The organism is Streptomyces sp. NPDC021562 (assembly GCF_040640875.1).
GTDB lineage: Bacteria > Actinomycetota > Actinomycetes > Streptomycetales > Streptomycetaceae > Streptomyces.
The window spans coordinates 54462-109837 of the sequence record NZ_JBFACN010000009.1; the positions used below are offsets into that span (position 1 = coordinate 54462).

Genomic DNA, 55376 nt, shown 5'->3' on the forward strand with positions numbered 1-55376 from the left:
GAGGACAGCCAACCGGGCGTGGTATCGGTCATGTCAGACATTGCTTGATCATACTTTCCGGGCGGGGCACGCGGTCAGTCGCGGCCGGTGTCGGATGCGGGAAGCCCGTAGACGCGGCGGGCGTTCTCGCGTCCCGTCCAGGCGGCGATCCGCACCGCGTCGGCCGGGCTCAGTTCGTCGGCGTCCACCCGGTCCTGGAGCAGTCCGGCCAGCCCCTGCCGGAAGGACAGCGCCCCGAGATGGTGGAACTCGGCCACACCATAGGCGTCCGAGCTGTACAGCAGTTTGCGGAACGGCGTGATCTCCATCGCCTCCGCGAGCACCGCCTGGGCCCGCGCCGCCCCCACGTAGTGCAGCGCAAGCCCCACGTCGAGGTGCACATGTTCGAACACGGTGGCCAGATAGGCGGCCTGGCGGTGGTACGGCCAGCAGTGCAGCAGCAGGACCGGGACGGTGCCGGTGGTCAGCCGCAGCCAGTCGGTGAGCAGCGCCGGATCCGCGTGGTGCAGCCGGAGGTCCGAGTCCCCGAAACCGGCGTGGAGTTGGAGCGGCAGTCCGAGGGCGACGGCGGTCCACAGCAGATGGCGCGTCAGCACCGGGTCGGTGAGCCGTCCGCCGCCGTCCGCCAGCCACAGCGCGGCGGCCCGGGTCACCTCGGCGTACGTGGGCCGCACCGGGTTCAGGTCGAACCCGGTGCGGTAGGCGGCCACCGACTTCACCGCGACCACCCCGGGCCGCCGTACCGCCGCCTCGGCCGCCGCCCGGAAGGCGCCCGCGTACTCGCCCGCCTCGACGCCCCGCGCGGCCACCTCCTCGGCGACGCCCTCCAGCCGCACCACCTCGTAGGCGGTGCCCCCGGCCGCCCCGGCGAGCTCGGCGGGGGAGGTGACCGGGTGCGGGGCGAACCCGGTGTCCACGCAGAACGCCTCGGCGTGCGCGGCCCGCAGAAACCGGTGGTTGACCTCCCGCCAGCCCAGTTCCGCCCGGCGCGCCAGGTAGTCGGCGGCCGGGGCGTGCCGGTCCAGGCCGAGCAGCGGCGCGCAGTGCCGTCGTACGGCGATGCCCACCGGGCTGTCGAACGGTGACACGCCCGGCCAGGCCTCGCCCTCGGTGAGCAGGGCCGCGAACTGCGGTGCGGTGAGGTCGGCGGTGACCGCGCCGTGGCAGTGGTGGTCGACGAGGGGGAGCGCGTCGAGAACTTCCCTGACCGGCCCTGTCATCAGTACTTCCAGCGGTAGGCCGCCGCCACCCCGGCGTCGTCGAGCCCGGCGACGGATCCCGTCTCGCCCTCGCGCACGGCGATCACCGCGTCCGCGAGGACCGGCCCGAGCGCGGCCCGCAGCACCTCGTCCTGGCGGAACTCCTCGACGGCCTGCGGCAGCGAGGTCGGCAGCCGCCGCACCCCCCGGGCCACCGCCTCGTCGGGGATCAGCGCGGCCGGGTCGCCGGTCACCTCGGCGGGCAGCGGCGCCGCCGAGGTGAGCCCGTCGAGTCCCGCGGCGATCACGCAGCCGAGCGCGAGATACGGGTTGGCGGCCAGGTCGACCGGCTTGATCTCCAGGTTGGCGTCCTCGCCCTGGTGGCCGGTCGTGCCGGTGACGACGCGGATCGCGGTCTCCCGGGTCTCCCGGCCCCAGGCCGTGAACACCCCCGCCCACTGGGAGGGCTTGAGCCGCAGATAGCTGGCCGGGCTCGGCGCGGTCACCGCCGTCAGCGCCGGCAGGTGCGTCAGCAGCCCGGCCACGAAGGACTCCGCCGCGGCCGTCATGCCGTACCGCGCGTCGCCCCCCGCGTGCAGGTTGACGCCGTGGCGCCACACGGAGAGATGGAGATGGCCGCCGTTGCCGACACCCCGCTCCACGACGGCCGGCGCGAACGAGGCCCGCAGGCCGTGCCTCTGCGAGACGGCGCGGACGGTCTGCCGGACCAGGACGCTCTGGTCGGCCGCCGCCACCGGGTCCAGGGCGCCGGTGGACAGCTCGAACTGGCCCGGCGCGTACTCCGGGTGCAGCTGGGCGACCAGCACCTCCTGCGCCTCCAGGGTCGCGAGCAGGTCGGCGGTGTAGTCGCTCAGCTCGATCTGCCGGGTCGCGCCGTACGCCGGACCCGAGGTCGCGGGCGCGAACTCGTCGGCCGACGCGCCTGCCCGGCCGAGCGACCACTCGATCTCGATGCCCGCCCGGAAGGAGACGCCGTGCCGGTCCTCGGCGTCGGCGACGACCCGGCGCAGGAAGGTGCGGCTGCAGCCCGGGTGCCGGTCGCCCTCCTGGGTCAGCCGGTCGACGGGCGCCCACGCCCAGCCGGGCTGCCCGGCCAGCACCACGAGCCGGTCCAGGTCCGGGTAGAGGCGCAGATCGCCGTCGGGGGAGCCGAGGACGTCGGTGCGTACGATCGCGTCGTTCGCCAGGAAGGTGTCGAACACCGGGGACATGCCGACGCCCCGGGCCACCGCCGCGTGCAGCCCCTGGCAGGGGACCGTCTTCACCCGGCAGATCCCGGCGGTGTCCACGTAGGCCAGCACGATCCCCCGCACCCCCTGCGCGGACAGCTCGTGGGCCAGGGCGTGCGCACGGGCGAGATCGCCGGGGTGCCCGCCGGGCACGGGGTCGACCAGGGGTGGCATTCGACGTCCTCCTCGACGGGCTCGGATGCGCGCGTACCCGTCAGGGTTTCACGCTTCCCGCGCCGAACCGCGGAACGCGGACCGGCGCCGGGGAGTCGGATGGCCGCGCCCGGGCGCACACGTCGAACCGGTCCGACGTGTGCACGTCGGACCGGTTCGGGGGAGGAGACTCCCGGTGCTCAGCTGTTCTCGGCCGCGAACATCCAGCGCTGCTTCTCCAGGTCGGCGGTGATGGTGATCAGCAGGTCCTGGGTGACCGGGTCGGGCTCGTCGGTCGCGGCGATCCGCTCCCGCAGCCGTCCGATCGCCGCCTCCAGCGTCCGCACCATCAGCTCCACGACCTCGTCGTCCCGCAGCCAGCCGTCCTTGGCGCCGGGCAGCGCGAAGGCGGCCGCGATGGTCTCCGGGCGGCCGTCCGGCGGCACGCCCAGCGCGGCGGCGCGTTCCGCGACCGTGTCCGAGTAGGCGCGTGCGGTCGCGACCACCTCGTCCAGCTGGAGGTGGATCGATCGGAAGCGCGGACCCACGATGTTCCAGTGGGCCTGCTTCCCGATCAGTGACAGGCCCAGCAGATCCACCAGCGTCTCCTGCAGAGCGGTCCCGGTGACCTGAAGTGCCCCGTCGGGCAGCGTGCTCTTCACGACGGTCATGGCGCGCGTCTTCCTTCCGTTCTGAGCGGTTCGCTACGAGGCTCGTTCCGAGCGGTCGTGGAAGCTCGGGTGCCCTCCCTGACCAGGAGCAAACGCGTGTCGGGACCGATCGGCGAGACGGTACTTACCGCGACGGCTTGTCCGGACATAGCATCGGTCTCCGCATGAACACGATGACGCTCTCTCACCTGTCCGGCTGGGGGTTCGCCGCCCTGGCACTCGCCGCACTGCTCGTCGGCTTCTCCAAGACCGCCGTCAGCGGCGCCAACACCGTCAGCCTCGCCGTCTTCGCCGCGGTCCTCCCGGCCCGCGCCTCCACCGGCGTCCTGCTCCCGCTGCTCATCGCGGGCGACGTACTGGCCGTCGCCACCTACCGCAGGCACGCCCACTGGCCGACGCTGTGGCGGCTGTTCCCGGCGGTCGCGGCGGGAGTGGTGATCGGCACCCTGTTCCTGGTGTGGGCCGGCGACGGGGTCGTACGGACGTCGATCGGCGCGATCCTGCTGCTGATGGCCGGGGTCACGCTGTGGCGGCGGCGCACCGCCGACGGGCCGGACGACCCGGACGCGGTCACCACCCGGGCGGGGCGGGCGAAGGCAGGTTCGTACGGGGTGCTCGGCGGCTTCACCACGATGGTGGCCAACGCGGGCGGCCCGGTGATGTCGATGTATCTGCTGTCGGCCGGTTTCCGCAAACTCGGCTTCCTCGGCACGTCGGCCTTCTTCTTCCTGATCGTGAACGTCTCCAAGGTCCCCTTCAGCGCCGGGCTCGGCCTGATCGACGGCGACTCGCTGCTGCTCGACGCGGCACTCGTGGCGTTCGTCGTCCCCGGGGCGTTCCTCGGGAGGTGGGCCGTGAACCGGATCAACCAGCGGCTGTTCGAGCAGCTCGTCATCGCGGCGACGATCGTGGGCGGCCTGCAGCTGCTCCTGCGCTAGCCGGTTCCGGGACCCGGGAATGCGACGGCGGGGGGCGTTGTTGGACCCGTCGTGATTGACATGCTCGGATCATGAAAGCCGGGTGTGGAGAAAGGGAGGACCTCATGGCACGCAGCACCGAGCGTCCCGTCGTCAGGCTGAAGTCGACGGCCGGGACCGGCGTCACCTACGTGACCCGCAAGAACCGCCGGAACGACCCCGACCGGCTGGTCCTGCGCAAGTACGACCCGGTGGCCGGCGCCCACGTGGATTTCCGCGAAGAGCGCTGACACGCAACACCCCACCGCCCCTGGAAGGAACCCCATGAAGTCCCGCATCCATCCCGACTCCCGGTTCGTGGTCTTCCGCGACCGTGCCGCGGACACCGCGTTCCTGACCCGCTCCACCGCCGACTCGTCCCGGACGATCGAGTGGGAGGACGGCAACACCTACCCGCTGATCGACGTCGAGGTCTCGTCGGCGTCGCACCCCTTCTACACCGGCCGGACACGGGTCCTGGACAGCGCCGGCCGGGTGGAGCGCTTCGAGCGCCGCTACGGCCGCACCGCCCCCGCCCGCGGCTGACCCGAGGAGGACAGAGACATGAAGGTGCGCGCGTCCCTGCGCTCGCTGAAGGCCAGGCCCGGCGCCCAGGTGGTCCGCCGCCGCGGCGTGGTCTACGTGATCAACAAGAAGGACCCCCGCTTCAAGGCCCGCCAGGGCTGACGACGGACAGCTCCCACGACGGCCGCCCGGCCCCCCAGCCGGGCGGCCGTCCGGCGTCCCGGGGTGTGAGCACCCGGCGGCCCGGTGCCCGAGTGTCCGGTTTCCCGGCTCCCTCGGCTTCCTCCGCGCGGGGGGTCCGTGGGCCGGCGGGTGACTCCGCTGTCCGTGTCCCGGCGTGAATGCCCGGACGGCACCGCCCTGCGCCTGTCCACCGACCGCCGGGCCAGGGCGACGGGTACGACCGCCGTGCCACCGGGGCCGGCCGCGTCCGGGCGGTTCTCTCGTGTCCCCGGTGCGTCGGCCTGGCCCGTACGCTCGGGTCATGTTCTCGCACGTCCTGATCCTCGGCGGTACCGCCGAGGCGCGTGAGCTGGCGGCCGTGCTCGCCGCGCGCCCCGGTGTCCGTGTCACCACCTCCCTCGCCGGGCGCGTCGGCCGGCCGGGCGCACTGGCGGGGGAGGTCCGGGTCGGAGGCTTCGGCGGGCCGGCCGGGCTCGCCGACTGGCTGCGCGAGCAGCGCGTGTCCGTCCTCGTCGACGCCACGCACCCGTTCGCCGAGACGATCACCGCGAACGCGGCGCGGGCCGCGGCGGCCACCGGCGTCCCGGCCCTGGTGCTGCGCCGCCCCGGCTGGCGGCCCGGCCCCGGGGACCGCTGGCACCCCGCCGCATCCCTGCCCGCCGCGGCGGAGCTGCTGGCCGGCTTCGGCCCCCGGGTCCTGCTGACCACGGGACGCCTGGGCCTGTCCGCCTTCGCCCACCTGACGGACCACCACTTCGTCGTACGGTCGGTGGAACCCCCCGAACCCCCGATGCCCCCGGGCACCGAGGTGCTGCTGGCCCGCGGCCCGTTCACCGTGGCCGACGAGACCGCGCTGCTGCGCGAGAACCTGATCGACGTGCTGGTGACGAAGGACAGCGGGGGAGCGGCGACGGCGGCGAAGCTCACGGCCGCACGCGAGCTGGGCCTGCCGGTGATCGTCGTACGACGGCCTCCGCTGCCGGCCGGGGTGACGGCGGTGCCCGATGTGGCGGGTGTGCTGGAACGGCTGGAACGGCTGGAACGGCTTGGACGGCTGGAAACCGGCCGCGGATGACCGCCGCGGCCCGCGACCGGCCCGGCACGCGGTGGTCCCGGACCACGGTCAGGTGCCCCGCGGCCCCTCGGGGTGGCGGCGCAGCAGGTACGTGTCCATGATCCAGCCCTTGCGCTCCCGGGCCTCGGCCCGCAGCCGCTCGATCCGCGGGGCGGCCTCGGCGATCGGCCCGGCGACCAGGATCTCGTCGGGGGTGCCGAGGTAGGCGCCCCAGTAGATGTCGATGTCCTGGTCCGCGTACCGCCGGAAGGCCTGGTGCGCGTCGAGCATCACCACCACGTCGTCCACCCCGTCGGGGAGCCCCTCGGCGAGCCGCCGCCCGGTGGTGATCTGCACCGGCCGGCCCACCCGGTTCAGCCCGGTGCGGTGCCTGGCCACCAGCGACGACACACTGCTGATCCCGGGCACCACGTCGTACTCGAACGCCACCGAGCCCCGCTCCAGCACCTCCGCCAGGATCGCCAGGGTGCTGTCGTACAACGAGGGGTCGCCCCACACCAGGAAGGCGCCGGTGCCCGCCTCGCCCAGCTCCTCGCGGATCAACCGCTCGTAGATGTCCGCGCGGGCGCTGCGCCAGTCCCCGACCGCCGGTGGGTACGCGCCGCCGCTCGCCGCCCGGTCCCGCTCCGGATCCCGCGCCTCGACCAGCCGGTAGCCGCCCTCCGGTATGTGCGTGTCGAGCATGTCCCGGCGCAACCCGGTGAGGTCGCTCTTGACCTCGCCCTTGTCGAGGATGAAGAACACGTCCGTGTCCTGGATCGCCCTGACCGCCTGGAGGGTGAGCTGGTCGGGGTCGCCCGCGCCGATACCGATGACATGAATCTTTCGCACGCCCCGAAGTCTGCCGCATGCCACGGACAGCGGGTCACGCCGGTGCTACCGGGCGCCACGCAGCCGGGGTGCCTCGGTTCCCGCCGTCACCGTCCCGGCGCCGCCCTCGACCCGCCCGGCCAGCTCCCGGGCCCACCGGGCGAGCCCCTCGACGTCCATCCCGTACGGCGACCGCTCCCCGCTCCCGGCCGCCCATTCCTCGACCGCACCTGCCCCGCGCCGCAGCAGCCGCGCCCCGCCGGTCACGTTGCCCCGGGCCGAGTGCGTGAGCCCCACCGCCAGCTGCGCCAGCCCCCGCCACAGCGTCCGCTCCGCCTCGGGCCCCGACTTCCAGGCGTCCTCGAACACCTCGTGCGCGTGGAACGGCTTCCCTGCGTCCAGCAGCGCCTGCGCCTCGGTGACAGTCTCCTCGGGAGTCCGGACGACCCCTTCGGGCTGCCGCTCGACCCCGGACGCGCCGTACGGCAGCGGCCGCCCCAGCCCGTCGCGCGGCCGGGCGTTGCGCGCCCGGCCCTCGGTGTCCCGGTCCCGTGCCCCTGTCCCCGCGTTTCCCATACGACCGATTGTGCCCCCTCCGCACGCACCTCCTCGCGCCCGCTTTCGGCTCGCCCGGGTGCGTGGGGTAAGGTGCTGTTCGCGCGATCACGCGGGCCACCGCGGGTGAGCGCACCGGGACGTGGCGCAGCTTGGTAGCGCACTTGACTGGGGGTCAAGGGGTCGCAGGTTCAAATCCTGTCGTCCCGACTTGCGAGAGCGCAGGTCGAGGGGTCTGCCGGAGGGTTCCGGCGGGCCCCTTCGTCGTGTCCGGGGCACCGCTCGCAGCCATGAACAATGCCCGTATGACCCTTCGCTGTGCCGTACTCGATGACTATCAGGGCACCGCCCTCACCATGGCCGACTGGAGTCCCCTCGCCGGGCGGGCCGAGGTGCGCACGCTCCGCGAACACCTCGCCGACCGGGACCGGCTCGCCGCCGGACTCGCCGACTGCGAGATCGTCGTGATCATGCGGGAGCGCACGCCGTTCGACGCGGACCTGCTGGGGCGGCTGCCCCGGCTGCGCCTGCTGGTCACCACCGGTATGCGCAACGCCTCCGTCGACCTCGCCGCCGCGGCCGCCCGGGGCGTGACCGTCTGCGGCACGGCGAGCAACGCCACCCCGCCGGTGGAACTGACCTGGGCGCTGCTCCTCGGGCTGGCCCGGCACGTCACCACGGAGAACCGCGCCCTGCGCGCGGGCGGCCCCTGGCAGTCGACCGTCGGCCAGGACCTGGCCGGGCGCACCCTCGGCCTGCTCGGGCTCGGCAGGATCGGCACCCGGGTGGCCCGCGTGGCCGGCGCCTTCGGCATGGAGGTGCTCGCCTGGAGCCAGAACCTCACCGCCGAGCGGGCCGCCGACGCCGGGGCCCGGCTGGCGACCGACAAGGAGGAACTGCTGCGCGGCAGCGACTTCGTCTCGGTCCACCTCGTGCTCTCCGACCGCACCCGTGGCCTGCTCGGGGAGCCGGAGCTGCGCGCCATGCGGCCGCACGCCTACCTCGTCAACACCTCGCGCGCCGCGATCGTCGACCGCAGCGCCCTGCTGCGCGCCCTCGCAGAGGGCTGGATCGCGGGCGCCGGACTCGACGTCTTCGAGACCGAGCCGCTGCCCGCCGACGACCCCCTGCGCACCCTGCCGAACGTACTGGCCACCCCGCACCTCGGCTACGTCACCGAGCGGAACTACCGCACCTTCTACAAGGAGGCGGTGGGGGACATCACCGCGTTCCTCGACGGCACCCCCGTCCGGGTGCTGGCCGGCGGATGAGGCGGCCGAGCCGCCGCGCTCGGCCGCGGCGGCCGCGGCCGAGCCGCCGCGGCCGCCGACCCCGGAACCCCCGCACCTGCCCGGAGCCCTCGCACCCGCCCGGAGCCCCGCACCCGCCCGGATGCGTGTTCGCACCGTAGTCGTCGCCCCGAAAAACACGTGGACCGCGCCACCGTCGTCGCGCCACACTTCCCTTTCCTGACCTGCCGATTCCAGGCCGGCACGAACCTGTGGCGGCCGACTCGGCATGCCGCGTGACGACTACACAGGGTTGACATGACATCCTCTGTCGATTTACCTGCCACCGGACCACGCAGGGGCGCGGTGCTGCTCGCGCTCCGTTACTACGGACGGGAGCTGGCGCGGCTCAAGCGGCTCACCGTGCCCGCGATGCTGCTGCCGGCGCTCGGCAACATCGGAATCAACTACCTGGCCCCGCTGGTCGTGGCCAAGCTGGTCGGCCGGATCGCCGACGGCCACGGCCTGAGCCCGCGCAGCGCGCTGCCGTACGTCCTCGGCTTCGCCGGCGTCCTGCTGCTGGCGGAGGCGCTCTGGCGGGTCGGTCTGCACTGCCTGAACCGCCTGGACGCGCTCGGCATCGAGCGGCTGTACGTCATCGGGATGGACGAACTGTTCGCGAAGGACGCCGCGTTCTTCCACGACAACTTCGCCGGGTCGCTCACCAAGCGGGTGCTGAGCTTCGCCACCCGCTTCGAGGAGTTCGGCGACACCCTCACCTTCAACATCGTCGGCAGCTTCGTGCCGCTGGCCTTCGGGTCCGTGGTGCTGTGGCGCTACGAACCGCTGCTGGTCGCGGGCCTGTTGACGATGATCGCGGCCACCGGGGTGTGCGCGGTGCCGCTGATCCGGCGCCGACAGCAGCTGGTCGCCGAACGTGAGGAGGCCATCGCCCGGGTGTCCGGGCACGTCGCCGACAGCCTGATGAACATGGACACGGTCCGGGCGTTCGCCGCCGAGGAGCGGGAGGCCGCCGAACACCGGTCACGGGTCGCCGAGTCGCGGCGGCGCCAGCTGCGCTCCTGGGACTACGGCAACCTGCGCATCGACACGTTCGTCGCGCCGATGTCCGTGGCGACCAACGCGCTCGGCCTGCTGCTCGCCGTCACGCTGGCGGGCGGCGGGCACAGCGTGGAGGCGGTCGTGGTCGCCTTCACGTACTACACCAACGCCACCCGGATCATGTTCGAGTTCAACCAGATCTACCGGCGCATGGAAAGCTCCATGACGGAGGCCGCGCAGTTCACCGAACTGCTCCTGGAACCGCCGACCGTGCTCGACCCGGAGGAGCCCGAACCGCTCGCCCCCAAGGCCGCGGACGTCCGCTTCGAGAAGGTCTCCTTCACCCACGCGGGTGCCACACCCCTGTTCGAGGGGCTGGACCTGGAGGTGCCCGGCGGGTCGCGGTTCGGCTTCGTCGGCCGGTCGGGCGGCGGCAAGACCACGCTGACCCGGCTGCTGCTGCGGATGACCGACATCGACGGCGGCCGGATCACGATCGGCGGACAGGACATCAGCCGGCTGCGCCAGGCCGACCTGCGCAGCCAGATCGCCTACGTCCCGCAGGACCCCGCGATGTTCCACCGCACCCTGCGCGACAACATCGCCTTCGCCCGGCCCGGCGCCACCGACGCCGAGATCCGGCGGGCCGCGGAGGCCGCGCACGTCACGGAGTTCGCCGACGCGCTGCCCGACGGCTTCGAGACGATGGTGGGGGAGCGGGGCGTGAAGCTCTCCGGCGGCCAGCGGCAGCGGGTCGCACTGGCCCGGGCGATCCTCAGGGACGCCCCGATCCTGCTCCTGGACGAGGCGACCAGCGCCCTCGACTCCGAGAGCGAGCTCCTCGTCCAGGAGGCGCTGTGGCGGCTCATGGAGGGGCGGACGGCCCTGGTGGTGGCGCACCGGCTGAGCACGGTCGCCGCCATGGACCGCCTGGTGGTCCTGGACCGGGGCCGGATCGTCGAGCAGGGCACGCACCACGAACTGCTCGCCGCGCAGGGGGCCTACGCCAAACTGTGGCAGCACCAGTCGGGCGGCTTCCTCGACGAGGACCCCGCGAAGGCGGAGGTGCACTAGGTCACATCGGCCGGACCGGGCGGGTGGTAGACAGGTGATCATGCGCAATCCGAACACCTGCACCCGTCCGGCCGGCATCCGATGACCGCCGGGATCGACACCCCGGACCGCCGGGGCCGTACCGGACTCGACCGCACCGGCCGGGACCTGACCGGCAACCCGCGCGTGCGGGTCCGGGACGTGAAACTGCTCTCCAGCCACTGGTACGTCGAGCGGGCCACCACCTTCGACTACCGGCACGCCGACGGCACCTGGCGCACCGAGGAGCGCGAGACCCACGACCGCGGCAACGGCGCCACCCTGCTCCTGTACGACGCCGAACGCGAAACCGTCCTGCTCACCCGCCAGTTCAGGTTCCCGGTGTACGTCAACGGCCACCCCGACGGCATGCTGATCGAGACCCCCGCCGGACTCCTGGACGAGGCGGACGAACACCCCGAGCACGCGGTCCGCCGGGAGGTCGTCGAGGAGACCGGGCACACCGTCGGCGACGTCCAGCACGTCTTCGACGTCTACATGAGCCCCGGCTCGGTCACCGAGCGGATCTCCTTCTACGCGGCCGCCTACGGCCCGTCCACCCGCACCCACGAGGGCGGCGGCCTGGACGAGGAGGGCGAGGAGATCGAGATCCTCGAACTCCCCTTCCGCCGGGCCCTGGAGATGATCCGGACGGGCGAGATCGCCGACGCCAAGACGATCATGCTGTTGCAGTGGGCGGCCCTGGAGGGCCCGTTCGCCGGCCGGTGATCCGGTCGACAGCCGTGACCTGAAGCGCACTTCGAGCCGAAGACTGCGTTCGCGCACCCGGACCCCGGGTGCGCGAACGCAGGAGACGGCATGGCCGCCGCCGGGGCACGGCCCCGCGCGGCCCCCGGCGGCTACCGGGCCCGCGGCTCGCGTACGACGGCGACGTCGCCGGGCGCCACGGTGACCGTGCCGTCGGCCGGTTTGCCGGACAGCAGTTCCACCGAGCCGGGGGCGACCGAGAGTTCGGCGCCCTGCCCGGCGTGGTCGATCACGAACAGGTAGTCCGCGTCCGCGCCGCGCCGCCGGGCCACCTCCACGCCCGCCGGGGCGGTGCGGACCGCGGTCACGCCCGCCTCGGCGCGGATCCGGTCCAGCAGCCCCGCCAGGGTGTCGGCGTCCGGGAGGGTGGCCACGTACCAGGCGGCACCCGAGCCGTACCCGTGCCGGGTGACCGCGGGCACGCCGGCCAGCGGCCCGTCGGTGTACGACGTCACCACGTCCGCGCCCGCCGGGCGGACCCGCTCCGACCAGAGCGACCCGGTGCCGCCCTCGCTGAGCGTCACCCGCTGTCCGGGCAGCAGCGGGAACAGTTCGTCGGTGGACACGCCCAGCAGCTCCCGGAAGGCCCCCGGGTAACCGCCCAGCCGCACATGGCAGTTCTCGTCCACGGCGCCGCTGTGGAAGCCGACGGCGAGGGTGCCGCCGGCCTGGGTGAAGGCCGCCAGGTTGGCCGCGCCCGCGTCGTCCACCAGGTACAGGCTCGGGGCGAGGACCGCCTTGTACGCCGACAGGTCGGCGTCCGGGCGGACGAAGTCCACGGCCACGCCCGCCCGCCACAGAGGCTCGTACCAGGCCCGGACCACGTCCAGGTAGCGCAGCTCCCCGCTGGGCTGGGAGGGCAGCTCGACCGCCCATCGGGCGTCCCAGTCCCAGACGACGGCCACCTCGGCCGTGCCGGTGCTGCCGCGGACCTCGGCCAGCGCCCTGAGGTCCGCGCCCAGCCGGACCACGTCCCGCCAGATCTGGCTGTCGGTGCCCGCGTGGGGCAGCATCGCCGAGTGCCACTGCTCGGCACCCGCCTTCGCCGCCCGCCACTGGAAGTACGCGATGCCGTCGGCGCCGTGTGCCACATGGGCGAGCGCGTTGCGCCGCAACTCGCCCGGATTCTTCGCCCGGTTGACGGGCTGCCAGTTCACGGCGCCCGTCGAGTGCTCCATCAGCAGCCACGGCCCGCCCGCCAGCGACCGCATCAGGTCACCGCTGAGCGCGACGTCGATCTCCGACTCGGGGTCGGCCGACATCAGGTAGTGGTCGTTGGCCACCACGTCCAGCTCCGGTGCCCAGCGCCAGTAGTCGAGGGCGTCGAAGGTGGCCATCACCATGAAGTTGGTGGTGGCCGGGATCGCCGGGGCCGCCTCCCGGAGCACGTCCCGCTCGGCCGTGTACAGCGACAGCAGTTCGTCCGAGCAGAACCGGCGCCAGTCCAGCTGCTGCGTCGGGTTGGGTACGGCGCCGGTCGCGCGCGGCGGCAGGATCTCCTCCCAGTCGTAGTACCACTGGCTCCAGAAGGTGGTGCCCCAGGCGTGGTTGAGGGCGGCCAGGTCGTCGCCGTAGCGGGCCCGCAGCCAGCGCCGGAAGGACTGAGCGCTGGTGTCGCAGTAGCAGGCCGCGTTGTGGCAGCCGTACTCGTTGTGGACGTGCCACATCGTGACGGCCGGGTGGCTCGCGTACCGCTCGGCGAGGGCGGCCGTGATGCGGAGCGCGGCCTCGCGGTAGGCGGGGCTGCTCGGGCAGAACGTCTGGCGGCTGCCGTACGACAGGGTGCGGCCGTCGTGGTCCACCGGGAGCGCCTCGGGGTGGGCGCGGAAGAACCAGGCCGGCGGCGCGGCCGTGGGGGTGGCGAGGTCGGCGGCGATGCCGTTCTCGTGCAGGAGGTCCAGGATCCGGTCCGTCCGCGAGAAGTCGAAGACGCCCTCGGAGGGCTCCATCAGCGCCCACGAGAAGATGCCGACGCTGACCATGTTGACGCCCGCCTCGCGCATCAGGCGGACGTCCTCGTCCCAGACCTCCTCGGGCCACTGCTCGGGGTTGTAGTCGCCGCCGTAGGCGATGCCCGGGACGGAGAGGGTGCGGTCGCTCATCGGTGAACTCCGGTCAGAATGCGGCGGGTCGTCTCCACGCCCCACGGGTCGAGGGAGAGCAGCCGGTCGCCGGAGGCGACCAGGCCGCCGACGGCCTCCACGTGGGCCGCCCAGCGGGCGCGGGTCTCCACCGCGGGGCGGGCCAGCAGGCAGTCGGGGTCGTTGGTCCAGAGGCGTTCGTGCTGCCACTGGCGGGCGGCGCCGGTGAACTCGGCGGGGTCCTGGCCGGGCCGGCTGTAGTCACCGGCCTCGGGCCGGCGGTGCGGGGCCGTGTCGGGGCTGACCCGCATCGCGTCGAACAGGCCGATGGACGGCAGGACGGGGGCGCCGCAGCCCAGCAGGTAGGCGTCCGCGCCGATCGCCTCCCGGATCAGGGCGACGCCCAACCGGTAGGCGGTCAGCGCGTCCGCGCCCGAGTGCCGGACGCCGTCCATCGCACCCGCGTAGAGGAAGTCGGTCTTGAAGTAGTCGTAGCCCTCGGCGCGCAGCGTCGCGAACACCTCGGTGAGGCAGGCCGCGGCGGCCGGGTGCGTGGTGTCCAGGACGTACAGGTCGTGACCCCGGTCGCGGCCCGCGTGGAGCGGGCCGCCGTCGGGGTCGCGGACCAGCCAGTCCGGGTGCGTCGCGGCGAGTTCGCTCGCCGGGTCGACCAGAAAGGGCGCCGTCCGTATGCCCGCCCGGCGGCCGCGGGCGCGGATGGTGTCCGCGACGCCCTGCCGGGAGCGGAACCGGCCCGAGAGGGTCAGCCAGTCGCCCAGCGCCTTCTGGTGGCCGTCGTCGATCTGCACCACGTCGATCGGCAGGTCGAGGGTGTCCATCGCCCGCAGGTTCTCGTGGACGTCGTCCTCGGTGACGGCCGTGAAGTACGCGTGCCAGGAGCACCAGACGGTCGGCGCGGGGCGCGGGGCCGGCAGGGCGAGCGAGTCGGCCCACTCGGCCAGCACGGACTGGACGTCCGTGCCCGTCCACTCCTTGACCGGGCCGTCGGCCGCCACCTCGGCGACCGGGCCCGCGACCGTGAGGCGGATCGAGGGCACCTCGTGCAGCGGGTCCGGCGCCGCCCAGAGCCGGACCGGGGAGCCGTCGCCCGGGTCGAGCGCCAGCAGGCCCTCGCCCTGGAAGACCCCGGCCGGCACGGCGCGGCCGGGGCGTTGGCAGACGGTCGCCCGGTTGTCGTTCGTCGGGCGGCGGGGCGCGGCCCCGAGGGCGTAGGAGCCGCTCGGTGACCAGGACTGCCAGCCCTCCTCATGGACACGGGCGGTGCGCGTGTCCACCGGCACGGCGGCGGCCGGGGTGAACGGGTTGTGCACGGGGTTCTCTTTCACGGGTGGCCGAGTGCGCACGCACCCGGCCGGGGGGAACCGGGTCAGCCCTTCGCGGAGCCCAGGGTCAGACCGCTGACGAACTGCTTCTGGAGCACGAAGTACACGATCAGAGTCGGGATCGCGGTGAGCAGCGAGCCGGCGGCGACCAGGTTCGGGTCGGTGAAGTACTGGCCGGAGAGGTTGTTCAGCGCCGAGGTGATCGGCATGTTCTCACCGGTCGAGATCAGCACCAGCGCCCAGAAGAAGTCGTTGTAGATCCAGATCGACAGCAGGGTCGCCAGGGCCGCCATGGCGGGCCGGCACAGCGGCAGCGTGATCTGCCAGTACAGCCGCCACACCGAGGCGCCGTCCACCAGCGCGGCCTCGGTCAGCTCGTGCGGGAGCGAGCGCATGTAGTTCGACAGCACGAACGCGCAGAACCCGGACTGGAACGCGACGTGGATCAGCACCAGGCCGAGCGCCGAGTCGTACAGCTTGCCGCTCTGGGTGATGCCCGGCAGGTTGGTCAGCAGGTACATCCGGTACAGCGGGGTGATGATGACCTGCTGGGGGAGCAGGTTGCCCGCGGTGAACACCAGCAGCAGCGCCAGGTTGACCCGGAAGTCGAACCGGCTGACGTAGAACGCGACCATCGACGACAGGAACAGCGTGAGCAGCACGGCCGGGACCGCGATGATCAACGTGTTCATGAAGTAGTGGGTCATGTCCGACTGCGTGAACGCGTTCTTGAAGTTGTCGAAGTTCAGCGTGTGCGGCCAGGACAGGTAGCCGCGCGCGCTGGTCTCGCTGTAGGGGCGCATGGCCGAGAAGACCGCCCACAGCAGCGGGGCGAGCCAGGCCAGGGCCGCCCCGGCGAGGAACACGTGCAGCAGGACGCGGGCCGGGCGGATCGGGTTGCGCTGCTTGGCCAGCGCGCTCACGGTGCTCATGCGCGCCGCTCCTTCCGGAAGGTCGCGATCAGGTACGGAATGATCACGATCAGCGAGATGACCAGCAGGACCACCGCGATCGCGGAGCCGTAACCGATCCGGCTGGACTCGCCGATGATGTTGTTGGTCACCAGGATGGAGAGCAACTCGGTTCCCTGGGCGCCCTTGTTGAAGACGAAGACCAGGTCGAAGGCGCGCAGCGCCTCGATGATGGTCACGACCAGGACGACCGTGTTGGTCGGGCGCAGGGTCGGGAAGATGACGTTCTTGAACGTCTGCCACTCGTTGGCGCCGTCCAGCGCCGAGGCCTCCCGCAGCGACGGGTCCACGCTCTTGAGGCCGGCCAGGTACAGGATCATCATGTAGCCGGCGTGCCGCCAGGACGCGGCGATCAGCACGGCCCACAGGTTGAGCTTCGGGTCGCCGATCCAGTCGATGTAGTGGCCGGGCTTGTTGGCGCCGATGATGCTGTTGATCAGACCCGTGTCCGGGTTGTAGATCAGCTGCCAGACGAAGCCGATGCAGGCCATCGAGATGACGACCGGCAGGAAGAACGCGGTCTGGTAGATCCGGGTGAACCTGATCTTCTTGTCCAGCTGTACGGCCAGGAACAGGCCGAACGGCGTCGGGATCAGGATCAGCACGACGAACCAGATGACGTTGTGCTGGACCGCGGGCCAGAACTGCGGGTTGTCGGCGAAGAGCTGTTTGAAGTTGTCCAGCCCGACCCACTTGATGGAGTCGAAGCCGATGCCGTCCCAGGTGGTGAAGGCGAGGAGGATCGAGGCCAGGGCGGTCACCCAGACCAGGAGAACGTGCAGGATCGTCGGCACGCCCGCCATGAAGGCGAGCGTGATCCGGTCGCGGCGGGTCAGCAGGCGCTTGTGCCCCTGCCGGATCCGCTTCTTCTCGGACGCGCGCCCAGGAGGCGGCACGGCGGCCGCCTCCTGGGACTTCGTGGGGGTATCGGTGGTCATTCCAGAGCTCACTGGGAGGCGAAGATGGTCTTCTTCTGGCGCTCGATGGACGAGAGCAGGCTGTCGATCCCCTTCGGGTTCTGCAGGAACTTCTGCAGACCGGGCTGCATCACCGTGGAGGTGAAGTCCGGGCGGGAGTCGCGGTCCATGAACTGGGTGAGGTTCTTGGCGCCGCTGATCATCGTGTACGCCTTCTTCTGCAGCGCGGTGTACGACGAGGTGTCGGCCTTGCTGGAGGCGGCCACCACGCTGTTGTCGGCCTTCAGGTAGATCTGCTCGGCCTCGGGGGTGCCGAGGTACTCCATGAGCTTGACGACACCGTCGTGGTTCTTCGGGGACTTGCTGACCATGAAGCCGTCGGTGGGCGCCTCGACGGTGTCCTGGCCGTACGCGGAGTTGAGCTCCGGGAAGGCGAAGAAGTCGAGGTCGTCCAGGTCGGCCTTGTTGGTGAACTGCTGGCCCACGAAGGAACCGAGGACGTACATGCCGGCCTTCTTGGAGACCAGGGTCTGGGCGGCGTCCTGCCAGGTGCGGCCCATGAAGCCGTCCTGGTGGTAGGGGAGGATCTCGGCCCAGTGGTCGAAGACGGCCTTGACCTTGGGGTCGGTCCAGGACTCCTTGCCCGCCATCAGGGACTTGTGGAAGTCGTAGCCGTTGAGGCGGAAGTTGATCTGGTCGAAGGTGCCCATCGCCGGCCAGGCGTCCTTGTCGCCGAAGGCGATCGGGACCAGGCCGTCGCCCTTCATCTTCTTGCACAGGGCGACGAACGCGTCCCAGGTGGTGGGGACTTCGTAGCCCTTCGCCTGGAAGACGCTCTTGCGGTAGAAGACCGCCCACGGGTACGTGTACAGCGGGACGAAGTAGTACTTGCCGTCCTCGCCCTTGCTGAGCTGCTTCATCGCGTCGGGGAAGTTGTCCCCGATCTTCGCCCACACGTCGTCGATCGGCGAGGCCAGGTTCTTGGCCGCGAAGAACTGCATGCGGTAACCGGCGAACCAGGTGAACACGTCGTCCGGCGTGCCCTGCAGGTAGGAGTTGATCTGCTCCTGGAAGGTGTTGTGGTCCTTCGTGTTGACGTCGACCTTGATGCCCGACTGCTTGGTGAAGGCCGCGTAGATCTCCGCGAAGGCCTTCTTCGGCACCGCGTCGGACGAGTTGGAGCCGAGGCTCACGGTCTTCGGGTCGGAGGAGGACCCACTGCTTCCGCAGGCGGACAGCAGGGGTATGCCGGCACCCGCGAGGAGGGCGGCGGAGCCGGCCCCACGCAGGACGTTACGGCGGCTCGGACCCGGCACGTGAAGACCGGACGGGGAGATGCGCATGGCGGCTCCTGGAGTAACAGGGTTCGGCAAGGGGAAGAGCTGATCTTCGAAAGGTCCCGAAACCGATCAGAAACCAACTCGGCCGAACATCGTGGGCGCAATAACAGCCGGTTGTCCTCTCATGCGTCAATAGCCTGCGTCTCTCTCGCCCGTCTCTTGCCCGAAACGTAATCGTCATGGTCGCCTGCCGGTTTGTTGAACAAAGCGGGACGAGCGAGCCCCCACCGGACAAACTCCGTGGGGGCTCGTGTGCGGGCATGTTGGTTTCACACCCCCGGACCTGCTGCTCCCGCCTTCTCGCCGACGACGGGCTACGGCCGGACGAGCAGCTGGAAGTCGAAGGCGTACCGGGACGCCCGGTAGACGTGGCTGCCGTACTCCACCGGCCGGCCGGTGTCGTCGTAGGCCGTGCGGCGCATGGTGAGCAGGGCGGCGCCCGCCTGCTCGTCCAGCCGGGCGGCCTCCTCGGCGGTCGCGCTGCGGGCGCCCACGGTCTGCCGGGCGCTGTGCAGGGTGATGCCTGCCGTACGCATCATCCGGTACAGGCCGGTCGACTCCAGACGTTCCGTCTCCAGGTCGAGCAGGGCCGCCGGCAGGTAGTTGCACAGGAACGCCACCGGCTGGCCGTGGGTGCAGCGCAGCCGCTCCAGGACCACCACCTCCGCGCCCTCCGCGATGCCGAGCGCCGCGGCCACCTCGGCGGTCGCCGGGATCCGCTCGTTGCGCAGCACCTGGGTGGTCGGGCCCTGCCCGGCCGACTCCAGGTCGTCGTAGAGGCTGCTCAGCTCCAGCGGGCGCTTGACCTGACTGTGCACCACCTGGGTGCCCACGCCCCGGCGGCGCACGAGCAGGCCCTTGTCGACCAGCGACTGGATGGCCTGGCGGACCGTGGGCCGGGACAGGCCGAGCCGTACCGACAGGTCGATCTCGTTGCCCAGGAGGTTGCCCGGCGCCAGGACGCCGTGCTCGATGGCCTCCTCCAGCTGCTGGGCGAGCTGGTAGTAGAGCGGCACCGGGCTGCCCCGGTCCAGGGCGAAGTCCAGGGTGTCGAGCGCCGAGACGGTCGCGGCGCGGGTGGAATCACCGGTTCTGGCCACCGGGAGACCTCCTTCCGGGGTTCTGGGGGTCACAGGTGCCGGACGCGGTCGGCCACCTGCCGGTCGTAGTCCGCACGGGCGCGTACGGCGGCCTCGCGGGACGCCGTCTCGGCGACCGGCACGTCCCACCACGCCTCGGCGGGCGGAGCGCCGGTCGCCGGGTCCGTCTCCACGTACACGCACGTGGGCCGGTCGCTCGCGCGGGCCGCGGACAGCGCCTCGCGCAGCTCCCGCACCGTCTTGGCGCGCAGCACGTCCATGCCGAGGCTGGCCGCGTTGGCGGCGAGGTCGACCGGCAGCGGGGCGCCGGAGAAGGTGCCGTCGGCGGCCCGGTACCGGTAGGCGGTGCCGAACCGCTCGCCGCCCACCGTCTCGGACAGGCCGCCGATGGAGGCGTAGCCGTGGTTCTGGACGAGGACCAGGTTGACCGGCAGGCCCTCCTGGACGGCGGTGACGATCTCGGTCGGCATCATCAGGTAGGTGCCGTCGCCGACCAGCGACCAGACGGTCACGTCCGGCGCGGCCTGCTGGACGCCGATGCCCGCCGGGATCTCGTACCCCATGCAGGAGTAGCCGTACTCCAGGTGGTACTGGCGCGGCGAGCGGGCCCGCCACAGCTTGTGCAGGTCGCCCGGGAGCGAACCGGCCGCGTTGATGACAACGTCGTCATCCCCGACCACGGCGTCCAGGGCGCCGAGCACCTGGGTCTGGGTCGGTACGGCGTCCTCGTCGTCGGCGCGGTAGGCGGCCTCGACGACGGCCTCCCAGCGCTCCTTGCCCGCCCGGTACTCGGCCGCGTACTCCGCGGCCACCCGGTGCCCCGCGAGGGCCTCGGTGAGGGCCGTGAGCCCGGTGCGCGCGTCGCAGACCAGCGGGTGCGCGGACTGCTTGTGGGCGTCGAGGCCGGTGATGTTCAGGTTCACGAAGCGGACGGCCGGGTTCTGGAAGAGGGTGCCGGAGGCCGTGGTGAAGTCCGAGTACCGGGTGCCGACCCCGATCACCAGGTCGGCGGTGCGGGCCAGGTCGTCGGCGACGGCGGTCCCGGTGTGCCCGATACCGCCCAGATCGGCCTGGTGGTCGTGGCGCAGCGAGCCCTTGCCCGCCTGGGTCGAGGCGACCGGGATGCCCGTGGCCTCCACGAGGGCCCTCAGGGCGTCCTCCGCGCGGCTGTGGTGGACTCCGCCGCCCGCCACGATCAACGGGCGCCGGGCGGCCCGTACGGCGGCTGCCGCGGCCGTCAGCTCGGCCGGGTCGGGGGCCGGCCGCCGTACCCGCCAGACACGGTCGGCGAAGAACTCCTCCGGCCAGTCGTAGGCCTCCGCCTGCACGTCCTGGGGGAGGGCGAGGGTGACCGCGCCGGTCTCGGCCGGGTCGGCGAGCACGCGCATCGCGTTCAGGGCGGAGGGGATCAGCGCCTCGGCGCGGGTGACCCGGTCGAAGTAGCGCGAGACCGGACGCAGGGTGTCGTTCACCGAGACGTCGAACTCGGTTGGGTGCTCCAGCTGTTGCAGCAGCGGGTCGGGGGCGTGGCTCGCGAAGTAGTCGCCGGGCAGCAGCAGCACCGGCAGGCGGTTGATGGTGGCGAGGGCGGCGCCGGTCACCAGGTTGGTGGCGCCCGGGCCGATGGACGTGGTCACCGCCTGCGCGGAGAGCCGGTCCAGCTGCCGGGCGTGCGCCACGGCCGCGTGCACCATGGCCTGTTCGTTGCGGCCCTGGTGGTACGGCATCACGTCGCCGTACTCCAGGAGCGCCTGGCCGATCCCGGCCACGTTGCCGTGGCCGAAGATGCCCCAGGTGCCGGCGATGAGCCGGTGCCGGACGCCGTCGCGCTCGGTGTACTGGGCGGACAGGAACCGCACCAGTGCCTGGGCGACGGTCAGGCGGGTGGTCGGCTGGCTCATGAGGGACCTCATCGGGGCGGGGGGGTGGGGGTACACCCGGCGGAAGCGGGTAGGGATCGGCTGCGTACGGGCTTCGGTACGGTCTTCGGGGTGGACGGATGCCCCTCAGGTGTAGATCGGGGCGAGTCGCGCTGTCAATGGTTTGTACTTACATTCGGACCTGAGCGTGAAATGATGTCTTAACAAAGTATTGACAGCGGGCCGCGCAGGGACTTGTATCCCGTCCCAACACGCAGCACCGGCTCGGACCATCACTTTTCGGCCCGGGCCGGCACGGGATCCCCGAGATCCCCCTTTTCCCCCGGCGCACAGTGAGGTGCAGGAAAGATGGACCGCTCAGCCCGTACCCGTACGCGGAAACTGGCCCCCTTCGTCGCCGCGGCCGCGGCGGCCGCCCTGGCCCTCACCGGCTGCTCCAGCAGCACCGGAGGAAAGAAGTCCGAGGAGGGCGGCGCGGCCGCCTCCGCCGGCAAGGCGAGCACCCCCCGCATGACGGTCGCGCTCGTCACCCACCAGGCGCCCGGCGACACCTTCTGGGACATCGTCCGCAAGGGTGCCGAGGCGGCCGCGGCCAAGGACAACATCAAGCTGGTCTACTCGGCCGATCCGAACGCCGGCAACCAGGCCAACCTGGTGCAGAACGCGATCGACCAGAAGGTCGACGGGATAGCCGTCACCCTCGCCAAGCCGGACGCCATGAAGGACGTCATCTCCAAGGCGAGCTCGGCGAACATCCCGGTCGTGGGGCTCAACTCCGGCCTGAGCGACTGGAAGAAGCTCGGTCTGCTCGAGTTCTTCGGCCAGGACGAGACGGTCGCGGGCGAGGCGCTCGGCAACCGGCTGAACACGGAGGGCGCCAAGAAGGTCGTCTGTGTCATCCAGGAGCAGGGCAACGTCGGCCTCACCCAGCGCTGCGACGGCGTGAAGAAGACGTTCTCCGGGACGACGGAGACCCTGTACGTCGACGGCACCTCGCCGACCTCGGTCAAGTCGACGATCACCGCCAAGCTCAAGCAGGACGGCTCCGTCGACCACGTGGTCACGCTCGGCGCGCCCATCGCGCTGATCGCCGTGCAGTCGGTGTCCGACGCGGGCAGCAAGGCCAAGATCGCCACCTTCGACCTGAACAAGGACCTGACCGGCGCCATCAGCAAGGGCACCATCGAGTTCGCCGTGGACCAGCAGCCCTACCTCCAGGGCTACCTCGCGGTCGACTCGCTGTGGCTCTACAAGAACAACGGCAACTACAGCGGCGGCGGCGAGCAGCCGGTGCTGACCGGCCCGGCCTTCGTCGACAAGTCCAACGTCGAGAAGGTCGCCCAGTTCGCCGCGAAGGGCACCCGGTGATCGGTATGAGTCAGCAGTCCGCGCCGGCGGTGGCGACACCGCCGGCCCCCGGCTCGCAGGAGAAGGACGGCCGCACCGCACAACGGCCGCTGGCCCTCAGGCTGCTGGCCCGGCCCGAGGTGGGCGTCTTCCTCGGTGCCGTCGCGGTCTACGTCTTCTTCCTGGTCGCGGCCCCGCCGGTGCGCGAGGCCAGTTCGATGGCGAACATCCTCTACCAGTCCTCGACCATCGGCATCATGGCCATCCCGGTCGCCCTGCTGATGATCGGCGGCGAGTTCGACCTCTCGGCCGGTGTCGCGGTGGTCACCTCGGCGCTGACCGCGAGCATGCTGGCCTACCAGCTGTCCATGAACGTGTGGGTCGGCGTGATCGCCGCGCTCGTCGTGTCGCTCGCCATCGGCGCCCTCAACGGCTGGCTGGTGGTCCGCACCGGACTGCCCAGCTTCCTGATCACCCTGGGCAGCTTCCTGATCCTCCAAGGGGTGAACCTCGCCGTGACCAAGCTGGTCACCGGCAACGTCGCCACCGACGACATCAGCAACATGGACGGCTTCAACCAGGTGAAGAGCATCTTCGCCTCGACCGTCACCATCGGCGGCGTCGACGTGAAGATCACCATCTTCTGGTGGCTGTTCTTCGCCGCCGTCGCCACCTGGGTCCTGCTGCGCACCAGGTACGGCAACTGGATCTTCGCGGTCGGCGGCAACAAGGACAGCGCCCGCGCGGTCGGCGTCCCGGTGAACTTCACCAAGATCTCGCTGTTCATGCTGGTCGGCTTCGGCGCCTGGTTCGTCGGCATGCACCAGCTGTTCTCCTTCAACACCGTGCAGTCCGGCGAGGGCGTCGGCCAGGAGCTGATCTACATCTCCGCCGCGGTGATCGGCGGCTGCCTGCTCACCGGCGGCGCCGGTTCGGCGATCGGCCCGGTCTTCGGCGCCTTCATGTTCGGCATGGTGCAGCAGGGCATCGTCTACGCCGGCTGGAACCCCGACTGGTTCAAGGCCTTCCTCGGCGTCATGCTGCTCGGCGCCGTCATGATCAACCTGTGGGTCCAGCGCACCGCGACCAGGAGGTGACCCGATGACAGACAACACAACCGGAACGCACGGTGCCATCCTCCAGGACACGGCGCCCACCGACGGCGGCCCGATCGTCGAACTGCGCTCCACGGGCAAGTCGTACGGAAACATCCGCGCCCTGCACGGCGTCGACCTCAAGGTCTTCGCCAACCAGGTGACCTGCGTCCTCGGCGACAACGGCGCCGGCAAGTCCACCCTCATCAAGATCATCTCGGGGTTGCACCAGCACACCGAGGGCGACCTCCTCGTGGATGGCGAGCCGGTGCGCTTCGCCAGCCCGCGCGACGCCCTCGACAAGGGCATCGCCACCGTCTACCAGGACCTCGCCACCGTCCCGCTGATGCCGGTGTGGCGCAACTTCTTCCTCGGCTCCGAGATGACCAAGGGCCCCTGGCCCCTGCGCCGTCTCGACATCGCCCGGATGAAGGAGACCGCCGACCGGGAACTGCGCAACATGGGCATCGTCCTGGACGACCTGGAGCAGCCCATCGGCACGCTCTCCGGCGGCCAGCGCCAGTGCGTGGCCATCGCCCGCGCCGTCTACTTCGGTGCCCGCGTCCTCATCCTCGACGAGCCGACCGCCGCCCTCGGCGTCAAGCAGTCCGGTGTCGTGCTGAAGTACATCGCCGCCGCCCGCGAACGCGGCCTGGGCGTCATCTTCATCACCCACAACCCGCACCACGCCTACATGGTCGGCGACCACTTCAGCGTGCTGCGCCTCGGCACCCTGGAACTCTCCGCCCGGCGCAGCGACATCACCCTCGAAGAGCTCACCAACCACATGGCGGGCGGTGCCGAGCTGGCCGCCCTCAAGCACGAGCTCTCCCAGGTCCGTGGCGTGGACACCGAGGAACTCCCGGAAGAGGAGGACCTCGGGGCCCCGGTGGCGAGCGGCCCCGAGAGCAAGGCCTGACGGGGCCGGTTCCCCGGCGCCGCCGGAGCCGACCGGCGCAGTGGGCCCACCTCGCCACGGGCACGCCGTCCGGGCCGCCCGTGGCCCCGGGAACGATGTGCGCACCGCCCGCCGGGTACCGGAACCGGCCCCGGCCCGGAGGCCGCGCAGCGACCGGGCGCGCGCCGGACACGCCGCTGCCCGTCGCGCGGCGCGGACCCCCCAGGTGCCCGCGGTCCTGCGGCGCCTGACACCTGACTGCCGCGTCCAGGGGCCGCGCGGAGAGATCCGCGCGGCCCCTCCACGTGCCCCGGCGGGTTCGGGAACACCCGCCGGGGCACGCGCGTTCTCCCGGCGAGGCAGGATCCGTTGCCACGACGGGGAGGACCGGCATGAGCCACGAGGAGACGGCGACCGAGGCGGGCCGGCGCCGGGAGCGGTTCGGCGCCCTGCCCGAGCGGATCCGCCCGGAGGACATGGTGGAGACCCGGCAGGCGGTCCCGCACGACCCGGACCGGGACAGGTACGACCCGGACGAGTTCGCCGTCCGCTACGGCCTCTGAGCGACCGGGACAAGACGACGGGGCGGCTCACCGGGACCGCGTGCTCGGTCCTGGTGGCCGCCCCGTCGCCGTGCGCGGCGTCAGGCTCCGCGCACCTCTGCGATCGTCACCGGACGGTGCTCGTGCAGAGACAGGGTGCAGGCCTCGGCGATCCAGCCCGCTTCCAGGGCGTCCTCGACCGTGCAGGGGGAGGTCCGGGTGCCGGCGACCACCTCGGTGAACGCGGTGAGTTCGGCACGGTAGGCGGCCGTGAACCGGTCCATGAAGAAGTCGTGCGGGGTGCCCGCGGGGAAGGTCACGCCGGGCTCGACCGAGCGCAGCGGGAGCTTGTCCTCCAGGCCGACCGCGATCGAGTCCTGGAAGCCGTGCAGCTCCATGCGGACGTCGTAACCCCGCGCGTTGTGCCGCGAGTTGGAGACCACCGCGATGGTGCCGTCGTCCAGCGTGAGGATCGCGCCGGTGGTGTCGGCGTCGCCCGCCTCCCTGATGTAGTCGGCACCCCGGTTGCCGCCGACCGCGTAGACCTCGGTGACCTCGCGGCTGGTCACCCAGCGGATGATGTCGAAGTCGTGCACGGAACAGTCCCGGAAGATGCCACCGGACGCGGCGACATAGGCGGCCGGGGGCGGCGCGGGGTCCAGGGTGGTGGAGCGCACGGTGTGCAGCTTGCCCAGTTCGCCCGCCTGCACCGCGGCGCGCGCGGCCACGAACCCGGCGTCGAAACGCCGGTTGTACCCGATCTGGATGGGCACGCCCCTGCCCTGGACGGCCTTGAGGACCTCGACGCCGTCGCTCATGTGCTTGGCGACGGGCTTCTCGCAGAAGACCGGGATGCCGGCCTCGACACCGGCCAGGATCAGGGCGGGGTGGGCGTCCGTGGCGGCGGCCACGACGATGCCGTCCACCCCGGCGGCGAGCAGCGCCTCGGGCGAGTCCACGACCTCGCCCCCGAACTTCTCGGCGGCGGCCTTCGCGGCGTCCGCGAACGGGTCGGTCAGGACGAGCGACTCGACGGCGTCGAGCCCGGAGAGGGTCTCGGCGTGGAAGGCGCCGATGCGGCCGAGGCCGAGGATTCCGATACGCATGGGGGTGTCACTCCTTGACTGCTGGATGGTGGGGCGCCGTCGAAAGGGGCGCGGGGCTGAGCGGGCGGCGGACTTCTAGCCGAGACCCCCCAGGACGTTCTGGTCCCAGTCGATCACCGACCCGGTGACCACTCCCGACCGCTCCGACAGCAGGAACACCACGAAGTCGGCGATCTCGTCCGGCTGCCCCAGCCTGCCCATCGGCACCTTGGCCGCGGCCTCCCTGAGCCAGTCGTCCCCCGCCCCGTGGAACGCCCGCTGCGTCGCGTCCTCCCCCTCCGTCGCCGTCCAGCCGATGTTCAGCCCGTTGATCCGCACCCGGTCCCACCGGTGCGCGTGCGCGGCGTTGCGGGTCAGGCCGATCAGACCGGCCTTCGCCGCGACGTACGGCGCGAGGAACGGCTGCCCGCCGTGCGCGTCGAACGTGATGATGTTGACGATCGTGCCCGGCGCCTTGCGCCCGACCATGTCGGCCACCGCCGCCTGCATCGCGAAGAACGGTCCCCTGAGGTTGATCGCGATGTGCTGGTCGAACAGCTCGGGCGTGGTGTCGAGGAGGGTGCCCCGGGACGTGAGCCCCGCCGCGTTGACCAGGCAGTCGATCCGGCCGAACGTGCCGGTCACCTCGGCCACCGAGGACCCGGCCTGCCCGGCGTCGGCGAGGTCGGCGCGCACGAACAGGGCCTTGCCGCCCGCGGCGGACAGTTCGGCCACCAGCGCCTCGCCGGGCTCCGGGCGGCGGCCGGTCACGGCCACCGTCGCGCCCTCACGGACCGCGGCCCGCGCGACGGCCGCGCCGACGCCCTGGCTGCCGCCGTTGACGAGGACGACCTTCTCGTCGAGAAGTCCCATGTGACGTCGCCCTTTCAGCTCTCGCGCCGGGCCGTGGCGGCCCGTAGTTCGTCCCGCAGCACCCGCGGCAGCCAGTCCTCCCGCAGCGCCCGCCGCACCAGGTCCGCCTGCGAGGGCGGAGCCATGCCGTCGACCGGCGGGTCACTGTCGAGGTTGGTCGGGAACGGATAGCCCTCGGCGCTCGCGGCGACCACGTGCTCCAGCCACGCCTCGCCCGCGCCCTCCGAGCGGCGCCGCCGCAGCGCCGGGTAGACCGCGTTGACCACCGCCTCCCGGTCCACGGTCTCCATGGGCCGCCCGAAGGCCGAGGACACCTGGAGCAGGTTGGCCGTCCGGCGCACGTCGAGGGTCCGGTTGGTGCCGGCCGCGTGGAACACCGCCGGGTTGAAGAACGCGGCGTCGCCCTTGGCGAGAGCCGGCTGCACGTGACGGGCCTTGAAGTAGGACTGGAACTCCGGCCGCCGCCAGGCCAGGTAGCCGGGCTCGTAGGTCTGGGAGTAGGGGAGGTACATGGTCGGTCCCGACTCCACCGGCATGTCGCAGTGCGCGACCGCGCCCTGCAGGGTGAGCACGGGGGAGAGGCGGTGCACATGCGCCGGATAGGCCTCGGCCTGCTCGTCGGAGAGGAAACCGAGGTGGTAGTCGCGGTGCGCGGTCTGCGCCGCGCCCCCGGGGTTCACCACGTTCACCTGGGAGGTGATCTGGTAGCCGGGGCCCAGCCAGGCCAGTGAGACCAGTGCCACGACGTCGTTGGCGTAGTAGTCGGCGAACGCCTCCGGGTCGTACAGCGCCGCCTTCTCCAGGGCGTTCCACACCCGCTCGTTGGCGCCCGGTCTCGCGAAGTGGTCGCCGGCCCGCGCGCCCGACTCGCGCTGCTCCGAGAGCAGCGCCTCGAACACCGCCGTGGCCCGGTCGACCACCCCCGGATCGGGGAACGCGCCCCTGAAGACGACGACACCGGGGCCGTCCGTCAGGGCGCGGACCAGTTCGGTCCGCAGCCCGTGCGGCGCCCCGTCGCCGCGCAGCCGCTCGCCGTCGTAGACGAGGACGTTGTCCACCACGGCCGAGGCGTGCGGGTAGTCGGCGGGGTCGGTGGTCCGTTCGACCAGGTCGCGGAAGGTGCCGAGGTCGCAGTCCTGCGACGACAGCCAGGGGCGGCCCTGTTCGGCTGCGAGGGACATCGACGTCCTGCTTTCGGTCACGGCCACGGCCACGGCCGGGGCCAGGGGCGCGGCCACGGGGGCGGCGGGGCTCTGCCATTCTTGTCAGTACAAACCCCTCGAACAATCAGCAGCGGGCCATCAAAAACCCCTCAAGGAGCCAGGCCGTGGGTCACCCTTTCCCCATCCGTGAGATCGCACGTCAGGCCGGGCTCAGCGAGGCCACCGTGGACCGGGTGCTGAACGGCAGGGGCGGGGTGCGGGAGAGCACCGAACGCGAGGTGCGGCAGGCGATCGCCGACCTGGACCGGCAGCGCACCCAGGTCCGGCTGGTCGGCCGTACCTTCATGGTCGACATCGTGATGCACGCGCCCGAGCGGTTCACCACCGCCGTGCGGGCCGCGCTGGAGGCGGAACTGCCGTCGCTGCACCCGGCGGTGGTGCGCTCCCGGTTCCACTTCCGGGAGACCGGGCCGGTCACGGACCTGGTGCAGACACTGGACCGGATCGCCAGGCGGGGCTCCCAGGGGGTGATCCTCAAGGCACCGGACGTCCCCGAGGTCACCGCCGCCGTCGGGCGGCTGCGGTCGGCGCAGATCCCGGTCGTCACCCTGGTCACCGACCTGCCCGCGAGCGGCCGGCTCGCGTACGTCGGCAGCGACAACCGCGCCGCGGGAGCCACCGCCGCCTATCTGACGGGCCAGTGGCTCGGCGACCGGCCGGGCAACGTCCTCACCAGCCTCAGCAGTGGCTTCTTCCGCAACGAGGAGGAGCGCGAGATGGGCTTCCGCAGCGTCATGCGGGCCACCCACCCCGAGCGCACCCTGGTGGAGATCGCCGAGGGCCAGGGCCTGGACGCCACCCAGTACGACCTGGTCCGCGCCGCCCTGGAACGCGACCCGGAGATCCGCGCCGTCTACTCGATCGGCGGCGGCAACATCGCCACCCTGCGCGCCTTCGCCGAACTGGGGCGGGAGTGCGCGGTGTTCATAGCCCACGACCTCGACCACGACAACACCCGCCTGCTGCGCGAGCACCGGCTGTCCGCCGTCCTCCACCACGACCTGCGCCACGACATGCGGGAGGCCTGCCACCTGGTGATGCGGGCCCAGGGCGCGCTGCCCCCGGCCGGCCCGACGCTGCCGTCGGCGATCCAGGTGGTCACGCCGTACAACATGCCCACGCCCCCGACCCGCTGAGCAACACCCTCACAGGGTCACCCTCAGAGGCTGATCGCGTACGCCTTGCGCAGCGTCTCGTGCACCGTCCACGTCGTCCGGTCGCCCGCGCGCAGCACGGCCAGGTCGCCGGGGCCCACCCGGAACGTCTCCCCGCCCTCGACCTCGATCGTCGCCGAGCCGCTGATCACGACGAACAGCTCGTCGGCCTCGGTGTCGGTGACCACCCCCGGGGTGATCTGCCAGATGCCGCGGACCTGCTTGCCGTCGGCCGACTCCCAGACCACCTTCCCGGTCACCTCGGGGGTGCCGGAGACGATCTGCGCCGGGTCCAGCGGCTCGGGTTCGAGTGCGGCGTCGGGGATGTGCAGGGCGAAGCTGGGCGTCGTCATACGCCGACCCTAGCGAGCCGGCCGGGCGCCGGACCGTGGACAGGGTGCCGGACATCGGGCCTGGTGGCAGGACACTTCGTCGGGCCGCCGGGCAGGGCGGGGGTGAGCCGTCCGGACTGGCGGGGGCGAGCCGCCCGGGTGATCGTGGAGAGCATGGCTGACCCGACGCCGGTCACGGCCCGGCCGCGTTCGCACGACACCCGTGAGGCGGTCCTGTTCGGCGGGGTCTACGGCGCCGTGCTCGCCTGCTCGATGGTTGCCGCGCTCACCCAGTACGGTCACACCTCCGCCGCCAGCCGCCGCTACGACGCCGTGTGGCTGCTGGTCACCGCCTGCGCGTCCGCGCTGGCCCACGGCTACGCCCACCACATCGCCGAGCGGGCCCCGCAGCGGCGCTGGGACCTGCCGCGCAGCCTGGCCGAGGAGTGGCCGCTGGTCGTCGCCGTGCTCCCCACGGTGCTCCTGCTCGCGGGCGCCGGCTGGGGCTGGTGGCCGGCCCAGGGGATCGAGTACCCGGCGTTCGTCCTGAACATCGTGATCCTGTTCGGCCTCGGGCTCGTCACCGCCCGCCGCTCACGGCGGAGTTGGTTCGCGGCCGTGCTCATCGGGGCGGTCGACGCGCTGCTGGGGGTGGTCGTGGTGGTCGCCAACGCGTTCATCAAGTAGACCCGCGACCGGATCTCGTTCCTGATCTCGTTCCTGATCTCGTTCCTTCGACGGTCAACGCGTTTACGATCACTCAAGGTCACTGTTCCTCCTCCAAGGAGCCGGCATGACAACCGAAGACGCGGTCACCACCGAGGCCGTCGAGAGCCTGCGGGGCACCGACGACCCCCGGCTGCGCGAACTGCTCAGCGCGCTCATCCGCCATTTGCACGCCTTCGCGAGCGAGACCCGGCTGACCCGCGACGAGTGGGAGGCGGCGATCGCGTTCCTCACCGCGACCGGGCAGACCTGCACGGACACCCGGCAGGAGTTCATCCTGCTCTCCGACGTGCTGGGCCTGTCCATGCTGGTCGAGAAGATCAACGGGCACCGTGCTCCCGGACGCACCGAGTCGACCGTCCTCGGGCCCTTCCACATGACCGAGTCCCCGGTGCGGGAGCTCGGCGCCGACATCGACCTCGTCGGCACCGGCGAACCCTGTGTGGTCAGCGGTGTCGTCCGCGCCGCCGACGGCACCCCGCTGCCCGGCGCGGTCCTGGACGTGTGGCAGGCCGACCCGCACGGCTTCTACGACGTGCAGCAGCCCGGGATCCAGCCGGCCGGCAACGGGCGGGGGCTGTTCACCGCGGACGCCGAGGGCCGCTTCTGGTTCCGTACCTGTGTGCCCAGCGCCTACCCGATCCCCACCGACGGCCCGGTGGGCGACCTGCTGAAGGCCACCGGACGGCACCCCTACCGGCCCGCCCACATCCACTTCATCGTCTCGGCCGACGGACACGAACCGGTCACCACGCACATCTTCGTCGCCGGCGGCGCGTACCTGGACTCGGACGCCGTGTTCGCGGTGAAGCCCAGCCTGGTCAAGGACTTCACCCCGACCGACGACCCGGCCCTGGCCGCGGAGTTCGACGTGGCCAACCCCTTCCGGCACGCCCGCTTCGACCTCGTGCTGGACCCCTCGTGAACCGCGGCGGCGAAGAGCCGGCCGCCGGGAACCCCGGTGCCGGCGACCCGGGCCTCGCCGATCCCGGCTTCGTGCACGAGACGTGGGCCGCGCGGGTGGTCTTCCGGGCCGGTGCCGCGCTCACCGCGACCGCCGAGGAGGCCCGGCGGCTGGGCCTGCGGCGGCTGCTGGTGCTCAGCGGCGAGCGGGGCGCGGACACCGCGCGGGCGGTCGCCGACTCGCTCGGCCCGGCCTGCGCGGGCCTGCACACGGGGGCCCGGATGCACGTCCCGGTGGCGGTCGCAGACCGGGGCGTCGAGGCGGCCCGGGCCGCGGGCGCCGACGGCTGCGTGGCGGTCGGCGGCGGCTCGGCCATCGGCCTCGGCAAGGCCATCGCCCTGCGCACCGGCCTCCCGCTGATCGCCGTGCCCTCCACCTACGCCGGTTCCGAGATGACCCCCGTCTGGGGCCTGACCGAGCACGGCGCCAAACGCACCGGCCGCGACCCCGTCGTCCTGCCGCGCAGCGTCGTGTACGACCCCGAACTCACCCTCTCCCTGCCCGTGCCGCTCTCGGTGACCAGCGGGATCAACGCCCTCGCCCACGCGGTCGAGGCGCTGTACGCCCCGGACGGCTCGCCGCTGGTCGCGCTGATGGCCGAGGAGGCGGCGGGGGCGATGGCGCACGCGCTGCCCGCGATCGCCGCCGCCCCGGACTCCCTGCCGGCCCGCTCCCGGGCCCTGTACGGCGCCTGGCTGTGCGGGGCCTGTCTCGGGGCCACCACCATGGGCCTGCACCACAAGCTCTGCCATGTCCTCGGGGGCACCTTCGGCCTGCCGCACGCCGAGACCCACACGGTGGTGCTGCCGTACGCCCTCGCCTTCAACGCGCCGGCGGCCCCGCGGGCGGTCACCGCCGTGCGCAGGGCGCTGGGCACGGACGACGCACCCGGCGCCGTGCGGGACCTGGGCGTGCACCTGGGAGCACCGCGTTCCCTCGCCGAACTCGGCCTGAAGGAGGCCGACTTGCCGGTGGCCGCCGCACAGGTGGCGGGTCAGGCGTACGCCAATCCGCGGCCGGTGACGGCCGCGGACGCGCTGGCCGTGCTGCGGGCGGCGTACGAGGGCAGGGCGCCGAGCGCCTGACGGGTGCTCAGCGCACCGTTCGTACGCCGTCCAGGGCGATGCCCATCACCCGGTCCCGCTGGGCCTCGTCCTCGAAGGCGGTGGCCGCGATGCCGGAGACCATGCGCAGCAGGTCGCCGATCTCCATGTCGGGCCGTACCACGCCCGCCTTCTGGGCTCTCTCCAGCAGCGGACCGCCGGCCGCGTACATCGACTCCCGGCAGGCGGAGAAGATCTCCGACTCGTCGTTGAGCGCCTCCCGCACCGCCCGCTTGGTGACCATGTAGCCGGTGAAGCGGTCCAGCCAGGACCGCAGGGCCTCCCACGGCTCCTGCCCGCCGAGTTCCACGGCGGCCCGGCACAGCGCGTTGACCTCGTCCGCGTAGACGCTCTCGAAGAGGTCGCGGCGGGTGGGGAAGTTCCGGTACAGGGTGCCGATGCCGACCCCCGCGCGGCGGGCGACGTCCTCCAGCGAGACGTCCGAACCGTGCTCGGCGAACGCCTCGCGGGCGGCCGTGATCAGCGCGTCGTAGTTGCGGGCCGCGTCCTTACGGTGGGGCCGCCGGGACGCGACGATCTCACTGACGGGGAACGGGGTGTCCGTCATTGCTGCCTCCCGTGCGACAGGACAGAACCGGAGGGAATCCTCGACTTCGGTTGAAACGGAGGGTCACCTCCGTTAGAGTGGAGGGGAACCTCCACTTTAGCAGGGCGGCCACCGCTGCCCCGATCCGTTCTCCCTCCGTTCCGATGTCGGAGAGGCTCCTTCATGCCCCGGAAGTCCACCCGCCTCACCTTCGCGGTCCTCGCGACCGGTGCCGGCGTGTTCTCCATGCTCCAGTCGCTGGTCGCGCCGGCCCTGCCGACCGTCCAGCACGCGATGCACACCTCGCAGTCCACCGCGACCTGGGTGATGACGGCGTATCTGCTGTCCGCCTCGGTCTTCACCCCGATACTCGGCCGGGTCGGCGACCTGACCGGCAAGAAGCGCAGTCTCGTCGCCGTGCTGCTCGCCGTCCTGGCCGGCTGTCTGCTCGCCGCCCTCGCGCCCGACATCGGCGTACTCATCGTCGCCCGGGTGGTCCAGGGCATCGGCGGCGCCCTGTTCCCGCTCTCCTTCGGCATCATCCGGGACGAGTTCGGCCCGGCCGAGGTCAGCGGCAGCATCAGCAACCTGTCCGCGGTGATCGCGGCCGGCGGTGGCGTCGGCATCGTGGCCGCCGGCCCGATCGTCTCGGCGCTGGACTACCGCTGGCTGTTCTGGATCCCGGTCGGCGTCGTCGCCGTGACGGTCCTGATCGCCGCCCGCTACGTCCCCGAGTCCCCCAAGCGCGCCCAGGGCAGCGTCAGTTGGCTCGGCGCCGGGCTGCTCTCCGCCTGGCTGGTGGCCCTGCTGCTGCCGCTGAGCCAGGCCGGCCGGTGGGGCTGGGGCTCGGCCAGGGTGCTCGGCCTGTTCGCCACGGCCGCCGTGCTGTTCGCCGTCTGGCTGCGCACCGAGGCCCGCTCCGCGACCCCGCTCATCGACCTGCGTGTGATGCGGCTCCCGGCCGTCTGGACCACCAACGCGGCGGCGCTGCTCTTCGGCGCCGGCATGTACGCGATCTGGTCCTTCCTGCCCGGCTTCGTCCAGACCCCGCCCACGGCCGGCTACGGCTTCGGGGCCACCGTCACCGAGTCCGGCCTGCTCATGCTGCCGATGCTGGTCGCCATGTTCCTCTCGGGCGTCGTCGGCGGCCGTCTCGAACCCCGCGTCGGCGCCAAGGCCCAGCTCACCGCCGGGGCCGCGCTGGGCGCGCTGGCCTGCGGATTCCTCACCCTCTGGCACGACGAGCGGTGGCAGATCGGCGTCGTCGCGGGGCTCTTCGGCCTCGGTATCGGACTGGCCTTCGCCTCCATGGCCAACCTCATCGTCGGCAGTGTCCCGCCCGAGCAGACCGGCGCCGCGACCGGCATGAACGCCAACATCCGAACCATCGGCGGCTCCATCGGCGCCGCGCTCACCAGCGTCCTGGTCACCGGCCGGCTCCAGCCCTCCGGGCTCCCGTACGCCTCCGGCTACACCCACGCCTGGGCACTGCTCACCCTGTTCTGCCTGACCGCCGCCGGGGCCGCGCTCCTGGTCCCGGTCCGGCGCGCGAGCCGGGTCACCGGCCCGGTCACGGACCGGCCGGCGGCGGCACCCGTACGCGTACGGTAGTGTTGACCTGCGTGATCACGCGGTAGCCACCGCGTGACCCCGCAGCGGGACGTGGCGCAGCTTGGTAGCGCACTTGACTGGGGGTCAAGGGGTCGCAGGTTCAAATCCTGTCGTCCCGACTGGAGACAGTCGCAGGTCAGGGCCGGTTTTGGATGCCTCCGAAACCGGCCCTTGATCATTTTTTGGGGACCAGGTGGGGACCGGCACCCCCGACCGGGGTCAGCGGGTCACCGCGGGCCGGTACGCGGGCCGCAGGCTTGTCGCCGGCGGCAGCGGTGCAGGCGCTTCCGTCTCCGACGTGGTGCGGAACGCCTCGATCACGTAGGCGGCGAAGCGTCGGGAGGCCGTGAGGCGGGCGGCACGCGGCGCGTCCTGGAGGCCGCGGTGGGCCATGAGCATGAGGATCAGGTCGTCGACGACGAAGCCGGGGCGGAGCCGGCCGGTCTCCTGGGCGCGCCGGGCCAGTTCGGCAACCGCGCGCAACGTCCGCTCCCGGTCGGCGGCGAAGTCCATGGCTTCGGGGAAGGCCGTCATGAAGGCGTCGGCGAATCCCCGGCTGTGCGCGTGGAGTTCGCAGGTCCGCTCGACCAGGATCCGGAATCCGTGCCACGGGTCAGGGGCCGCGAGGGCGTCGCGTACGGCGGCATGGCAGCTGCGCCGCTGCTCGGCGAAGGTCTCCGCAATCAGCGCCTGCTTGGTCGGGAAGTGCCGGTACAGCGTGGCGGGGCCGACGCCGGCCTGCCGGGCGACCTCGCGCAGGGGTGCGCCCAGGCCCTCCTCGCCGAACACCGCGCGGGCGGCGTCCAGGATGCGGGCGCGGTTGTCGCGGGCGTCGGAGCGCACGGTGTGAGGCAAACGGTCGGCCATGGGCTCTCACTTTAGCCAAGCGGACGGGGGCGTCCGTTACGGTCCGACGGCGGTGACGCCGCCCCGCTTTCGGTCGCAGCAGCTGCGACCCGTCCGTTCACCGGCCTGAGGAGCAGAGATGAAAGCCGTCGTGATCAGAGAGTTCGGAAGCCCTGACGGTCTGGAGGTCGTCGACGTGCCCGTGCCCGTACCTGCCCCGGGGCAGGTACGGATCACCGCGGAGGCGATCGGGGTGGGCGGCGTGGACGCCGTGATCCGCCGGGGAACGCTCGCCGCGTACGGCTTCAGGGAGGGCCATGTCCTCGGCAGCGAGGTGGCGGGAAGCGTCAGCGCGGTGGGGGAGGGGGTGGATGCCGCGTGGATGGGGCGGCGGGTGTGGGCGTTCACCGGCCTGTCCGGTGGGTACGCCGAGCAGGCCGTCGCCCCGGTCGAGGACGTTCTCTCGCTGCCCGACGGCCTGACCGGCACAGACGCGGTGACCCTCGGCGGCTCCGGTGTGGTCGCCCACTTCGCCCTGGACCGCGCTCGTTTCGCGACCGGCGAGACGGTGCTCGTGCGCGGCGCGGCGGGGAGCATCGGGATCACGGCCGTCCAGCTCGCGGCCGGGGGTGGTGCCGGCGCGGTGGCGGTCACCACCTCGTCGGCGAGCCGCGGCGCCCGACTGCGGGACCTGGGCGCGACCCATGTCCTGGACCGCTCCGGCGGGGCCGACCCGGACGCACCGTCAGGCTTCGACGTGGTGATCGACGTCGTGGCAGGTCCCGAGCTTCCCCTGTTCCTGGGCAAGTTGAACTCCAACGGGCGGTACGTGGCTGTCGGTGTGGTCGGCGGACAGCCGCCGACGGACTTCGGCATGCGCCTGATGACGGCCTTTCGCAGGTCGGTGTCGTTCGCCACCTTCAGCGCCGACACCGTGCCCGGCTCCGCCAGGCAGGCCGTGCGGTCGTCCCAGTTCGCCGATGCCGCACACGGGAACCTGCGCACGGTCGTGCACGAGGTGCTGCCCCTGGACCAGGCGGCGCAGGCCCACCGCGACATGGACGCCGGCAAGGTGTTCGGCAGGGCCGTGTTGACGCCCTGAGCATGAACAGCCGGGCCGTTCCTGGTGCTCTTACATTCTTGGACCGCCTTTCATTAAGGTGCGCCGGATGAACGCCTTCGCCACGGCACCCCACGGGCCGGACAGTCGGCCGACGGGCGGGAAGGGGGGAGCATGAGCGCGCGGCGGCGTCTGTCGGAAAGACGCGGCAACTGGGATGACGTGGTGCCTACGCAGGGTACGTGGACGGCGTTGCGGGTCGTCTCGAACTGCGCTGTGGTGTGCGCCATGGCCGGGATGATCATTCTGGCCGGTTGGGCGGGCTCGGTGGGCACCCCGCATGAGTGGCCCTGGTTGGGGTGGTCGGCCGGTGGGCTGGCGGCCGGCGGCTTCCTGGTGCAGGGGGTCATCGGCATGTTGATGAACCACACCGACCGGATCGAACGGCTCCTGGCGTATCAAAAGGTGCTGGAGAACCCTGGCCTCGCGGTGACCGGACCGTCCGCCACCAGCGGCCGGTACGGCTCGAAACCGGGGGTCCGTGACGCCGGTGGGGTTCGCGGCGGCGACGTCCCGAGCGGGTTCCGGCTGCTCTCGCCTCTCCACAGTCCGGTCCCTTTCCACGACCGGGACGAGGAGTTGGCGGAGCTGCGCCGATGGTGCACGACGGCCACGGACACGCATCCGGTGATGCTGCTCGCCGGCGAGAGCGGCGTCGGCAAGTCACGGCTGGCACTGGAACTCGCTCGGTCACTGGGTACGGAATGGACCGCGGGCCGGCTGATCGCCCCGAGTCCCGACTGGCTCGGTGTTCTCGACGGCCGTGGCAGACCGGCGCTGGTGATCGTGGACGAGGCCGATGTCCCCGCCCAGGTCAGCCCTGACCACTCATGGGTCCACCCCTACGTGGTGCCGCTGCTCACGAGCCTCGGCAAACGCCTGGGGGAGGCCGGTCCCACGTCGTCGCAGTCGCCGGAAAGGCCGGCAGTCCGCGTGCTGCTGATCACCCGTCACCAGGACGTGTTCCGGCGGACCCTGGCCCGCGAGCTGGAGCGCGAGGCCAAGGGCCGCTACCGGTACCTCGTGGAACGGACCCCGGTGCTCGTCCTGGAGCCACCCGCCCAGGACCGCGCCACCCTGGACGAGCGTTACCGTGAGGCGGTCGTCACCATGACCGCCGCGCTGGGAGACGCGGCGGCCCCGACGGCCCTCGACGGTCTCGACGGACCCACCCCCGCCCGCTCCGGTCAGAGCCCGCTGGATCTCCACGCCCAGGCCCTGGTCACCGCGCTGCACGGCGGCCCCGGCCCGGCCGAGCCCCGGCCTTTCGACGACATCGCGGACCTCCTGTTCGAACACGAGCGACGACACTGGCGGCACGCCGCAGCGGACTTCGCCGCGGCCGAAGGGAAGAAGGGGACTCCTTCCTACGCATCCGAGTTGTCTGCCCGCCCCGGCCTGCCCGACCACGTCATGCTGGGCATGCTCCTGTTCGGGCACTGGGAGCGGTCCGAGACCAGCGACGTCCTGGCAGGACTTCCGGAGTTCGCGGGGCTGTCGGAAGAAGAAGCCGAAGACCGGGCCTGGGGCTGGGCGTGGTGGGCCGAGGAGCTGCACGACGGGCGGACCCGCAAGGGCGCGGCCGAGTCCTGGATCGGGCCGGAGGTGTTCACCGACTGGTTTCTCACCACCCGGCTGCGGGCCGAGCCGGACCTCCTCACCGGCCTCCTGGTCGAGTCCCCTCATGGGAGAAGGGCCGAATACCTCGCCGTCCGCCTCTGCCGGGCGTGCGAACACTTCCCTGAGGCGGGGGAGGTCCTCCAGCGGTTCGTCGAGCACCAGGCGTACTCGTACGGCGAGGAAGCCGTGGCAGCCGCAGGTCTGCTGCGCCGGCCGGAGCTGGCCGATCCCTGGATCGCCGCGGGTCTGGAGGGCCTGGACGTGCCGGAGGGCGTGGACGGGTACTCCGCGGAGCTCAGGAAGAGCGCCTTGTTCTGGGTGCGTCAGCACACCTCACCTGAGCTGCTTCCCCTCACCTTCCAGGTCCTGGAAGCCAAGTGCGCGCGGATCGAGCGGCGGGAACGCGAACAGGAGGAGCGACAGCGCAGGGAGACACGCCGACGCCGCTCCTGTGGCCCATGCCAATGCCCCGGTCGCGGTCCTGACCGACGGCCGAACGGCCAGTGCAGGTGAGGCGGTGGCGGTCGCTTTCCGGGGGCGTCCGCAGACGCGGTCTTGCGGTGAGGGCCTACGGGCCGAGCAGGGGGGCTGATCATGTGGTCGACCGCTTCACGGCCGGTGTTCCGTCGCTTCGTCGGTGCGGTTACGGTCGGCGTGGCCTTGGCCACGACCTCAGGGTGCACCGTTCCCGTCGATGCCGTCGCCGGCATCTCCGTGACCGGCGACGGCCGTCTACTCGGCGTCATGATGGTCTGCGGACACCGGATCGACGGCGCGACCCTGTACGTGGACAGCGGCGACGTCGACCAGTCGGTCACGGTCGGTTCGTGGACCGCCGTCCGCCCTCTTGCGCCGGGTCTCGCCACCTGGACCCTCGATTCTCCAGATGCCGGCTGGACCGTCACCAGATCGCTCAGTCCGCTCGCCACCAAGGCCACGTACGCTCTCTACGGCTGGACCAAGGACAACTCGTGGTCGTCCAGCAGCGTCTCCTTCACTCCGAGCGACCGGGGCCGGCTCAGCCCAGGAAAAGTCCGCTACGACGAGATCTCGGACGATGGTGACGCATCCGCCGTCACCGTCCCCATGGCGGAGTTCAAAGCCAGGGCCTGCCAGAACAGGTAACCCCGCCGACACAAGGGACAAGATCTCGATCAGGTTCCGTAGCCAGGGTGCCGGAGGCGGGTGAAGGGCTGGTGTCGGGGGCGTTGGAGTGCGACGCTGGGGGCACCAGCCTGGTCTGGTGGGAGACCCCGCGCCGTCGGGCGGTCGCCGATGCGGTGGCCGGTGGTGGGTGCGGGTGGTCTTGCTCGGCTGTGAGCGGCCAGGGCGGCCGCGCGCTTGACGGCCTTCTTCCGGCAGCGGAAGCCGACCGTGATGGGCTTCGACCCGAACGGTGGTTTTTCCATGCAGTCTTTCTTCGACATGCGGATCAGTGATTCGCCCGGCCGGGTCGTGCTGACCGCGGCGGGGGAGCTGGACTTCACGGCCCGCTCGCAGGCCGCCCCGGTCATCGGTCCGCTCGTGCTCGCGGGCCGGGACCTCGTAGTCGACCTCACCCAGGTGACGTTCATGGACGCCGCCGGCCTGGGGATGCTCCTGCGCCTGTGCGACCGGGTGGTCGCGGGTGGCGGCGCCATGGAGCTGCGCGGGCTGCGGCCCGAGATCCGGCGCGTACTGGAACTGACCGGCACGGAAGGCCGGTTCCCGGAGCGGGCGGGGCCCGCGCACGGCACGACGGGACCTGCCCGGGGTGCCGCCTAGGCGCCGGCCGAAGGACGCCCTCCCGGCGCCCCGACCGCCCGTGGCCCTAGTCGAACTCGCTCGGCATCGGTGCCGGGGTCTTGCCGGAGAGCACGTCCTTGAGGCGCTGGGCGCCGTTCTGCACGGCCAGCGCGGTGCTGTCGTGGTCCACGGCGTCGAGGGCGCCGTTGGTGACGGCCGCCCCGGAGGCGCCGATCCGCAGCACCGCGACGTCCGTGACGTAGGTGACGGGCTGGCCGTCGCTGGTGCCCTGCACGGTCACCGTCAGCGCCTGCCGGGCGTCGCCCACGTTCGGGACCTGCGCCGACACGACCTGGATCGTCCGCTTGCTGCCGTCCTTGCCGGTGGCCGTGAACTGGTTGCACTTCTGCGGCAGCGTCTTCAGCCAGCCCAGTGTGGCGTTCAGGTTCGCCGAGCCGTAGTCCCCGACCTGGTAGAGCATCCGTGCGGTCTCCGAGGTGAAGCCGCGCAGCCCGGAGGCGCCCGTGGCGCGGCCGAGCAGGGTGTCGGAGTAGAGGCTGTCGAGCAGCCGCTGGCAGTCGGCGGCATCGGTCTTCGCGGTGAGGAAGCCGGCCACGTCGACCTTGCCGACCAGCATGGAGTTGCGCCAGGTCGCGGCGTCCGTCGCCAGCTGCCAGTTGTCCTCGATGTCGGCCGGTGTGATCAGCGCCGCCTGCGCGCCCGGCCCGGTGAGGGCGGCCGTCGCCGTCGGCGAGGCGGCGGAGCGCTCGGCGGCGGGCGAGACGACCGCGGCTCCGGAGTCGCCGCTCCCGCCCGAACAGGCCGCGACGGCGAGCAGGGACCCCGCCGCCAGGGCCGCGGCGAGCACACGCGCGGGTCGGGACGGACGGGTCATGGCGGCTGCCTCCTCGGGAACGCGGTTCGTCCCTCCACGCCACCATCCGGTCCGGCCGCCGACCACTCGCGCGTGCCATTCGGGTGAGCGGCCCGGGGGTGGCGGTGTCCCAGGCGTGGACGCCCTCTTGACGCCGCGCGGAGGCCGATCGACACTCCAGAGGGGAATCCTAGTGAAAAGGTAGGGAAAGATGGATCGGCTGCGCACGGTCACCGGCACACAGCGCCGAGATCGCCGTACGCCCTGGCCGTTCGCCCTGCTCTCCTCGCCGCTGCTCACCTCCCGGCTGCACATCGACCTGCTCCGGGTGTGCAGCGCCATCAGCCGCACCGGTTGACCGCGGCGCGCCGCCCTCCATGGCCCGGGCCGAACGGACGCCCCTTCCGCGGCCCGCCCCGACCGCCCGCCCGACGACCCCCTGCCCTGCCCGCCCGCCGTGACCGCCGACGCTCCGCCGCCCGCGCTCCGCGGCCCGGGCCGAGCACGGACGGTCGCGGCGGACACCGACGAACGCTTCCGCCGCGCGTACGTCCACGCGCCCGTAACCGGGGAGACGCATGTCCATCACTCCGCTCACCGCACTGCCGTCCGTCCGCACCGCCCCCGCCTTCCGGGGACGCATCGGACGGGACGCGCGCAGCGGCCACTACGCCGTGCCGGGCCGCTACCGGCTGTACCTCGCCACCGCCTGTCCCGACGGCCTCCGCATCGCCGTCGGCCACAGCCTGCTGGCCCTGGACGGCTGTTGTCCGGTCACCTTCCTGCCCGCGGTCCCGGACCGTCCCGACGGCAGCCACACGGCACTGCGCCCGCTGTACGAGGCCAGCGCCCATCGCTACTCGGGACCGGCCCTGGCGCCCGTGCTGAGCGACGACTGGTCGGGCCGGATCGTCTCCACCCACGGCCGGGACATCCTGCGCGACCTCGACCGCCACTTCGGCGACGGCGTCACGCGCCTGTACCCGTGCGGTGCCGAGGCCGAGATCGAGGCCGTCGAGCGGCTGTGCGCCGAGGACGTCGAGCAGGCCGCGCAGCGCGCCGGGCGGGAGGGCGGCGACCCACGGGCGCTGGAGACCCTGCTCGCCGCACTGGGCGAGCTGGAACACCGCCTGACCGGCGTCGAGTTCCTGGTCGGCGGTCGACTGACCGCAGCCGACGTCGAGTTGTGGGTGACCCTGGTGCAGCTGGACACCGTGCACCGCAACCACCTGGACGCCTCCGCCGTGCACCGCATCGCCGACCACCCGGTGCTGTGGGCCTACGCCCGGCGGCTGGCCGCGCACCCTGCCTTCGGCGCCCACCTCGACCTCGACGGCATCGCCCGCCGCCACCACGGCCGTTGCCAGGGACTGGAAGCCGCCGGCGCGGCCGTCCAGATCCTGGACTGGGCCGGGCATGCGGCGGACGCTTCCCGCAGGTGAGAGCAGTCCGAACCGTCCCGCCGACCGGACAGGCGTTGACATTCGTTCGGGCGGCTGCCTAACTTACGGACCAGAACGGTCAAGAGCGTCAGCATCAAGCCCTGGCTAGCTGACCGGCAACCCTCGCACCGCGGTGGGGTGCCCCAGGTGACGACCCGACCGAATGACGACGTTCGGTAAGCGCGCGGCCCACGGGCCACCAAGTGACAGGTGACGGACATGTACGCAGCTTCCAGCACGGCCCCGCGCCGCGCCCGGGGCTGCGTACAGCCGTACCCGAGCCCGCTCGTCGCCGACCGCGCCGTCGACCTGCTCCGTGTCAACAGCGCCCTGTGTAGCGCGTGTACCGCACCGGGCTGTGCCCGCTGCCGGGTCTGACCAGGCCTTTCCGCCCAGTCCGCCCAGCCCCGCAGCTTCGCGCCTCAGCGTTCCTGACGAAAGCACCGGCCGTCCGGTGTGACGCCGTCCGCCCAGCCCCCGTGTCCCGCGCGCCCCCGCGCCCGTGCCGTGCCCGAACACGGCCGGTGCCGCGTACCCGGTCGTGGGATCTCCGGGGTGTCCGACTCCGCCGGAGCCCGCCATGAGTGAACCCCCAGGCGCCACCCTCGCCCCCGAGGCGCCGTCCGCCGCCGACGAACCGTCAAAGCCCCTCGCAGCACAGCGCGTTCTGCCACTGCGCAAGCCAGGACGGTGGATCGCCACCGCCGTCGTCCTGGTCCTGGTCGCCCAGTTCGTCCACGGCCTGGTGACCAACCCCTTCTACCAGTGGGACCGCTGGGGCTACTGGTTCCTGCGGCCGACCATCCTCGACGGGCTGGTCATCACCCTCGAAGTCACCGCCTACAGCGCGGTGCTGGGCCTCCTCGGCGGCGTCCTGCTCGCGCTGGCCCGGCTCTCCAAGAGCCCGGTGCTGCGCGCGGTCAGCTGGACCTACGTGTGGGCGCTGCGCTCCATACCGCTCATCGTCGTCCTGCTCTTCCTCTACAACTTCAGCGCCCTGTACAAGACGTTGAGCGTCGGCGTCCCCTTCGGACCGGCCTTCTTCTCCTTCGACGAGTCCAAGCTCGCCACCGACATGGTCATCGCCGTCATCGGCCTCAGCCTCAACGAGGCGGCCTACGCGGCCGAAGTGGTCCGCGGCGGCATCCTCTCGGTGGACCAGGGCCAGCACGAGGCGGCCGCCGCGCTCGGACTGCCCAAGGGCTACCAGTTCCGGAGGATCGTCTTCCCACAGGCGCTCAGGTCGATCATCCCGAACTACGTCAACCAGCTCATCGGCCTCATCAAGAGCACCTCGCTGGTCTTCTACGTCTCCCTGCTCGACCTCTTCGGCACCGCACAGAGCATGGGCTCCACCTACCCCGGCGACATCGTGCCGCTGCTGCTGGTGGTCACCGTCTGGTACCTGATCCTCACCAGCGTCGTCTCCGTGATCCAGTTCTACGTCGAGCGGTACTACGCCCGGGGCGCCACCCGCTCCCTGCCGCCGACCCCCTCGCAGAAACTGCGGGCCGGCCTCGCCGACCTGCGCGCCCGCATCCGCCGGGAGGCCGCCGTATGAGCATCACCGACACCCTGGAGACGGCCCCCGCCGCCCTGGAGATCCACGACGTCCACAAGTGGTACGGCGCCCACCGCGTCCTCGACGGCGTCGACCTGACCATCCGGCCCGGCGAGGTCACCGTCATCCTCGGCCCGTCCGGCTCCGGCAAGTCCACGCTCCTGAGGGTCGTCAACCACCTGGAGAAGCCCGAGATCGGCTACGTCAGCATCAACGACGAGCTGATCGGGGTGAAACGGCAGGGCGAGAGGCTCAAGGAGCTGAGCGAGCGCGCCATCCTGGCCCAGCGCGGCCGGATCGGCTTCGTCTTCCAGAACTTCAACCTCTTCCCGCACCTGACCGTGCTGGACAACGTGGCCGCCGCCCCCGTCGCCACCGGGAAGCTGACCAAGCCCGAGGCCCAGGCGCTGGCCAAGGAACTGCTCGAACGCGTCGGCCTCGGCGAACGCGTCGGCGCCTACCCGCGGCAGCTGTCCGGCGGCCAGCAGCAGCGCGTCGCCATCGCCCGCGCCCTCGCCCTGCGCCCCGGCGTCATCCTCTTCGACGAGCCCACCTCCGCCCTCGACCCCGAGCTGGTCGGGGAGGTCCTCTCCGTCATCAAGGACCTGGCCACCAGCGGCACCACGCTCGTCATCGTCACCCACGAGATCGGTTTCGCCCGCGAGATCGCCGACCGGGTGGTCTTCATCGACGGCGGCAGGATCGTCGAACAGGGACCGCCCTCCGAGGTCCTCGACAAACCGCAACACGAGCGGACCAGGGACTTCCTCAGCAAGGTTCTCTGAACCGCATCACCCCAGACCTCCCCCCACGCCCTCACCCTCATCACCGGCACCGACAAGGAACGGCCATGTCTACCCACTTCACCCGACGCAGCCTGATCAGAGGCATCACCGCGGCCACCGCCGTCGCCTCCCTCGCCACCGGGCTCGCCGCCTGCGGGGGCGACAGCGACGCGGCCACCACCACCGACAACGCCAAGGCCGGGGAGGTCGTCGTGGGACGGGTCTCCAACGGCGCCGCCACCCAGACCACCATCAAGGTCTCCGAGGTCAAGTCCATCAGCGCGGAACTGCCCGCGGCCGTCCGCAAGAGCGGCAAGCTCGTGATCGGCGAGGGCGCCCTGCCCGCCGGCTTCCCGCCGCTGGCGTACGTCGGCAGCGACCAGAAGACCCTCACCGGCTCCGAACCCGACCTCGGCCGCCTGATCGCCGCCGTCTTCGGACTCCAGCCGGAGATCAAGAACTTCACCTGGGAGAACATGTTCGTCGGCATCGACAGCGGCAAGGTCGACGTGGCGCTCTCCAACGTCACCGACACCGAGGAGCGCAAGAAGAAGTACGAGTTCGCCTCCTACCGGCAGGACAACCTCGCCTTCATCGTGCCGAAGAAGAGCACCTGGAACTTCGACGGCAACTACGAGAACCTCGCGGGCAAGACGATCGCCGTCGGCTCCGGCACCAACCAGGAGAAGATCCTCCTGGAGTGGCAGGCGAAGCTGGCCAAGGAGGGCAAGAAGCTCACCGTCAAGTACTTCCAGGACAGCACCAGCACCTTCCTCGCCCTGAACAGCGGGAAGATCGACGCCTCCTTCGGCCCCAACCCCGGCTTCGCCTACCACAACAAGCAGACGGCGGGCACGCCCAACGCCACCCGCACCGCGGGCACCTACTCCGGCGCCGGTGCCGGCCTCCAGGGCCTGATCGCGGCCACCGCGAAGAAGGACAGCGGCCTCGCCAAGCCCCTCGCGGACGCCATCAACCACCTGATCAAGCACGGTCAGTACGCGCAGTGGCTCAAGGCCTACAACCTCTCCAACGAGGCCGTCGCCAAGTCCGAGGTCAGCCCGCCCGGACTGCCGCTCGACAACTCGTGACCGCCCGCACCAGCACGCCCGTCGGCTCACCGGGAAAGGATTCCGCCTCCGTGACCGTCCAGACCGGCTTCCGCGGAGGCGGGACCCCCCTCGCACCCGACACCACACCGCTCGACAACGCCGTCTGGTCCGCCCTCACCGGCCCGCACGCCCACCTCGCCGAGCGGGTCGGCGCGGCCGCCCGCTACCCGGACGACGTCTACGCCTGCGCGGCGCTCGCCGACGCCGCCGACCCGGCCGCCTGGGCCGACCTGCGCACGCTCGTCGGCCCCGGAACGACCGTGAGGATCAAGCCGGTCGAGCAGGCGCCGCCCGGCTGGGAGGTGGTCGGCGGCGGCCGGGGCGTCCAGTTCGTGGACACCGCGCTGCGGGCCGAGCCCGCCCCGGAGGCGGTACGGCTCGGCCCGGCCGACGTGCCCGAGATGCTGGACCTGGTCGCCCGCACCGGACCCGGCCCGTTCCGCACCCGGACCGTCGAGATGGGCAGCTATCTCGGCATCCGGTACCGGGGCCGGCTGATCGCCATGGCCGGGGAGAGGCTGCGGCTGCCCGGCTGGACCGAGATCAGCGCCGTCTGCACCGACCCGGAGCACCGGGGCCGGGGCCTGGCCACCCGTCTCGTCCGCGCGGTCGCCGCGGGCATCAGGGAACGCGGCCAGACCCCGTTCCTGCACGCGGCCCCCGACAACGCGACCGCCATCCGGCTCTACGAGTCGATCGGCTTCACCGAGCGCCTGCGCGGCCGCACCCTGCTGGTGCGCAGCCCGGGAACACCCACGGACACCCGGCTGTTGTGACTCATGACGAGATCTACGCGAAACCGGCCGGGGAGGTGCGGGACATGACACGTGTCGTCAGTCCCAGCCGCCGTACCGTCCTGTACGCCCGGCCGCACATCGACCTGCTGCGCGTGGCCGGCGCGCTCTGTTGCTCCTGACTTTCCTCCGCCGCGCCCCTCCCGTCCGGCGCGCCCTCTCACGGACCTCAGGAAGGCACCACTGTGTCCTCGAATCCCGCTTCCCACCTGCACCTCGCCGTCGCCCTCGACGGCACCGGCTGGCACCCCGCCTCCTGGCGCGAGCCGGTCGCCCGCCCCCGAGAGCTGTTCACCGCCGGATACTGGGCCGACCTGGTCGCCGAGGCCGAGCGCGGTCTCCTCGACTTCGTCACCATCGAGGACGGTCTCGGCCTGCAGTCCTCGTACTACGGCGAGCCGGACGGCCGCACCGACCAGGTCCGCGGCCGCCTCGACGCCGTGCTGATCGCGTCCCGCGTCGCACCCCTGTCCCGCCACATCGGCCTGGTGCCGACGGTGATCGCCACACACACCGAGCCGTTCCACATCTCCAAGGCGATCGCCACCCTGGACTACGTCAGCACCGGCCGCGCGGGGCTGCGGGTGCAGATCTCCGCCCGCCCGCACGAGGCGGACCACTTCGGCCGCCGCAGCTTCCCGCCGGTCGACCTGGCGGAACTGCGGTCCCCGGCCGGGCAGGAGCGGCTCACCGAGCACTTCGACGAGGCCGCCGACTACGTCGAGGTCGTCCGCCGCCTCTGGGACAGCTGGGAGGACGACGCGGAGATCCGGGACGCGGCCACCGGCCGTTTCATCGACCGGGACAAGCTGCACTACATCGACTTCGAGGGCGCCAAGTTCAGCGTCAAGGGCCCCTCCATCACCCCGCGCCCTCCCCAGGGCCAGCCGCTGGTCACCGCCCTCGGCCACCAGACCGTGCCGTACCGGCTGATCGCCCGGCAGGCCGACGTCGGTTACACCACCCCGCGCGACGCCGCCGACGCCCGCGCGATCCTCGCCGAGATCCGCGCCGAGCAGGAGGCCGCAGGACGGGCCGCCGACACCGTGCACGTCTTCGGCGACCTCGTGGTCTTCCTCGACGACGACCGGGCCGCGGCCGAGGCCCGCAAGGCGCGCCTCGACGCCCTCGACGGCGGGGCGTACACCAGCGACGCGCGGATCTTCACCGGTGCGGCCGCCGAACTCGCCGACCTCCTGGAGGAGTTCGCCGCCGCGGGCCTCAGCGGCTTCCGGCTCCGGCCCGCCGTCCTCGGCCACGACCTGCCGCGCATCACCCAGGACCTGGTGCCCGAACTCCAGCGCCGCGGCCGCTTCCGCACCGCCTACGAGGCCGACACCCTGCGCGGCCTGCTCGGGCTCGCCCGCCCCGCCAACCGCTACGCCGCCGCCACCGCCTGAGCCGGAAGGACCGCACCCCTCATGAGCAAGCCGCTGAAGCAGATCCACCTGGCCGCACACTTCCCCGGGGTCAACAACACCACGGTGTGGAGCGACCCGGCCGCCGGCAGCCACATCGAGTTCAGCTCCTTCACGCACTTCGCGCGGACCGCCGAACGCGCCAGGTTCGACTTCCTGTTCCTCGCCGAGGGCCTGCGCCTGCGCGAACAGGGCGGCAAGATATACGACCTGGACGTCGTCGGGCGCCCCGACACCTTCACGATCCTCGCCGCGCTGGCCGCCGTCACCGAGCACCTCGGTCTGACCGGCACCATCAACTCCACCTTCAACGAGCCCTACGAGGTGGCCCGCCAGTTCGCCAGCCTCGACCACCTCTCCGGCGGCCGGGCCGCCTGGAACGTGGTCACCTCCTGGGACGCCTTCACCGGCGAGAACTTCCGCCGCGGCGGCTTCCTGCCGCAGGAGGAGCGCTACTCCCGCGCCAAGGAGTTCCTCGCCACCGCGAACGAACTCTTCGACTCCTGGCACGGCGACGAGATCCTCGCCGACCAGGCCACCGGTACCTTCCTGAGTGACGCGAAGGCAGGCTCCTTCGTGCACAAGGGCCCCCAGTTCGACATCCACGGCCAGTTCAACGTGCCGCGCTCCCCGCAGGGCCGCCCGGTGATCTTCCAGGCCGGCGAGTCCGACGAGGGCCGCGAGTTCGCCGCGTCCGGCGCCGACGCGATCTTCAGCCGGTACGCCACCCTCGAAGCCGGGCAGGCCTTCTACACCGACGTGAAGTCCCGCCTCGCCACGTACGGCCGCCGCCCCGACGAACTCCTGATCCTGCCCGCCGCCAGCTTCGTCCTCGGCGACACCGACGAGGAGGCGGAGGAGATCGCCCACCAGGTGCGCCGCCAGCAGGTCAGCGGGGCGACGGCCCTCAAGCACCTGGAGTTCGTCTGGAACCGGGACCTGTCGTCGTACGACCCGGAGGGCCCGCTGCCCGACGTCGACCCGCTGGTGGGCGAGGAGCACATCTCGCGGGGCCGCGCGCAGGTCCGGATGTACCGCGACCCGATCGCCATCGCCCGTGAGTGGCGGGAGCTGGCCGAGGCCAACAAGTGGTCCATCCGCGACCTGGTGATCAACACCGGCAACCGGCAGACCTTCGTCGGCTCCCCGGCCACGGTCGCCCGCACGATCAACGACTTCGTGCAGGCGGACGTCTCCGACGGCTTCATCCTGGTCCCGCACATCACCCCCGGCGGCCTCGACGCGTTCGCCGACACGGTGGTCCCGCTCCTCCAGGAACGGGGCGTGTACCGCACCGAGTACGAGGGCACCACCCTGCGCGACCACCTCGGCCTCGCCCACCCGGACGGGAAGCGCACCGAACGGGCCGCGTCGTGAAGTTCCTCGCGATCACCCTGATCGTGCACCGCCCGGACCCGGTCACCGGCGTCCGGAAACCGACCCACGACCGGTTCCGGGAGGTCCTCGACAACGCCGTGCTCGCCGAGGAACTCGGCTTCGACGGCTTCGGGGTGGGGGAGCGGCACGAGCGGCCGTTCATCTCCTCCTCCCCGACCGTCGTGCTCAGCCACGTCGCCGCGCTCACCCGCCGGATCCGGCTCTTCACGGCCGTCACCACGCTCAGCCTGCTGGACCCGGTCCGGGCCTACGAGGACTACGCCACCCTCGACCACCTCTCCGAGGGCCGCCTCGACCTGATCATCGGCAAGGGCAACGGATCCGCCCAGCGCGACCTGTTCCACGTCACCCCCGACGACCAGTGGGACCGCAACGCCGAGAGCTACGAGGTGTTCCGGCGGCTCTGGCGGCAGGACAAGGTCACCGCGGACACGCGTTTCCGCCCGCCGCTGACGGACGCCGAGGTCTGGCCGCGCCCCTACCAGCGACCCGTCCGGGTCTGGCACGGCAGTGCCACCAGCAAGGAGTCCGTGGACCTCGCCGCACGCCACGGCGACCCGCTGTTCTCCGCGAACGTCACCCACCCCGTCGAGCCGTACGCCGAGTTGATCCGGTACTACCGGGAGCGCTGGGAGCACTACGGCCACGACCCGGCGGACATCGCGGTCGGCGCGGGGACGGCGGGTGTCTGCGTGGCACCCACCTCCCAGGAGGCGCTCGCCGCCTACCGCCCGGTCTTCGAAGCCAACCTGGCCTTCTTCAAGAAGGCCGGGCTGCCGGTGGTCTTCGAGACACTGGAGGACTTCGCCGAGCGCAGCTCGGCCCTGATCGGCAGCCCCCAGCAGATCGTCGACAAGGTGCACCGCTACCACGAGCGGTTCGGGCACACCGTGGTCCACCTGCACGCGGACGCGAGCGGCCTCACCGACACCCAGCACCGCGACTCCCTCGAACTCTTCCAGTCGGCGGTCGCGCCGGTCCTGCGCAAGGACATCCCCGACCCGCCCTTCGACTGGGGCCCGGTCCTGCCCGCCGAGGAGGCGACCCGTGTCTGACATCCCCCTCGGCGTCCTCGACCTCGTCCCGATCTCCTCCGGTTCGACGGCCGCCGACGCCCTGCGCAACTCCGTCGACCTGGCCCGGCGGACCGAACAACTCGGCTACGCCCGGTACTGGTTCGCCGAGCACCACCTCAACCCGGGGGTCGCCGGTACGTCCCCCGCGGTCGTCCTCGCACTCACCGCCGCCGCGACCTCCACGATCCGGCTCGGTTCCGGCGCCGTCCAGCTCGGTCACCGCACCGCCCTGTCCACGGTGGAGGAGTTCGGTCTGCTCGACGCGGTCCACCCCGGCCGCTTCGACCTGGGCCTCGGCCGCTCCGGCGGCCGCCCGCCGGGCGGGGAGACGGCCCCGCCGACGACGACCCCGGTGGTGGACGGCCGCGCCCCCAACGGCCTCCTGATCCCGCCCCGCTTCTCCTTCGAACGCCTCCTCGGCTCACCCCGCGTCGCCCTCCAGCGCACGCTGCTCCTGCTGCCCGGCGCCGAGCCCCAGGACTACACCGAGCAGATCGACGACGTCCTCGCCCTGCTGGCCGGCACCTACCGCTCCCCGGAGGGCGCCGCGGCGCACGTCGTGCCGGGCGAGGGGGCCGAGGTCGAGGTGTGGATCCTCGGCAGCAGCGGCGGCCAGAGCGCTCGGACGGCCGGCGCCCGAGGCCTCAGGTTCGCGGCGAACTACCACGTCAGCCCGGCCACGGTCCTGGAGGCGGTGGACGGCTACCGGTCCTTCTTCGAGCCCTCCGAGACCCTCGACAAGCCCTACGTCAGCGTCTCCGCCGACGTCGTCGTCGCCGAGGACGACGCCACCGCCCGCGAACTCGCCACCGGCTACGGCCTGTGGGTGCGCAGCATCCGCACCGCCGAGGGCGCGATCCCGTTCCCGACCCCCGACGAGGCTCGCGCCCACGCCTGGAGCGACGAGGACCGCGAACTGGTCAAGGACCGCCTCGACACCCAGTTCGTCGGCTCGCCCGGCCGGGTCGCCGACCAGCTGGCCCAGCTCCAGGAGGCCACCGGCGCCGACGAGTTGCTCATCACGACGATCACCCACGACCACGCCGACCGGGTCCGCTCGTACGAACTGCTGGCCGAGGAGTGGCGCCGGCGTTGACCCCGCCGGGAGCGGCACGGCACCGCCTCCCGGATGCGGCCGGCCGAGGCACGTATCCCTCCCCCGAAGGCTACGTGCCTCGACCGCTTCCCCCCGGCGCCGGACCGTGGTCCGGCCTCCGCGTCGCCGCCGTGTGCCGGTTCACCAGCACATGGCCGCTGTCTCTCCCGACCCCCATGTCGAATGGAGACGTACGCGGACGACGTAGTGGCGGCCCCTGACGAGCCGCACCCTGATCCTGGCGTTGTGCGCGGTGCCCCCGTCGTCGTGGCCGGCGAGGTAGCGCGGTTCCCCGTCGCGCTCCTCGAAGACCACCACGACACAGTCGCTCTCCCCGAAGGTGCCCACGCTGTAGACGCGGGTCTCCGGCGGCTCCACGGCGAAGTCCCGCTGCTCCCCGGGGCCGAGGCCGAGCGGTGCCGAGCGGAACGGCACCAGTGGCGCCGGTGCCTGGGCGGGCGGGTACCAGCGGAGCGCGAACTCCTTGTCCGCCGGGGACAGCGAGCCGGACGGGTACAGCCCGTTGTGGTACTGCTCCGGCTCCAGGATCAGACCCGGCCCGAAGGGGAACTGCATCACCGACTGCGGGTCCCAGACCGAGCCGTTGGCCTCGGCCGCGTCCAGCCGGTGCAGGATGTCGCGGTCCGTGCGGTCCCGGCTCCAGTGGTTCGGCGGTCCGGCGAGGTCGGCGTAGACCGCCTCGTCGTCCCAGTGGACGCCCGCGAACGGGTTCTGGTGCTCGTGCCGCATGCCGAGCGCGTGCCCGATCTCGTGCAGCGCCGTCCACCGGCCGTCGGGCTCCGTCAGGTCCCAGCCCAGGTTCATGGTGCGCTCGCCCAGACCGACCGAGAGCGCGTCCCGGCCGATCACCGACCAGGAGCCGTCACCCTGCTGGAAGCCGATCCGCAGCTCCGCCTCCGAGCGGTCCCCGACCTCGGCGAACGTCACCCCGATCCCGAGGTCCTGCCACTCCTGGAAGCAGCTGCGCAGCACGTCCCGCTGCTCCTCGGCACCGGCCCACGGCACCCGCCGGGTCCGACCGGTCCCCGGGACCGGGATCACCGAGGCGTCGGTGTCCGCGTCCAGGAAGCAGTAGTGCAGAACCGTGCCGTTGACCCACATCCGCCGCCCGGCGACGAGCGCACCGAGCCGCTCGGCGGTCAGTCCCGGCGCGAGGGCCGGGGCCGACTGCCGCGGAAGCGAGCAGTAGCGTCGGTTCATGCGCCCAGCGTGCCGGGCCGCCGCACCGGCCGCCTGAGTCGGCGGCTACTCAAGTCCGCCTGTATCAAAGCTGAGCAACGCGACTCGTACTGGTGTGACGACTTACGAACAGGACGCGCGGACCCTCGAACTGCCCTGGCCGTTCACCGGCCGGGAGGACGAACTGGAGCTGGTCGGGCGGTCGTCGGTGGCCGGCCGGCAGGGTGTCGTGGTGACCGGGCCGCACGGTGTCGGCAAGACCCGGCTGATCACCGAGGCCGTACGGGGCGTGGACTGCGTCCGGGTGACCGGCACCCCTGAGACCAGCACCCTCCCGTTCGCCGCGTTCGCGCACCTGCTCCCCGACGGGGTCTCGCTGTCCGGCGCGGTGCGCCGGCTCTCCGGGGTGCGGCTCCTGGTCGTCGACGACGCCCACCTCCTCGACGAGGGCTCCGCCGCCGTCGTCCACCAGCTCGCCGTGCACGGCCGTACCCGGCTGCTGGTGGCCGCCGCCGACCGGGCTCCGGTGCGCGGCGCGGTGGCCCGGCTGTGGACCGGCGAACTCCTCACCCACCTCGCGCTGGAGCCGCTGCCGTACGACGAGACCGCCCACCTGCTCGCCGGAAGCGGTCTGGAGCCGCTCACCGTGCGCCGGCTGCACCGGGTGTGCCGGGGCGATCTGCGGCTGCTGCGCGACCTGCAGGGCGCGCTGCGCGAGGCCGGCGCGCTGACCCGCGTACCGGACACCGGGGAGTGGGCCTGGCGCGGCCCGCTGCCGCTCACCGCGACCGTACGGGACCGGATCGGGCCCCTGCTGGAACACCGGGAGCCGGGCGAGCGTGAGGCACTCGAACGCCTCGCCTTCGCCGAGCCGCTGCCGCGCCACCTCGACGACGGGCTCGATGCCGGGGTCCTCGAACGCCTGGAGACGGCCGGCCTGATCCACGTCGACGAGCGGGGCGCGGTCCGCCTCGCCCACCCCCTGCACGGCCCCGCCCTGCGCGCCGCGGCGGGCCGGCTGCGGGCCCGCCGGCTGGCCCGCGGCGCCGACCGCTGCGGGCCGGCCCTGAAGGAGGAGCAGCAGCTGCTGGAGGAGCGCGTCGAGCAACTGGACGTACGGGAGGTGCCGGCCCCGGTGGGGGAGTGGCTGGCCGCGGGAGACCTGCCCGTACCGGCCGGGTACGCGGCGGTGCGTGCCCGGTACTCGCGGCTTCGGGGGGAGCTGCGAGAGGCGGCGGCGTGGGCGAGGGAGGGGCTGCGGGGGGCGCCGGGCGACGCCTCCTGCCGTACCGAACTCGCCCGCGCCGCCGCCGAGTCGGGGGAAGCTGCCGTAGTGCGCGGGGACGGGGGTCTCGCGCACTACGGCGCCGTACGGCGGGGGGAGCCCGAGCGGGCCGTGGGGCGGCTGCACGGCGTGCTCGCGCGGCACGCGGAGGCCCTCGCCCGCGGCGACGGGCCCGGCCTGGACCGGGCCGCCGAGGCCCTGGCGGAGCGCGGGTTGCTGCTGTTCGCGGCGGAGGCCCACGCGCAGGCCGTCCGCGCCCACCGCGACCCGCGCGCGGCCCGTGTGTCCCGCACCCGCGCCCTGGCCCTCGCCCGCCGCTGCCAGGGCGCCCGCACCCCGGCCCTGTCCGGCCTGGTCCTCGGTGAACTCACCGCCCGGCAGCGGCAGATCGTCACCCTCGCCGCCGCGGGCCTGAGCAACCGGCAGATCGCCGAACGGCTGACCCTGTCCGTACGGACCGTGGGCAACCACCTCTACGGCGCCTACACCCGCCTCGGCGCGAGCGACCGCACGGACCTGCCGTGGCTGCTGGAGCAGCCGGACGCGCGGTCGGCGTGAGGAAGCCGCCGGCGCGGGCCGCTGTGGGACCCGACCCTCTCAGGCCGCCCCGAACGCCGCGAACGCCCATCCCGTCGCCTGGTGGACCGCGTCGGCCGGCAGGGCGGCCCGTGCGTCGCGCAGCGCCTCCGCCAACGACAGCCCGGCGCCGAGCCCCTTGTGCAGGGCCAGCATGAGGGGCACCACCGCCGCGTCGTTGACGGGCGCGCTGCTCGCCACCACCCCGGCCGTGCCCAGCGGCAGCAACGCCGTGACCAGACCGAGTAGTTCGTCGGCGCCGACCGAGGCGAGGCGGGCCGTGTCGCAGCTGGAGAGGATGATCCGGTAGGGGCTGCGGGCGAGGCGCTCGAAGTCGTGCACGATCAGCGGTCCGTCGGCCATGAGCAGGGACGAGAACAGCGGGCTGTCCGCACGGAAGGTGCCGTGCGCCGCGATGTGCGCGAGGGCGGCCCCGTCCAGCTCGGCCAGCACCCGGGGCACCTGGGCGTCGTCCTGCTCCAGGACCCGCGCCGTCGGGTACCGGCTCGCCACCTCCGGCACCTCCGCGCCCCCGGTCGCCAGTCCGGGCCCGCGGACCAGTACCTGCCGGCCGCCCGGCGGCGGCTCGGTCTCCCGGGCCCGCAGCCAGCTCCCCGCCGACGGCGACACACTGAGCACCCGCTCCCGCAGACCGGGCAGCAGCGCCCACGGCACCCGGTGCAGGGCGCCCGGCGGGACGATCACCACGGGACCGGCGCCGAGCTGGTCCGCCGCCGCCCCCAGCAGCAGCTCCTCCAGGCGCCGCCCGGACGCCTCGACCACCGCCAG

55 protein-coding genes, 2 tRNA genes, 1 pseudogene and 1 riboswitch (2 of these 59 cut by a window edge) are annotated in these 55376 nt (G+C 72.3%); of the genes and pseudogenes, 36 read left to right on the forward strand and 22 right to left on the reverse strand.

All coding sequences use genetic code 11. From position 1 onward, the window contains the following. The 4 genes from AB0G52_RS15815 to AB0G52_RS15830 all read right to left on the reverse strand — a co-directional run. Nucleotides 1-32, reverse strand: the beginning of a protein-coding gene (locus AB0G52_RS15815; RefSeq protein WP_165939308.1) for an NUDIX hydrolase family protein. The gene continues 496 nt to the left of window position 1, outside the view; 32 of the gene's 528 nt are visible here — the first part of the coding sequence; it begins with the start codon at nt 30-32; its stop codon lies off the left edge, out of view. Nucleotides 33-74: 42 nt separating this feature from the next. Further along, entirely contained in the window at nt 75-1220 is a 1146-nt protein-coding gene (locus AB0G52_RS15820) for an amidohydrolase family protein (RefSeq protein ID WP_361336869.1), read from the reverse strand. Beyond that, a complete protein-coding gene (locus AB0G52_RS15825) occupies nt 1220-2623 on the reverse strand; it encodes a glutamine synthetase family protein (protein WP_361336871.1) in 1404 nt (467 codons plus the stop codon). The genes AB0G52_RS15820 and AB0G52_RS15825 overlap by 1 nt, the downstream gene beginning before the upstream one ends. Nucleotides 2624-2802: 179 nt before the next feature. Continuing rightward, nucleotides 2803-3273 (reverse strand): DNA starvation/stationary phase protection protein, encoded by a 471-nt coding sequence (locus AB0G52_RS15830; protein ID WP_361336873.1) that lies wholly within the window; start codon nt 3271-3273, stop codon nt 2803-2805. Between the two features lie 164 nt (nt 3274-3437). Here AB0G52_RS15830 and AB0G52_RS15835 point away from each other — a divergent pair, with 164 nt between their 5' ends. The 5 genes from AB0G52_RS15835 (at nt 3438) to AB0G52_RS15855 (ending at nt 6012) form a co-directional block, all read left to right on the forward strand. After that, nucleotides 3438-4211 (forward strand): sulfite exporter TauE/SafE family protein, encoded by a 774-nt coding sequence (locus tag AB0G52_RS15835; RefSeq protein ID WP_132887901.1) that lies wholly within the window; start codon nt 3438-3440, stop codon nt 4209-4211. A gap of 104 nt (nt 4212-4315) precedes the next feature. Next, nucleotides 4316-4480 (forward strand): 50S ribosomal protein L33, encoded by a 165-nt coding sequence (rpmG, locus tag AB0G52_RS15840; protein WP_132887902.1) that lies wholly within the window; start codon nt 4316-4318, stop codon nt 4478-4480. 34 nt (nt 4481-4514) lie between these two features. Next, complete coding sequence (locus AB0G52_RS15845) at nt 4515-4775, forward strand: type B 50S ribosomal protein L31 (protein ID WP_132887903.1); 261 nt, start codon at nt 4515-4517, stop codon at nt 4773-4775. A gap of 18 nt (nt 4776-4793) precedes the next feature. Next, nucleotides 4794-4916, forward strand: coding sequence for a type B 50S ribosomal protein L36 (gene ykgO / locus AB0G52_RS15850; RefSeq protein ID WP_132887904.1), 123 nt, complete (start codon nt 4794-4796; stop codon nt 4914-4916). Between the two features lie 322 nt (nt 4917-5238). Further along, on the forward strand, nt 5239-6012 hold the full coding sequence (locus tag AB0G52_RS15855; protein ID WP_361336876.1) for a cobalt-precorrin-6A reductase: 774 nt from the start codon (nt 5239-5241) through the stop codon (nt 6010-6012). A gap of 48 nt (nt 6013-6060) precedes the next feature. Here the strand turns inward: AB0G52_RS15855 and cobF are convergent, their stop codons facing one another. Beyond that, a complete protein-coding gene (cobF, locus tag AB0G52_RS15860; protein WP_132887906.1) occupies nt 6061-6843 on the reverse strand; it encodes a precorrin-6A synthase (deacetylating) in 783 nt (260 codons plus the stop codon). A 45-nt stretch (nt 6844-6888) separates the two neighbouring features. Continuing rightward, nucleotides 6889-7398: a DUF309 domain-containing protein gene (locus tag AB0G52_RS15865; protein WP_132887907.1), complete on the reverse strand. Its 510-nt coding sequence runs from the start codon at nt 7396-7398 to the stop codon at nt 6889-6891. A 115-nt stretch (nt 7399-7513) separates the two neighbouring features. Between AB0G52_RS15865 and AB0G52_RS15870 the strand changes: the two genes are divergently transcribed. The 4 genes from AB0G52_RS15870 to AB0G52_RS15885 all read left to right on the forward strand — a co-directional run bounded on the left by AB0G52_RS15870 (nt 7514) and on the right by AB0G52_RS15885 (nt 11489). Further along, a tRNA-Pro gene (locus AB0G52_RS15870) sits at nt 7514-7587 on the forward strand. A gap of 95 nt (nt 7588-7682) precedes the next feature. Then, nucleotides 7683-8648: a D-2-hydroxyacid dehydrogenase family protein gene (locus AB0G52_RS15875; RefSeq protein ID WP_361336878.1), complete on the forward strand. Its 966-nt coding sequence runs from the start codon at nt 7683-7685 to the stop codon at nt 8646-8648. Between the two features lie 276 nt (nt 8649-8924). Beyond that, nucleotides 8925-10742, forward strand: coding sequence for an ABC transporter ATP-binding protein (locus tag AB0G52_RS15880; RefSeq protein ID WP_361336880.1), 1818 nt, complete (start codon nt 8925-8927; stop codon nt 10740-10742). Nucleotides 10743-10823: 81 nt separating this feature from the next. Further along, on the forward strand, nt 10824-11489 hold the full coding sequence (locus AB0G52_RS15885; RefSeq protein WP_361336882.1) for an NUDIX domain-containing protein: 666 nt from the start codon (nt 10824-10826) through the stop codon (nt 11487-11489). A gap of 131 nt (nt 11490-11620) precedes the next feature. Here the strand turns inward: AB0G52_RS15885 and AB0G52_RS15890 are convergent, their stop codons facing one another. From AB0G52_RS15890 to iolD, 7 genes are all read right to left on the reverse strand, one after another. Next, on the reverse strand, nt 11621-13630 hold the full coding sequence (locus tag AB0G52_RS15890) for a beta-galactosidase (RefSeq protein ID WP_361336884.1): 2010 nt from the start codon (nt 13628-13630) through the stop codon (nt 11621-11623). Further along, entirely contained in the window at nt 13627-14940 is a 1314-nt protein-coding gene (locus AB0G52_RS15895) for a glycoside hydrolase family 36 protein (protein WP_361336886.1), read from the reverse strand. Before AB0G52_RS15895 ends, AB0G52_RS15890 begins: the two co-directional genes overlap by 4 nt. 56 nt (nt 14941-14996) lie before the next feature. Beyond that, a complete protein-coding gene (locus AB0G52_RS15900; RefSeq protein ID WP_132887913.1) occupies nt 14997-15884 on the reverse strand; it encodes a carbohydrate ABC transporter permease in 888 nt (295 codons plus the stop codon). Next, complete coding sequence (locus tag AB0G52_RS15905) at nt 15881-16861, reverse strand: sugar ABC transporter permease (protein ID WP_361336888.1); 981 nt, start codon at nt 16859-16861, stop codon at nt 15881-15883. The genes AB0G52_RS15900 and AB0G52_RS15905 overlap by 4 nt, the downstream gene beginning before the upstream one ends. An 8-nt stretch (nt 16862-16869) precedes the next feature. Next, nucleotides 16870-18183, reverse strand: coding sequence for an extracellular solute-binding protein (locus AB0G52_RS15910; RefSeq protein ID WP_132887915.1), 1314 nt, complete (start codon nt 18181-18183; stop codon nt 16870-16872). A 311-nt stretch (nt 18184-18494) separates the two neighbouring features. Beyond that, nucleotides 18495-19280, reverse strand: coding sequence for a GntR family transcriptional regulator (locus tag AB0G52_RS15915; RefSeq protein ID WP_132887916.1), 786 nt, complete (start codon nt 19278-19280; stop codon nt 18495-18497). Between the two features lie 29 nt (nt 19281-19309). Beyond that, on the reverse strand, nt 19310-21181 hold the full coding sequence (iolD, locus tag AB0G52_RS15920; protein ID WP_361336891.1) for a 3D-(3,5/4)-trihydroxycyclohexane-1,2-dione acylhydrolase (decyclizing): 1872 nt from the start codon (nt 21179-21181) through the stop codon (nt 19310-19312). A 327-nt stretch (nt 21182-21508) separates the two neighbouring features. On the opposite strand from iolD, the gene AB0G52_RS15925 reads away from it, so the two are divergent. The 4 genes from AB0G52_RS15925 (at nt 21509) to AB0G52_RS15940 (ending at nt 25062) form a co-directional block, all read left to right on the forward strand. Beyond that, nucleotides 21509-22528 carry a sugar ABC transporter substrate-binding protein gene (locus tag AB0G52_RS15925; protein ID WP_132887918.1) on the forward strand — a complete coding sequence of 340 codons (1020 nt, stop codon included), beginning with the start codon at nt 21509-21511 and terminating at the stop codon, nt 22526-22528. Beyond that, the gene (locus AB0G52_RS15930; RefSeq protein ID WP_132888149.1) at nt 22528-23604 is read left to right on the forward strand and encodes an ABC transporter permease; all 1077 of its coding nucleotides are present in this window, start codon (nt 22528-22530) and stop codon (nt 23602-23604) included. Before AB0G52_RS15925 ends, AB0G52_RS15930 begins: the two co-directional genes overlap by 1 nt. Nucleotides 23605-23608: 4 nt before the next feature. After that, nucleotides 23609-24520 (forward strand): ATP-binding cassette domain-containing protein, encoded by a 912-nt coding sequence (locus AB0G52_RS15935; protein WP_132887919.1) that lies wholly within the window; start codon nt 23609-23611, stop codon nt 24518-24520. 371 nt (nt 24521-24891) lie between these two features. After that, a complete protein-coding gene (locus tag AB0G52_RS15940) occupies nt 24892-25062 on the forward strand; it encodes a hypothetical protein (RefSeq protein ID WP_165939291.1) in 171 nt (56 codons plus the stop codon). Between the two features lie 80 nt (nt 25063-25142). Here AB0G52_RS15940 and AB0G52_RS15945 read toward each other — a convergent pair whose 3' ends face one another. The 3 genes from AB0G52_RS15945 to AB0G52_RS15955 all read right to left on the reverse strand — a co-directional run bounded on the left by AB0G52_RS15945 (nt 25143) and on the right by AB0G52_RS15955 (nt 28180). Further along, entirely contained in the window at nt 25143-26147 is a 1005-nt protein-coding gene (locus tag AB0G52_RS15945) for a Gfo/Idh/MocA family oxidoreductase (protein WP_361336894.1), read from the reverse strand. A 75-nt stretch (nt 26148-26222) separates the two neighbouring features. Then, on the reverse strand, nt 26223-26999 hold the full coding sequence (locus AB0G52_RS15950; RefSeq protein ID WP_361336896.1) for an SDR family oxidoreductase: 777 nt from the start codon (nt 26997-26999) through the stop codon (nt 26223-26225). Nucleotides 27000-27013: 14 nt separating this feature from the next. Beyond that, nucleotides 27014-28180 (reverse strand): phytanoyl-CoA dioxygenase family protein, encoded by a 1167-nt coding sequence (locus tag AB0G52_RS15955; RefSeq protein ID WP_132887922.1) that lies wholly within the window; start codon nt 28178-28180, stop codon nt 27014-27016. 146 nt (nt 28181-28326) lie between these two features. Here AB0G52_RS15955 and AB0G52_RS15960 point away from each other — a divergent pair, with 146 nt between their 5' ends. Continuing rightward, entirely contained in the window at nt 28327-29358 is a 1032-nt protein-coding gene (locus AB0G52_RS15960; protein WP_132887923.1) for a LacI family DNA-binding transcriptional regulator, read from the forward strand. Nucleotides 29359-29381: 23 nt separating this feature from the next. Here the strand turns inward: AB0G52_RS15960 and AB0G52_RS15965 are convergent, their stop codons facing one another. Further along, complete coding sequence (locus tag AB0G52_RS15965) at nt 29382-29729, reverse strand: cupin domain-containing protein (protein ID WP_132887924.1); 348 nt, start codon at nt 29727-29729, stop codon at nt 29382-29384. 153 nt (nt 29730-29882) lie between these two features. Between AB0G52_RS15965 and AB0G52_RS15970 the strand changes: the two genes are divergently transcribed. From AB0G52_RS15970 to AB0G52_RS15980, 3 genes are all read left to right on the forward strand, one after another. Beyond that, nucleotides 29883-30395, forward strand: coding sequence for a hypothetical protein (locus tag AB0G52_RS15970; RefSeq protein ID WP_132887925.1), 513 nt, complete (start codon nt 29883-29885; stop codon nt 30393-30395). Between the two features lie 106 nt (nt 30396-30501). Next, nucleotides 30502-31359 (forward strand): intradiol ring-cleavage dioxygenase, encoded by an 858-nt coding sequence (locus tag AB0G52_RS15975; protein WP_132887926.1) that lies wholly within the window; start codon nt 30502-30504, stop codon nt 31357-31359. A 71-nt stretch (nt 31360-31430) separates the two neighbouring features. Next, on the forward strand, nt 31431-32483 hold the full coding sequence (locus AB0G52_RS15980; protein ID WP_132888150.1) for a maleylacetate reductase: 1053 nt from the start codon (nt 31431-31433) through the stop codon (nt 32481-32483). A gap of 7 nt (nt 32484-32490) precedes the next feature. Here AB0G52_RS15980 and AB0G52_RS15985 read toward each other — a convergent pair whose 3' ends face one another. Then, nucleotides 32491-33069: a TetR/AcrR family transcriptional regulator gene (locus AB0G52_RS15985; RefSeq protein ID WP_132887927.1), complete on the reverse strand. Its 579-nt coding sequence runs from the start codon at nt 33067-33069 to the stop codon at nt 32491-32493. Between the two features lie 162 nt (nt 33070-33231). Between AB0G52_RS15985 and AB0G52_RS15990 the strand changes: the two genes are divergently transcribed. Together AB0G52_RS15990 and AB0G52_RS15995 are read left to right on the forward strand one after the other, a co-directional pair. Further along, entirely contained in the window at nt 33232-34659 is a 1428-nt protein-coding gene (locus tag AB0G52_RS15990) for an MFS transporter (RefSeq protein WP_361336899.1), read from the forward strand. Nucleotides 34660-34704: 45 nt separating this feature from the next. After that, nucleotides 34705-34778: transfer RNA gene (locus tag AB0G52_RS15995), tRNA-Pro, on the forward strand. Between the two features lie 100 nt (nt 34779-34878). Here the strand turns inward: AB0G52_RS15995 and AB0G52_RS16000 are convergent. Further along, nucleotides 34879-35526: a helix-turn-helix domain-containing protein gene (locus AB0G52_RS16000; RefSeq protein WP_361336901.1), complete on the reverse strand. Its 648-nt coding sequence runs from the start codon at nt 35524-35526 to the stop codon at nt 34879-34881. Between the two features lie 118 nt (nt 35527-35644). Between AB0G52_RS16000 and AB0G52_RS16005 the strand changes: the two genes are divergently transcribed. The 5 genes and pseudogenes from AB0G52_RS16005 (at nt 35645) to AB0G52_RS16025 (ending at nt 40009) form a co-directional block, all read left to right on the forward strand. Further along, nucleotides 35645-36607 (forward strand): zinc-binding dehydrogenase, encoded by a 963-nt coding sequence (locus AB0G52_RS16005; protein ID WP_361336903.1) that lies wholly within the window; start codon nt 35645-35647, stop codon nt 36605-36607. A 183-nt stretch (nt 36608-36790) separates the two neighbouring features. Beyond that, nucleotides 36791-38758, forward strand: coding sequence for an ATP-binding protein (locus tag AB0G52_RS16010; protein ID WP_361336905.1), 1968 nt, complete (start codon nt 36791-36793; stop codon nt 38756-38758). Continuing rightward, nucleotides 38715-38810: pseudogene (locus tag AB0G52_RS16015) on the forward strand (peptidase S41); the annotation flags it as partial. The gene AB0G52_RS16010 and the pseudogene AB0G52_RS16015, both read left to right, overlap by 44 nt. A 95-nt stretch (nt 38811-38905) precedes the next feature. Beyond that, nucleotides 38906-39370 (forward strand): hypothetical protein, encoded by a 465-nt coding sequence (locus tag AB0G52_RS16020; RefSeq protein WP_361336906.1) that lies wholly within the window; start codon nt 38906-38908, stop codon nt 39368-39370. 282 nt (nt 39371-39652) lie between these two features. Further along, nucleotides 39653-40009, forward strand: coding sequence for an STAS domain-containing protein (locus tag AB0G52_RS16025; protein WP_165939293.1), 357 nt, complete (start codon nt 39653-39655; stop codon nt 40007-40009). Between the two features lie 46 nt (nt 40010-40055). On the opposite strand, the gene AB0G52_RS16030 is transcribed toward AB0G52_RS16025, so the two are convergent. After that, complete coding sequence (locus AB0G52_RS16030; protein ID WP_361336908.1) at nt 40056-40865, reverse strand: hypothetical protein; 810 nt, start codon at nt 40863-40865, stop codon at nt 40056-40058. Nucleotides 40866-41055: 190 nt separating this feature from the next. Here AB0G52_RS16030 and AB0G52_RS16035 point away from each other — a divergent pair, with 190 nt between their 5' ends. The 11 genes from AB0G52_RS16035 (at nt 41056) to AB0G52_RS16085 (ending at nt 51526) form a co-directional block, all read left to right on the forward strand. Next, nucleotides 41056-41202: a hypothetical protein gene (locus tag AB0G52_RS16035; protein ID WP_165939294.1), complete on the forward strand. Its 147-nt coding sequence runs from the start codon at nt 41056-41058 to the stop codon at nt 41200-41202. A 220-nt stretch (nt 41203-41422) separates the two neighbouring features. Beyond that, complete coding sequence (locus AB0G52_RS16040) at nt 41423-42286, forward strand: glutathione S-transferase C-terminal domain-containing protein (protein WP_361336910.1); 864 nt, start codon at nt 41423-41425, stop codon at nt 42284-42286. A gap of 77 nt (nt 42287-42363) precedes the next feature. Next, nucleotides 42364-42475: riboswitch (SAM riboswitch) on the forward strand. Between the two features lie 391 nt (nt 42476-42866). Then, nucleotides 42867-43847 carry an amino acid ABC transporter permease gene (locus tag AB0G52_RS16045; protein WP_361336911.1) on the forward strand — a complete coding sequence of 327 codons (981 nt, stop codon included), beginning with the start codon at nt 42867-42869 and terminating at the stop codon, nt 43845-43847. Next, nucleotides 43844-44632 carry an amino acid ABC transporter ATP-binding protein gene (locus AB0G52_RS16050; protein WP_361336913.1) on the forward strand — a complete coding sequence of 263 codons (789 nt, stop codon included), beginning with the start codon at nt 43844-43846 and terminating at the stop codon, nt 44630-44632. Before AB0G52_RS16045 ends, AB0G52_RS16050 begins: the two co-directional genes overlap by 4 nt. A 65-nt stretch (nt 44633-44697) precedes the next feature. Next, entirely contained in the window at nt 44698-45723 is a 1026-nt protein-coding gene (locus AB0G52_RS16055; RefSeq protein WP_361336915.1) for an ABC transporter substrate-binding protein, read from the forward strand. A gap of 50 nt (nt 45724-45773) precedes the next feature. Then, nucleotides 45774-46520: a GNAT family N-acetyltransferase gene (locus AB0G52_RS16060; protein WP_361336917.1), complete on the forward strand. Its 747-nt coding sequence runs from the start codon at nt 45774-45776 to the stop codon at nt 46518-46520. Nucleotides 46521-46564: 44 nt separating this feature from the next. Continuing rightward, entirely contained in the window at nt 46565-46660 is a 96-nt protein-coding gene (locus AB0G52_RS16065; RefSeq protein WP_361336919.1) for a putative leader peptide, read from the forward strand. Nucleotides 46661-46723: 63 nt separating this feature from the next. Continuing rightward, nucleotides 46724-47938: an LLM class flavin-dependent oxidoreductase gene (locus AB0G52_RS16070; RefSeq protein WP_361336921.1), complete on the forward strand. Its 1215-nt coding sequence runs from the start codon at nt 46724-46726 to the stop codon at nt 47936-47938. 21 nt (nt 47939-47959) lie between these two features. After that, on the forward strand, nt 47960-49333 hold the full coding sequence (locus AB0G52_RS16075; RefSeq protein ID WP_361336923.1) for an NtaA/DmoA family FMN-dependent monooxygenase: 1374 nt from the start codon (nt 47960-47962) through the stop codon (nt 49331-49333). After that, nucleotides 49330-50409 (forward strand): LLM class flavin-dependent oxidoreductase, encoded by a 1080-nt coding sequence (locus AB0G52_RS16080; protein ID WP_361336925.1) that lies wholly within the window; start codon nt 49330-49332, stop codon nt 50407-50409. Before AB0G52_RS16075 ends, AB0G52_RS16080 begins: the two co-directional genes overlap by 4 nt. After that, nucleotides 50402-51526, forward strand: a complete 1125-nt coding sequence (locus AB0G52_RS16085) for an LLM class flavin-dependent oxidoreductase (RefSeq protein ID WP_361336927.1) — start codon at nt 50402-50404, stop codon at nt 51524-51526. Before AB0G52_RS16080 ends, AB0G52_RS16085 begins: the two co-directional genes overlap by 8 nt. A 141-nt stretch (nt 51527-51667) precedes the next feature. Here the strand turns inward: AB0G52_RS16085 and AB0G52_RS16090 are convergent, their stop codons facing one another. Continuing rightward, complete coding sequence (locus AB0G52_RS16090; RefSeq protein ID WP_361336928.1) at nt 51668-52747, reverse strand: M12 family metallopeptidase; 1080 nt, start codon at nt 52745-52747, stop codon at nt 51668-51670. Nucleotides 52748-52841: 94 nt separating this feature from the next. Here AB0G52_RS16090 and AB0G52_RS16095 point away from each other — a divergent pair, with 94 nt between their 5' ends. After that, nucleotides 52842-54569: a LuxR C-terminal-related transcriptional regulator gene (locus tag AB0G52_RS16095; protein WP_361336930.1), complete on the forward strand. Its 1728-nt coding sequence runs from the start codon at nt 52842-52844 to the stop codon at nt 54567-54569. 39 nt (nt 54570-54608) lie between these two features. Here AB0G52_RS16095 and AB0G52_RS16100 read toward each other — a convergent pair whose 3' ends face one another. Beyond that, a protein-coding gene (locus tag AB0G52_RS16100) for a CHAT domain-containing tetratricopeptide repeat protein (protein ID WP_361337108.1) crosses the window boundary here: on the reverse strand, nt 54609-55376 show its end. It continues 1797 nt past the right edge of the window; only the last 768 of its 2565 coding nucleotides appear in the window; the start codon falls outside the window, past its right edge; it ends in the stop codon at nt 54609-54611.

What these genes read in the sequence shown, in the direction of transcription:
- AB0G52_RS15820 (WP_361336869.1), bottom strand. Translation starts at nt 1,220, where the DNA reads ATGACAGGGCCGGTCAGGGAAGTTCTCGACGCGCTCCCCCTCGTCGAC.
- AB0G52_RS15825 (WP_361336871.1), bottom strand. Translation starts at nt 2,623, where the DNA reads ATGCCACCCCTGGTCGACCCCGTGCCCGGCGGGCACCCCGGCGATCTC.
- AB0G52_RS15830 (WP_361336873.1), bottom strand. Translation starts at nt 3,273, where the DNA reads ATGACCGTCGTGAAGAGCACGCTGCCCGACGGGGCACTTCAGGTCACC.
- AB0G52_RS15835 (WP_132887901.1), top strand. Translation starts at nt 3,438, where the DNA reads ATGAACACGATGACGCTCTCTCACCTGTCCGGCTGGGGGTTCGCCGCC.
- rpmG (WP_132887902.1), top strand. Translation starts at nt 4,316, where the DNA reads ATGGCACGCAGCACCGAGCGTCCCGTCGTCAGGCTGAAGTCGACGGCC.
- AB0G52_RS15845 (WP_132887903.1), top strand. Translation starts at nt 4,515, where the DNA reads ATGAAGTCCCGCATCCATCCCGACTCCCGGTTCGTGGTCTTCCGCGAC.
- ykgO (WP_132887904.1), top strand. Translation starts at nt 4,794, where the DNA reads ATGAAGGTGCGCGCGTCCCTGCGCTCGCTGAAGGCCAGGCCCGGCGCC.
- AB0G52_RS15855 (WP_361336876.1), top strand. Translation starts at nt 5,239, where the DNA reads ATGTTCTCGCACGTCCTGATCCTCGGCGGTACCGCCGAGGCGCGTGAG.
- AB0G52_RS15865 (WP_132887907.1), bottom strand. Translation starts at nt 7,398, where the DNA reads ATGGGAAACGCGGGGACAGGGGCACGGGACCGGGACACCGAGGGCCGG.
- AB0G52_RS15875 (WP_361336878.1), top strand. Translation starts at nt 7,683, where the DNA reads ATGACCCTTCGCTGTGCCGTACTCGATGACTATCAGGGCACCGCCCTC.
- AB0G52_RS15880 (WP_361336880.1), top strand. Translation starts at nt 8,925, where the DNA reads ATGACATCCTCTGTCGATTTACCTGCCACCGGACCACGCAGGGGCGCG.
- AB0G52_RS15885 (WP_361336882.1), top strand. Translation starts at nt 10,824, where the DNA reads ATGACCGCCGGGATCGACACCCCGGACCGCCGGGGCCGTACCGGACTC.
- AB0G52_RS15890 (WP_361336884.1), bottom strand. Translation starts at nt 13,630, where the DNA reads ATGAGCGACCGCACCCTCTCCGTCCCGGGCATCGCCTACGGCGGCGAC.
- AB0G52_RS15900 (WP_132887913.1), bottom strand. Translation starts at nt 15,884, where the DNA reads ATGAGCACCGTGAGCGCGCTGGCCAAGCAGCGCAACCCGATCCGCCCG.
- AB0G52_RS15905 (WP_361336888.1), bottom strand. Translation starts at nt 16,861, where the DNA reads ATGACCACCGATACCCCCACGAAGTCCCAGGAGGCGGCCGCCGTGCCG.
- AB0G52_RS15910 (WP_132887915.1), bottom strand. Translation starts at nt 18,183, where the DNA reads ATGCGCATCTCCCCGTCCGGTCTTCACGTGCCGGGTCCGAGCCGCCGT.
- iolD (WP_361336891.1), bottom strand. Translation starts at nt 21,181, where the DNA reads ATGAGCCAGCCGACCACCCGCCTGACCGTCGCCCAGGCACTGGTGCGG.
- AB0G52_RS15925 (WP_132887918.1), top strand. Translation starts at nt 21,509, where the DNA reads ATGGACCGCTCAGCCCGTACCCGTACGCGGAAACTGGCCCCCTTCGTC.
- AB0G52_RS15935 (WP_132887919.1), top strand. Translation starts at nt 23,609, where the DNA reads ATGACAGACAACACAACCGGAACGCACGGTGCCATCCTCCAGGACACG.
- AB0G52_RS15940 (WP_165939291.1), top strand. Translation starts at nt 24,892, where the DNA reads ATGAGCCACGAGGAGACGGCGACCGAGGCGGGCCGGCGCCGGGAGCGG.
- AB0G52_RS15945 (WP_361336894.1), bottom strand. Translation starts at nt 26,147, where the DNA reads ATGCGTATCGGAATCCTCGGCCTCGGCCGCATCGGCGCCTTCCACGCC.
- AB0G52_RS15950 (WP_361336896.1), bottom strand. Translation starts at nt 26,999, where the DNA reads ATGGGACTTCTCGACGAGAAGGTCGTCCTCGTCAACGGCGGCAGCCAG.
- AB0G52_RS15955 (WP_132887922.1), bottom strand. Translation starts at nt 28,180, where the DNA reads ATGTCCCTCGCAGCCGAACAGGGCCGCCCCTGGCTGTCGTCGCAGGAC.
- AB0G52_RS15965 (WP_132887924.1), bottom strand. Translation starts at nt 29,729, where the DNA reads ATGACGACGCCCAGCTTCGCCCTGCACATCCCCGACGCCGCACTCGAA.
- AB0G52_RS15970 (WP_132887925.1), top strand. Translation starts at nt 29,883, where the DNA reads ATGGCTGACCCGACGCCGGTCACGGCCCGGCCGCGTTCGCACGACACC.
- AB0G52_RS15975 (WP_132887926.1), top strand. Translation starts at nt 30,502, where the DNA reads ATGACAACCGAAGACGCGGTCACCACCGAGGCCGTCGAGAGCCTGCGG.
- AB0G52_RS15985 (WP_132887927.1), bottom strand. Translation starts at nt 33,069, where the DNA reads ATGACGGACACCCCGTTCCCCGTCAGTGAGATCGTCGCGTCCCGGCGG.
- AB0G52_RS15990 (WP_361336899.1), top strand. Translation starts at nt 33,232, where the DNA reads ATGCCCCGGAAGTCCACCCGCCTCACCTTCGCGGTCCTCGCGACCGGT.
- AB0G52_RS16000 (WP_361336901.1), bottom strand. Translation starts at nt 35,526, where the DNA reads ATGGCCGACCGTTTGCCTCACACCGTGCGCTCCGACGCCCGCGACAAC.
- AB0G52_RS16005 (WP_361336903.1), top strand. Translation starts at nt 35,645, where the DNA reads ATGAAAGCCGTCGTGATCAGAGAGTTCGGAAGCCCTGACGGTCTGGAG.
- AB0G52_RS16025 (WP_165939293.1), top strand. Translation starts at nt 39,653, where the DNA reads ATGCAGTCTTTCTTCGACATGCGGATCAGTGATTCGCCCGGCCGGGTC.
- AB0G52_RS16030 (WP_361336908.1), bottom strand. Translation starts at nt 40,865, where the DNA reads ATGACCCGTCCGTCCCGACCCGCGCGTGTGCTCGCCGCGGCCCTGGCG.
- AB0G52_RS16035 (WP_165939294.1), top strand. Translation starts at nt 41,056, where the DNA reads ATGGATCGGCTGCGCACGGTCACCGGCACACAGCGCCGAGATCGCCGT.
- AB0G52_RS16040 (WP_361336910.1), top strand. Translation starts at nt 41,423, where the DNA reads ATGTCCATCACTCCGCTCACCGCACTGCCGTCCGTCCGCACCGCCCCC.
- AB0G52_RS16045 (WP_361336911.1), top strand. Translation starts at nt 42,867, where the DNA reads ATGAGTGAACCCCCAGGCGCCACCCTCGCCCCCGAGGCGCCGTCCGCC.
- AB0G52_RS16050 (WP_361336913.1), top strand. Translation starts at nt 43,844, where the DNA reads ATGAGCATCACCGACACCCTGGAGACGGCCCCCGCCGCCCTGGAGATC.
- AB0G52_RS16055 (WP_361336915.1), top strand. Translation starts at nt 44,698, where the DNA reads ATGTCTACCCACTTCACCCGACGCAGCCTGATCAGAGGCATCACCGCG.
- AB0G52_RS16065 (WP_361336919.1), top strand. Translation starts at nt 46,565, where the DNA reads ATGACACGTGTCGTCAGTCCCAGCCGCCGTACCGTCCTGTACGCCCGG.
- AB0G52_RS16075 (WP_361336923.1), top strand. Translation starts at nt 47,960, where the DNA reads ATGAGCAAGCCGCTGAAGCAGATCCACCTGGCCGCACACTTCCCCGGG.
- AB0G52_RS16090 (WP_361336928.1), bottom strand. Translation starts at nt 52,747, where the DNA reads ATGAACCGACGCTACTGCTCGCTTCCGCGGCAGTCGGCCCCGGCCCTC.